The following is a 55,106-nucleotide window of genomic DNA, read 5'->3' as shown; positions in this document are numbered from 1 at the left end:
TGTCGACGGGCCGTCGGCCGCCGTGCGCGCACCCTTGTCCAGGTGTTTACCGGCCAGTAGCGTTCGCGCTGCCGACCGTACTGCCGGTAACAGACGAATCCAGGGGGTGGCCGAGGTGGCCCGCAGACCGATAGCCCTCGTGACGGCCGCGGTGCTCTTCCTCGAAGCGCCCGGCATCGTCGCGATCAACGCCCTCATGGCGGGCTTCCTGGAGGCCCAGTCGATGTCCCTCGCCGGCATGGACCCCGACGCGATGGTCGCCGGCACCTGGGGGCTCGGCATCGGCTCCGGCGTCGCCCTCGTCCTCTGCGCCCTCGTCGCCCTCGTCGCGGGCGTCCGCGACCGCCGCCCCGGCCGCCTCGGCAGGGGCCTCCTCATCGGCTGCGCGATCGTCCACGGCGTCCTCGGCGCGGTCGCCGTCGGCCTCCTCGGCTGGCCCGCCTTCGCCTTCCTGATGACCGTGCTCGGCCTCGTCGTCCTGACCCTGGTGGCGTACGGGAAGGGGTACGAGGCGGGCGCCGGCGCCCCCGAGGAGGCGCCGGCCGCCGGCTGACCTCAGGCCCAGAGGTCGGTGATCTCGACGTCCAGCTTGCGCAGGAGCCGGCGCAGCAGCGGCAGGGACAGGCCGATCACGTTGCCCGGGTCGCCGTCGATGCCGTCGATGAACGGGGCCGAGCGGCCGTCCAGGGTGAACGCGCCCGCCACGTGCAGCGGTTCGCCGCTCGCCACGTACGCGGCGATCTCCTCGTCCGTCGGCTCGCCGAAGCGGACCACGGTGGAGGCCGTCGCCGACTCGTAGCGCTTGGCGGCCGTGTCGTACACGCAGTGGCCGGTCTGGAGGATGCCGACCCTGCCCCGCATCGACTTCCAGCGGGCGACGGCCTCCTCGGCGTCGGCCGGCTTGCCGAGCGCCTGCCTGTCGAGCTCCAGGACCGAGTCGCAGCCGATGACGAGCGCGCCGAACGCCTCGGGCCTGGCGGCCACATGGGCGGCCTTCGCCTCCGCGAGGGCGAGCGCGAGTTCGGCCGGGGTCGGGGCGTGGACCTTGTCCTCGTCGACGCCGCTCACGATCACCTCGGGAGCGAGTCCGGCCTGCCGGAGCAGACCGAGCCGGGCGGGGGAGGCGGAGGCGAGCACGACACGGCGCGGATCAGCAGTCATGAGGGCAGCGTAATGGGGGTCGGTCCTCCGCCGGTGCTTCTCACCGCGTGCCCGTCAGGAGTACGGCCAGGACCACGGCCACGGCGAGCAGCACGCCCGTACGACCGATCAGCGCCTGCATCTCGCGGAGGAACTTCGGCGGCTTGTTCTCCGGGTCCGACCACAGCATGTTCCCGATCCTGCTGGTGGGGCGGCCGCCGCGCCTGAGTACGGATACTCAGGCGCCCCTGCGCGAAAGGACTATTCGCGGACCCCGTCCCGTACGAACACCCCGTCGCGGGCCGCCGCGAGCGCCGCCGTGACCGCCCGCTCCGCGACGGCCCCGTCGAGCTCCTCGTGGGTGACCGCGAAGCGGTAGTAGAGCGGGGCGGAGACGGCGCGGAGGAGTTCGAGGGGGTCGGTCCCCGCCGGGACCTCGCCCCGCGCCGCGCCCCGGGTGACGACCGGGGCCCATGCGTCGAGCCGGGTCCGGTAGAAGCCGGCGAGGGCGCGGGCGCACTCCTCGTCGCAGGCGGCCGCCGCGATGACCGCGCGGAAGACGGCGCCCATCCGGGGGTCCGCGAGGGTGGCCCGGACGAGTTCGGCGTTGGCCCGCAGGTCGCCCGGGAGGCTGCCGGTGTCGGAGGCGGGCAGCGACTGCTCGGCCATGTCGTGCAGGAGGTCGGTGACCAGGCCGACGGGGGAGCCCCAGCGGCGGTACACGGTGGTCTTGCCGACCCCGGCGGCCGCGGCGATCCGGTCCATGTTCAGCGCGTGGAAGCCGGTGTCGGCGAGGGCCTCCAGGGTGGCGTCGAGGACCGCCCGGCGGACCTTCGCGGTGCGGCCGCCGGGGCGCGTGGTGCCGGGCGGGGCCGGCCGGCTCTCAGTCAAACGGGACTCCTGTTCCATTAAAGCCATCGACTCTGCTACGGTACGGGACATCTTAAAGGAACTGGCTTCCCATTAAGGGGTCCTTCGCATGGTCGCCCTCGATCTCCCCACCCCCTCGTCCACCCGCCCCGACCGGATGACCGGCCGGATGCGGCTCGTCCTCGTCGTCCTCCTCCTCGCCCAGTTCATGCTGGCCGTCGACTTCTCGATCCTGAACGTCGCCCTGCCCGTCATCGGCCAGGGACTCGGCTTCACCCTCGGCGGCCTCCAGTGGATCGCCACCGCCTTCGCCCTCGCCGCCGCCGGATTCACCCTCCTCTTCGGGCGCGTCGCCGACCTGATCGGCCGCCGCCGCCTCTTCCTCGGCGGCATGGCCGTCCTCGGGCTCGCCTCCCTCGCCGGCGGACTCGCCACCGGCCCCGGGACGCTCATGGCCGCCCGGGTCGCCCAGGGCCTCGCCACCGCGGCCGTCACCCCCGCCGGGCTCTCCCTGCTCACCTCGTCCTTCCCCGAGGGCCCGCTGCGCGCCAAGGCGCTCGGCCTGAACGGCGCCCTCATGTCCGCGGGCTTCACCACCGGTGCGATCCTCGGCGGCGTCCTCGCCGACCTGCTCTCCTGGCGCTGGGCCTTCCTCGTCAACGTGCCGGTGGCGCTCGCCGTCCTCCTCGTCGCCCCCGCCGTCATCGCCGAGAGCCGCCCCGCCGTCCGCCCCCGCCTCGACGTCCCCGGCGCGATCACCGTCACCGGCGGACTCCTCGCCCTCGTCTACGGCCTCACCGTCACCGGCGAACACGGCCGGCCCGACCCCACCGCGCTCGCCGCCCTCGCCGCCGGCGCGGTGCTCCTCGCCGCCTTCGTCCTCGTCGAACGGCGGGCCGCCTCGCCCCTCGTCCCGATCCACGTCCTGAGGCGCCGCACCGTCGTCCGGGGCAACCTCGCCGGGCTCGTCGCCTTCGTCACCGAGACCTCGCTGGTCTTCCTGATGACCCTGTACCTCCAGGACGTCCTGGGCTTCTCCCCGCTCGCCGCCGGACTCTCCTTCGGCGTCCTCGGCGCCGGCACCGTCCTCGGCGGGCTCGCCGCCTCCCGCTTCATCGGCCGCTTCGGCGCCCGCGCCGCCCTCGTCTCCGGCGGCCTCTTCCAGGCCCTCGCCACCCTCTCCCTGTACGCCCTCGGCGACGACCGCGGCAGCCTCGCCCTCCTCCTCACCGCGACCTTCGCCGGCGGCGTCGGCAACATGCTCGCGATCGTCGGCTTCATGGTCACCGCGACCTCGGGCCTCCCCGACGGCGAGCAGGGCATGGCCACCGGGCTCGCCACCATGACCCAGCAGATCGGCATCACCATGGGCACCCCGGTCATGAGCGCCGTCGTCGTCACCGCGCCCGTGCTCCTCGACGGCATCGGCCGCGCGGTCCTGGTCAACGCCGCGATCGTCGCCGCCGGAGCCGTACTGTCGGGCCTCTTCCTCCGCCGCACCTGAGAAGTGGCCCGGGCACGCGAAAGGCCGGACCCCCCGCACAAGGGGTCCGGCCTCTCGCCATGCGACGACTACGCGGGCCAGTACGACCGCGCCCAGGCCCGCGGGCCCGGCCGGTGCCGCACCGACCGCGCGATGCGGGAGGGGTCCGACCAGCCCTCCGGCACCGCCGGGCCGCCCGCCCCGGCGGACGCCGCCGCCGTGGCCGCGGCCCGGGCTTGAACGACCGCCAGTGCGGCGGCCAGCTCCTCGGGCGTCGGATTGCCTCGTACGACCTTGATCACAACGGCTCCTTCAGCGCTCGTGCGGGGGCCTACAGCGGGATGTTGCCGTGCTTCTTCGGAGGAAGGGATTCCCGCTTCGTCCGCAGCTGACGCAGGCCCTTCACGATCTGCGGGCGCGTGTCCGACGGCAGGATCACCCCGTCGATGTAGCCGCGCTCGGCCGCGGTGTACGGGTTGAGCAGCGCGTCCTCGTACTCCTGCATGAGCCGCGCCCGCTCCGCCTCCTGATCCTCCGCATCGGCGATGGTCCGCCGGTGCAGGATGTTGACGGCGCCCTGCGCGCCCATGACCGCGATCTGCGCCGTCGGCCACGCCAGGTTCAGGTCGGCGCCCAGGTGCTTGGAGCCCATGACGTCGTACGCGCCGCCGAAGGCCTTCCGCGTGATGACCGTGATCAGCGGGACCGTCGCCTCCGCGTACGCGTAGATCAGCTTCGCACCGCGCCGGATGATGCCGCCGTACTCCTGGTCCACGCCCGGCAGGAAGCCCGGCACGTCCACGAAGGTCAGCACGGGGATGTTGAAGGCGTCGCAGGTCCGCACGAACCGCGCGGCCTTCTCGGACGCGTTGATGTCCAGGCAGCCCGCGAACTGCATCGGCTGGTTCGCGACCACGCCCACCGGGAAGCCCTCGACGCGACCGAAGCCGGTCAGGATGTTCGGCGCGAACAGCGCCTGCGTCTCCAGGAACTCCCCGTCGTCCAGGACGTGCTCGATGACCTTGTGCATGTCGTACGGCTGGTTCGCCGAGTCCGGGATCAGCGCGTCGAGCTCGCGGTCCTCGTCCGTCACCTCGGTCTGCGCGACCTCGGGGAAGGCGGGCGCCTCGGAGAGGTTGTTCGAAGGGAGGTACGAGAGCAGCGACTTCACGTACTCGATCGCGTCCTTCTCGTCCCCCGCCATGTGGTGCGCCACGCCCGAGGTCGAGTTGTGCGTCCGGGCGCCGCCCAGCTCCTCGAAGCCCACGTCCTCGCCGGTCACCGTCTTGATGACGTCCGGACCGGTGATGAACATGTGCGAGGTCTGGTCCACCATCACCGTGAAGTCGGTGATCGCGGGCGAGTACACCGCACCGCCCGCGCACGGGCCCACGACCAGCGAGATCTGCGGGATCACACCCGACGCATGCGTGTTCCGCCGGAAGATCTCGCCGTACATCCCGAGCGCGCTCACGCCCTCCTGGATGCGGGCGCCGCCGGAGTCGTTGATGCCGATGACCGGGCAGCCCGTCTTCAGCGCGAAGTCCATCACCTTGATGATCTTCTGGCCGTACGTCTCGCCCAGCGCCCCGCCGAACACCGTGAAGTCCTGCGAGAACACCGCCACCGGACGCCCGTCCACCGTGCCGTAGCCGGTGACGACCCCGTCCCCGTACGGCCGGTTCCTCTCCAGGCCGAAGTTGGTCGAGCGGTGGCGCGCCAGCTCGTCCAGCTCCACGAACGACCCCTCGTCGAGCAGAAGGGCGATCCGCTCACGCGCGGTCAGCTTGCCCTTGGCATGCTGCTTCTCCACCGCCCGCTCCGAGCCGGCATGCGTGGCCTCGTCGATACGGCGCTTGAGGTCCGCGATCTTGCCCGCGGTCGTGTGAATGTCGATCTCGTACTGCTCTGCCGGCTCGGACATCGGGATGCGGCTCCCTGCCTGGTCACGGGGGGTTCGTTGACTACGAATGGGCTACTGCTGGCCTACTGATCCGTAGAGTATCGACGGCGATACGGTTCGGCACTGCGGTCTTTGCCACACCTACTCTGGCTTGCATGACGTCCTCCCAAGGCTCCGGCGGACCCTGGTCCGACCTCGACCGGCCCCCGCTGAACGCCCCCGCGCTGCGCCGCGCGCTCGTGCTTCCCGACGGACTGTGGACCTCGTTCGACGTGGTCACCAGCACCGGCTCCACCAACAGCGACCTCGCCGTCCGGGCCGACGAACTGCCCGAAGGGGCCGTGCTCGTCGCAGAGGAGCAGACCTCGGGCCGGGGCAGGCTCGACCGCAGCTGGACCGCGCCCGCCCGGTCGGGGCTGTTCCTCTCGGTGCTGCTCAAGCCCGATGTGCCGGTCCACCGCTGGGGCTGGCTGCCGCTGCTCACCGGCGTGGCCGCCGCGACGGGCCTCGCGAAGGCCGCCCGCGTCGACACGTCCCTCAAGTGGCCCAACGACCTGCTGGTTTCCGGCGGGGGCGAGGAGCGCAAGACCGGCGGGATCCTCGCCGAGCGGGCCGGGGCGGACGCGATCGTCGTCGGACTCGGCATCAACGTCACCCTCCGCGAGGACGAGCTGCCCGTGCCGACCGCGGGCTCGCTCCTCCTCGCCGGAGCGGCCTCCACCGACCGCGACACCCTCCTGAGGGCCGTCCTGCGCTCCCTGGAGCAGTGGTACGGCGACTGGGTGCGGGCCGACGGCGACCCCGCCGCCTCCGGCCTCCAGGCGGCCTACGCGGCCGGCTGCGCCACCCTCGGCCGCCGCGTCCGCGCCGAACTGCCCGGCGAACGGATGCTGGAGGGCGAGGCCGTCGCCCTGGACGGCGACGGCCGCCTGGTCGTCGAGACGGAGGGCGGCGGCACGGAGGCGGTGGGAGCGGGCGACATCGTCCACCTGCGGACGTGACCCGGTGCGGGCCGCGCCCTCCGGGCCGTTCGCCCGGAAGGCCCGCGCGGCCCGGTCCGGCAGCCGTTCGCGCGTGAGCCAGCACACACCTGCCGTATCGTGGACCGGGATCGAAGGCGACAGATCGGCAGGGCAAGTGGGCAGCGGCAGGGAACGGGCAGGAGGCGGCCGGTGACCGTCGACGACGCGAGCGCGGGCGGCAGGGCCGAACCGGCCGAGCCGGCCGCACCGCCCACGTACCCCACCCCCCACCACGAGGTCGACCACACGGCGGAGCCGAGCCACGACCCCCTCGCCATCCGCCTCGAACAGCTCATCCTGGGCGCCGACCGCCGCTACACCCCGTTCCAGGCGGCCCGCACCGCCGGCGTCTCCATGGAGCTCGCCTCCCGGTTCTGGCGCGCCATGGGCTTCGCCGACATCGGCCAGGCCAAGGCGCTCACCGAGGCCGACGTCCTCGCCCTGCGGCGGCTCGCCGGCCTCGTGGAGGCCGGGCTGCTCAGCGAGCCGATGGCCGTGCAGGTGGCCCGCTCCACGGGACAGACCACCGCGCGCCTCGCCGAGTGGCAGATCGACTCCTTCCTGGAGGGCCTGACCGAGCCGCCCGAGCCCGGCATGACCCGCACGGAGGTCACGTACCCGCTGGTCGAGCTGCTCCTGCCGGAGCTGGAGGAGTTCCTGATCTACGTGTGGCGCCGGCAGCTCGCCGCCGCCACCGGCCGGGTCGTCCAGGCCGCCGACGACGAGGAGATGGTCGACCGTCGGCTCGCCGTCGGCTTCGCGGACCTCGTCGGCTTCACCCGGCTGACCCGCCGCCTGGAGGAGGAGGAGCTCGGCGAGCTCGTCGAGGCCTTCGAGACCACCTGCGCCGACCTCGTCGCCGCGCACGGCGGCCGGCTCATCAAGACCCTCGGCGACGAGGTGCTCTACTGCGCCGACGACCCGGGCACGGCCGCCGAGATCGCGCTCCGGCTCATCGAGACCCTCAGCCACGACGAGACGATGCCCGCGCTGCGCGTCGGCATCGCCTTCGGCGAGGTCACGACCCGGATGGGCGACGTCTTCGGCACCACCGTGAACCTGGCCAGCCGCCTCACCTCGATAGCCCCGAAGGACGCCGTCCTCGTCGACGGCGCCCTCGCCGAGGAGCTGATCCGCACCGGCGAGGCGCCCGCCTCGGAGGCGGAGACGGCCGAGGAGGCGGCCCGTGCCGAGAAGGAGGGTCGCACCCCCGCCGCGTACCGCTTCGCCCTCCAGCCCATGTGGCAGCGCCCGGTCCGCGGCCTCGGCGTCGTCGAACCCTGGCTCCTGAGCCGCCGCCCGACTTAGGATCTCCCGGTGAACGCCTGTTAACAGCCGTTAACAGGCCTGAACCGGGAGGGTGTGCGGTCATGTCCGAGCAGCGCTTTGGTGAGTTCGTGGTGGTCCGGAAGGACGGGCACGTCGCGGAGCTGGTCCTCGACCGGCCCAAGGCCATGAACGCGGTCTCCTCCGAGATGGCCCGCTCCATCGGGGCCGCCTGCGAGGCCCTCGCCGCCGATCCCGAGGTCCGCGTCACCGTCCTGACCTCCTCGAACGACCGCGCCTTCTGTGTCGGTGCCGACCTGAAGGAGCGCAATTCCTTCACCGACGCCGAGCTCGTCCGCCAGCGCCCGACCGCCCGCGCCTGCTACACCGGCGTCCTGGAGCTGCCGATGCCGACCGTCGCCGCCGTGCACGGCTTCGCCCTCGGCGGCGGCTTCGAGCTGGCGCTCGCCTGCGACGTCATCGTGGCCGACGCGACCGCCGTCGTCGGCCTCCCCGAGGTCTCCGTGGGCGTCATCCCCGGCGGCGGCGGTACGCAGCTGCTCCCGCGCCGGGTGGGCGCGGCGCGCGCCGCCGAGCTGGTCTTCACGGCCCGCCGGGTGGAGGCGGTCGAGGCCCGCGAGCTGGGCCTCGTGGACCTCCTGGAGGAGGACGCGCGGACGGCGGCCCTGGAGCTTGCCGGGCGGATCGCGGCGAACTCGCCGGTCGGCCTGCGCGCCGCGAAGAAGGCGATGCGGCTCGGCCAGGGCCTGGACCTGCGGGCGGGCCTGGAGGTCGAGGACGCGGCCTGGCGCTCGGTGGCCTTCTCGGGCGACCGGGCGGAGGGCGTGGCGGCCTTCAACGAGAAGCGGAAGCCGAACTGGCCCGGCGAGTGACCTCTGGTTCCTACCGTTTTGTACCAAATATCACTTAACGTGACGTCTCGGTGGGGAAAACGGATCAAACCTCCCTAAGCTGGAGGAATGGGTGAGGACGTGCGGCTGCGGGCCGTGGTGGCGCTGGCGCAGGGGATCGCGGCGGCGCACACTCCGCGCGAGTTCTGGCGGGCGGCGGCGCTCGGCGCCTGCCAGGGGCTCGACGGGAGCTTCGCCGCGCTGTCCGTCTGGGAGCGGGACCACGGCCGCCTGAAGGTCCTGGTGAACGCCGGGGACCGGGCCGTGGGCGAGGAGGAGTTCCCGGACTCGGAGACGTATCCGGTGCACCAGTTCCCCGAGATCACCGAGTTCCTGCACGAGCAGTGGGCGGGCGGCGGCGAGCCGGACGCCTGGGTGGAGACGGCCGCGGACCCCGTCCCGACGGGCCGGGTGACCGGCCTGCGGCGGCGGGGTCGCGGCTGCTGCGTGGTCGCCCCGATCGTGCTGCACGGGCGCGCGTGGGGCGAGCTGTACGTGGCCAGACCGCAGGGGGAGAAACCTTTCACCCGCGCGGACGCCGATTTCGCGACCGTCCTGGCGGCGGTCGTCGCCGCCGGCATCGCCCAGGCCGAGCGCCTGGAGGAGGTCCGCAAGCTGGCCTTCACCGACCCCCTGACCGGCCTGGCCAACCGGCGGGCCGTCGACACCCGCCTGGACGAGGCCATCGAGCGCTACCGGGTCGACGGCTCCGTGGTGAGCCTGATGGTCTGCGATCTCAACGGCCTCAAGCGCGTCAACGACACCCACGGCCACGCCGTCGGCGACCGCCTCCTCGAACGCTTCGGCTCGGTCCTCTCCCGCTGCGGGGCCATGCTCCCCGGCGCCCTCGCGGCCCGCCTGGGCGGCGACGAGTTCTGCCTGCTCACCGTCGGCCCGACGGCGGACGAGGTCGTCGCGGTCGCCGGGGAGCTGTGCGTACGGGCGGCGGAGCTGGAGCTCGGCGAGGGCGTGGCCTGCGGGGTCGCGTCCACCGGCGACCCCATCGGCCCCCTCAGGTCGGCCCGCCGCCTCTTCCGGCTCGCCGACGCCGCCCAGTACCAGGCCAAGGCCGACCGCTCCGCGAAGCCCGTCGTCGCGGGCCGCGACGGCACGGTCATCCGCCTCGCCGACGCGCCCCCGGGAGCCCGGGACCGCCGCCGCTTCCGCGACGCGCCGCCGACGGGCCCGCTGCCGGCGGAGCCACCGCCGGGGGACCCGCCCCGGGACCGTTGACCGCGAGGCGACTCGGTAAGGGGCCGTCCCGTGTGGGGACGGTGACGAAATCACCTAGTGACATGTCGGTCTTCAATCCGTAGGGTGCTGAATATGGATATGCAGACAGTCGTCCTCGGCACGTCCGGCACGACCCCGCAGGACGTCATCGACGTCGCCCGCCACGGCGCCCGCGTCGAGCTGTCGACCGAGGCCGTGGCCGCCCTGGCCGCCGCCCGTGACATCGTCGACGCGCTCGCCGCCAAGCCCGAGCCCGTCTACGGGGTCTCCACCGGATTCGGCGCGCTCGCCACCCGGCACATCAGCCACGAGCTCCGCGCCCAGCTCCAGCGCAACATCGTCCGCTCGCACGCCGCCGGCATGGGCCCGCGCGTCGAGCGCGAGGTCGTGCGCGCCCTGATGTTCCTCCGCCTGAAGACCGTGGCCTCCGGCTACACCGGCGTCCGCCCCGAGGTCGCCCAGACGATGGCCGACGTCCTCAACGCCGGCATCACCCCCGTCGTCCACGAGTACGGCTCCCTCGGCTGCTCCGGCGACCTCGCCCCGCTCTCCCACTGCGCCCTCGCGCTCATGGGCGAGGGCGACGCCGAGGGCCCCGACGGCGTCGTCAAGCCCGCCGGCGAGCTCCTCGCCGCCGCCGGCATCGCGCCCGTCGAGCTCAAGGAGAAGGAGGGCCTCGCCCTCCTCAACGGCACCGACGGCATGCTCGGCATGCTGATCATGGCCCTCGCCGACCTCGACACCCTCTTCAAGTCGGCCGACATCACCGCCGCGCTCTCCCTCGAAGCCCTCCTCGGCACCGAGAAGGTCCTCGAACCCGAGCTGCACACCGTCCGCCCGCACCCCGGCCAGGCCGCCTCCGCCGCCAACATGCTGGCCGTGCTCAAGGGCTCCGGCCTCACCGGCCACGCCCAGGCGGGCGAGGCCCCCCGCGTCCAGGACGCCTACTCGGTCCGCTGCGCCCCGCAGGTCGCCGGTGCCGGCCGCGACACCATGGCCCACGCCCGGCTCGTCGCCGAGCGCGAGCTCGCCGCCGCCGTCGACAACCCGATCGTGCTGCCCAGCGGCGAGGTCCGCTCCAACGGCAACTTCCACGGCGCCCCCGTCGCGTACGTCCTCGACTTCCTCGCGATCGCCGCCGCCGACCTCGGCTCCATCGCCGAGCGCCGCACCGACCGGCTCCTCGACAGGAACCGCTCGCACGGCCTCCCGCCGTTCCTCGCGGACGACGCCGGGGTCGACTCGGGCCTGATGATCGCCCAGTACACGCAGGCCGCCCTGGTCAGCGAGATGAAGCGGCTCGCCGTCCCGGCCTCCGCCGACTCCATCCCGTCCTCCGCGATGCAGGAGGACCACGTCTCCATGGGCTGGTCCGCCGCCCGCAAGCTGCGCACCGCGATCGGCAACCTCAACCGGGTCCTCGCGGTCGAGCTGTACGCCGCCACCCGGGGCATCGAGCTCCGCGAGGGCCTGACCCCCGCGCCCGCCTCGCGGGCCGCCATCGAGGCCCTGCGCGCGGCCGGCGTCGAGGGCCCCGGCCCGGACCGCTTCCTCGCCCCCGACCTCGCGGCCGCCGACGCCTTCGTCCGCGAAGGGAAGCTGGTCGCCGCCGTGGAGCCGGTCACCGGCCCGCTGGCGTAACGGCGTCAGGACGAGAGGTACGGAAGGGCCGCCCCCGATCCCGGGGGCGGCCCTTCCGCGCGTACGGGGTCAGAAGCGCCGACGCACCGTCAGAAGGCGCGGCCCCGGCGCCGCATCGCGAGCGCCACGAAACCCGCGCCGACCCCCAGGAACCCCGTCCCGCCGAGCAGGTACGGCGTGCTGTCCCGGCTCCCGGTCTCGGCGAGGTCCCCGTCCTCGCCGTCCGTCACGGGGCCGCCCTGGGTCACCCCGATCCGCGCCCCGCCCCGCTCGTCGGTGGCGTTCGCGGACGGCACGAACCACAGGGCGCACAGCAGCGTCCCCGAGGCGATGGCGGTCAGCAGTGGGCGTCGGGCGACGGACACGGAAATTTCGATCCCCCTTGCGGAAACCGCGAATTGGTCGGTGCGCCGATGCTACGGAACACAGCGGGTCGCGGGAAAGCCGAGGCCCCCCGGACCCCTACGCTCCGACCCATGAGTACTTCTGAGACCACGCGCTATGTCCGCCTTCGCGTCGATGTCGTCCTGGAGATCGACGGTCCCACCGAGCTGACCGAGGCCGCCGAGGCCCGGATCGACGGCGACGAGTTCATGCCCGAGGAGGAGCGGGCGCACGCCCGCGAGGCCGCGCGCGAGGACAGCGCCGAGGCGCTCGCCTACCTCGTGGAGCCCTTCGACCTGATCCGCGACGTCCCCGGCATCGAGATGGTCCAGGCGTCCTGGAGCAGCGAGGAGATCGAATACGACCCCGACGCACTGGAGTGGGACCTCGGCGAGGAAGATGGTGCCGAGGAAGACGACGACCGGCCGTAGGGCCGGCACCCACCCCGTCCGCGGGCCCCGGGACTCCCTCCCGGGGCCTTTTCGCGGCACCGGGAACCGGACGGCCCCGCCCGTGCGTGTGGATCAGTGGTGTTCCCCACAAACCCCCCGGTAACGAAACCGGACGGGGTCTCATGGCGTTCATTAGAAGAAGTTGGCAGGGAACCGGCGACGATGGAGAAGCGTGTGATGACGGTCGGCAAGCGCCGCAGGAGCCTGGCGGCGGCAGCCGCGGTGCTGGGTGGCGTACTCGTGCTCTCGGCGTGCAACGACGGGGACAAGGGCGGCAGCGCCTCCGGTTCCGCTTCGCCGCAGTCGCAGGCCCAGGTCGACGAGGCGGCCGCGCAGAAGACCTCCAAGGCGCAGATCACCATCTCGCCGAAGAACGGCGCGCAGAACGCCTCCATCAACAACGACGCCAAGGTCACCGTCGCCGAGGGCAAGCTCACCGAGGTCACCATGACCTCCGCCGAGGGTGTCGCGGTCCAGGGCGAAATAGCGGCCGACGGGCTCAGCTGGAAGCCGAGCGGGCCGCTCAAGCGCGCCACGGTCTACAAGATCGCCGCCACCGCCACGGACGCGGAGGGCCTGGAGGCCCACGAGAACTCCTCGTTCACCACCGTCTCGCAGGCCAACAGCTTCATCGGCAACTTCACGCCCGAGGACGGTTCGACCGTCGGCGTCGGCATGCCGGTCTCGATCAACTTCAACAAGGCGATCAGCAACAAGAAGGCCGTCCAGAGCGGCATCACGGTCACCTCCAGCTCCGGCCAGGAGGTCGTGGGCCACTGGTTCAACTCGACGCGCCTGGACTTCCGCCCCGACGCGTACTGGACCGAGGGCTCGACCGTCACCCTGAAGCTGAACCTCGACGGCGTCGAGGGCGCGGACGGCGTCTTCGGCGTCCAGCAGAAGACCGTCACCTTCAAGATCGGCCGCAACCAGGTCTCCATCGTCGACGTCGCCACCAAGACCATGAAGGTCCAGCAGGACGGCAAGACGATCAAGACCATCCCGGTCTCCGCCGGCTCCCCGGAGAACACCACCTACAACGGTCAGATGGTGATCTCCGAGAAGTTCAAGGAGACCCGGATGAACGGCGCCACCGTCGGCTTCACCGACGACGACGGCAAGGGCGAGTACGACATCAAGGACGTGCCGCACGCCATGCGCCTGTCCACCTCCGGCACCTTCATCCACGGCAACTACTGGGGCGCGCGGTCGATCTTCGGCAGCGTGAACACCAGCCACGGCTGCGTCGGCCTCGCCGACGTCAAGGGCGCCGGCGACCCGAACCAGACGGCCGCCTGGCTCTTCGACCACTCGCTCATCGGCGACGTCGTCATCGTCAAGAACTCCAACGACAAGACGATCAAGCCCGACAACGGCCTCAACGGCTGGAACATGAGCTGGTCGGAGTGGAAGGCCGGCTCGGCGGTCTGACCCGTCCACGAGCGACGAGAAGGCCCCCTCCCGCACCGGGAGGGGGCCTTCTCGTCATGTCACTTCCGTACGTCCACGGGCTCGTCCACACCCCACTGCGCGAGCAGCCGCAGCGCGTCCGCCGAGGCCGACCCCGGCTCCGCCTGGTACGTGACGAGGACCAGGTCCGGATCGTCGCCGGACACCTTCAGGGCCTCGTAGAACAGCGTCATCTCGCCCACCAGCGGATGCCGCACCCGCTTCTGCCCGTGCCCCTTGTCGGTCACCGTGTGCGCCGCCCACAGCGAGCGGAACTCCTCGCTGCGCACGGACAGCTCGCCGACCAGCGCGAGCAGCTCCTTGTCGTCCGGGTAGCACCCCGCGTACAGCCGCAGCGTGCTCACGACCTCGACCGCCTTGCACTCCCAGTCGACGTAGAGGTCGCGCGTGTTCGGATCGAGGAAGATCATCCGGGCCATGTTCCGGTCACCCGGCTCCCAGGCCTCGAAATCGCCCATCAGGGCCCGCGCCATCCGGTTCCAGGCCAGGATGTCGCCCCGGCGGCCCAGGACGAAGGCCGGCAGCCCGTCCATCGCGTCCAGCAGGTGCTGGACGGCGGGGCGCACCCGCTGCGGCCGCGCGATCGCCGCCCGCTGCCGCTTCTTCACCGTCGGCTTCGCCAGATGCGTCAGATGGGCCCGCTCGGTGTCGCTCAGCCGCAGGGCCCGCGCGATGGCGTCGAGGACCTCCATGGACACGTTCCGGCCGTTGCCCTGTTCCAGCCGGGTGTAGTACGCCACGGACACCCCGGCCAGCTGCGCCAGCTCCTCGCGCCGGAGGCCCGGCACCCGCCGGTGCCGCCCGAAGTCGGGCAGGCCCACGTCCTGCGGCTTCAGCCTGGCCCTGCGGGAGCGCAGGAATTCACCGAGTTCGGTACTGAGGTCCATACGGCCCCATTATCGCCGCCGGGCCGCGCGGACGGACGTACGTTCCTGACCCTGCCAGTGGTAGGCACACCGGACGTAGGCAGAGCAGGTGGCTGGATGGGACCCCCGCGTCCCGGCAGCCTTGCAGCATGACCACGAACGCGACCACCGTCCCCGCGTACGCCGCACCCGCCGCCAACGCCCCGCTGGAGCGCACCACCGTGCCGCGCCGGCCCGTCGGCGAACACGACGTCCTCATCGAGATCAAGTACGCCGGAATCTGCCACTCGGACATCCACCAGGTCACCAACGGCTGGGGCGAGGGCATCTTCCCGATGGTCCCCGGCCACGAGATCGCCGGCATCGTCACCGAGGTCGGCCCGGGCGTCACCAGGCACCGGGTCGGCGACCGCGTCGGCGTCGGCTGCTTCGTCGACTCCTGCCGCGAGTGCGAGTACTGCCTGCGCGGCCTGGAGCAGTACTGCACCGGCGGCATGACCGGCACGTACAACGCCCTCGACAAGAACGGCGAGCCGACCTACGGCGGCTACTCCACCCACATCGTCGTCGACGAGAACTACACCCTGCGCATCCCCGAGGGCATCGGCCTCGACGAGGCCGCCCCGCTGCTCTGCGCCGGCATCACCCTCTACTCGCCGCTCGCCCACTGGGGGGCCGGCCCCGGCAAGAAGGTCGCGATCGTCGGCCTCGGCGGCCTCGGCCACATGGGCGTCAAGATCGCCCACGCGCTCGGTGCCGAGGTGACCGTCCTCAGCCAGTCGCTGAAGAAGCGGGAGGACGCCCTCAAGCTGGGCGCCGACCACTACCACGCCACCAACGACCCGGAGACCTTCACCGCCCTCCGCGGCACCTTCGACCTGGTCGTCTCCACCGTCTCCGCGCCCCTCGACTTCGACGCCTACCTGAGCCTGGTCAAGACGGACGGCGCCCTGGTGAACGTCGGCGCCCCCGAGGAGCCCGTCAAGGTCGGCCTCTTCTCCCTCATCGGCGGCCGCAAGACCCTCGCCGGCTCGATGATCGGCGGCATCGCCGAGACCCAGGAGATGCTCGACTTCTGCGCCGAGCACGGCCTCGGCGCCGAGATCGAACTGATCCGCGCCGACCAGATCAACGAGGCGTACGCCCGCGTCGTCGCGAGCGACGTCCGCTACCGCTTCGTCATCGACACGGCCACGATCTGACGCCCTCCCGCGTACACGGCCGGGGCATGACGTCCGGGGTAATCGACCCGGACGCCATGCCCCGGCACGCTTGCCCCATGACCGCATACGCCATCGGAAACCTCCACCCGAAGCCCGTCCTCGACGAGGAGGTCTTCACCTACATGGAGCGCATCCAAGCCACCCTCGACCCCTTCGGCGGCCACTTCCTCGTCCACGGCGCCCCCACCCGCGAAGTCCGCGAGGGCACCTGGCCCGGCGCCCTCGTCATCATCGGCTTCCCGACCTACGAGGACGCCCGCGGCTGGTACGACTCCGAGCCCTACCAGGCCCTGATCCCCCTCCGCACCCGCCACATGGCGGGCGACGTCCTCCTGATCGACGGGGTCCCGGAGGGGTACGAGGCGGCGGCGACGGCGGCCCGGCTGCGTTCGGCCGTCAACTGACCTCGCCGCAGGACCGGACCGGTGGTCCCGCGCCCGGCCGCCGGAGAACTCCGCCCGGGCCGGGGACCGTTGTCCCGGCCCGTGGCCGTGGGCGGCCCCCGCGACGGCCGGCGTCACATGTCGACGGTGGCCGAGAGCCGTCAGCCCTCGGCCTTCGCGACGCCGATCGGGCAGGAGACGCCCGTGCCGCCGATGCCGCAGTAGCCGGCGGGGTTCTTGTCCAGGTACTGCTGGTGGTAGGCCTCGGCCGGGTAGAAGGGGCGGTCGTCGGCGGGGAGGACCGTGGTGGTGATCTCGCCGTAGCCGGAGGTGGTCAGGACCTGCTGGTAGGCCTGGCGGGAGGCTTCGGCCAGGGCCGTGTGGGCGGGGGAGTGGGTGTAGATCGCGGAGCGGTACTGGGTGCCCACGTCGTTGCCCTGGCGGAAGCCCTGGGTGGGGTCGTGGGACTCCCAGAAGAGCTTGAGGAGGGAGTCGTACGAGACCTTCGACGGGTCGAAGACGACGCGGACGACCTCGGTGTGGCCGGTCAGACCGGAGCAGACCTCCTCGTACGCCGGGTTCGGTGTGTAGCCGCCCTGGTAGCCGACGAGGGTCGTCCAGACGCCGTCGGTCTGCCAGAACTTGCGCTCGGCGCCCCAGAAGCAGCCCAGTGCGAAGTCGGCGACCTCCAGGCCCTCCGGGTAGGGGCCGAGGAGCGGGTTGCCGAGGACGGTGTGCCGCTCGGGCACGGAGAACTCCGGCTCGGGGCGGCCGCGCAGGGCCTGCTCGGGGGTGGGGAGGACGGGGGTGCGGGACAGGAACATGCTGCATCTCTCCTCGACGGTCGGCAGGAGTGACAACAGTCCGGGGGCGGGAGCGATTCCCGGCCACCGCCCCCGTACCTCCGGCCGTCGCCGCAGAGCGCGGTGCCGGCCGCGGAGGTCAGAGCGGCAGCGGGGTCAGCAGGGCGCGGAGCGGGGCCGTGTCCGGCAGGTCCGCGGTGGCCGCGTCCAGGGCGGTGCCCAGTCCGTCCGCCGTGCCGTCGGGCAGGTGGAGGGTGGCCGGGCCGGACCAGGACAGCTCCCAGCGGGCGCGGCCCGAGCGCAGGAGTTCGTCCGTGACCAGGGCCGACAGGCCCCGCCGCAGCGCGGGCCGGGCGAACTCGCGGGCCGCGCGGCCGGTCGCCGCCGCGGCCTCCTCGGACCTCGGGAGCCGGGCGGCGATCTCCCAGGCCGAGCCCGCGTCGATCGCGTCGAGCAGCGCGGGCAGCGCCGCAGTCCAGGCGGCTCCGGTGACCTCGTGGGTCGCCGTCCGCAGCTCCTCCGTGCCCTGGGCGACCCGGGCGCTCATCGACTCGTGGACCAGGTCGGGCCAGTCCAGGCGCCGCATCCGCAGGGCCTCGGGGGCGAGCGTCACGTCCTCGATCGCGGCCATCGCCGCGTCGGGCGAGGAGAGCAGGGCGAGCGCGGGGCCGGAGCCCTCCGTCGCGCGGCCGTCGTCGGGGAGCGCCTCGACGCGGGCGACCCGTTCGGCGATCGGCGGGTGCGAGTCGTAGGGGGAGGCGGGCTCCTCCGGGAGCTCCTCGCGGAGCCCGGCGAGCTGCTCCCCGCGGGCGGCGAGCAGGTGCCGTACGCCGCCGAACACCTCGCCGCGCGCGGGGAGCAGCCCGTACTCGGTGCCGAGCGTGGCGTAGGACGAGAGGTAGAAGTCGTTCACCGCGTCGATCGCGGGGATGTCGCTCAGGGCGCGCGCGGTGGCGTCGCGGCCCGCGATCCGGGCCGCGGCGAGGTCGGCGGCGAGCTCCTGGCGGCGGGCGCCGGCCAGGGTGGAGCGCAGGTAGAGCCGGCCGTACGCGGTGTAGATCCTCGCCATCGCGCGGTAGGTGACCCCGGCGCCGGTGGTGTCGATCTCCTTGGCCTTCCGGCCGCGCGCGACCCGCTTCTCGGACCTGCGCTCCTGGCGGGCCCGCTCCTTCTCGACCTTCGCGTCGGCCTTGGCCCGGAACAGCTCGACGATGCGGGTGACCTGCACGCGCCCGCGTGCGCCGATCCCGGCGAGGCGGGTGTCGGAGTTGACGTAGTGACCCAGCTCGTGGGCGAGGACGGCGCGCAGCCCGGCCTCGTCGAGGCCGGCCATGAGGGGCAGGCCCAGGTACATCCTGCGGACGCCGCCGAGGAGGCCGAGGAGGCGGGCGTCCTCGGTGACCGCGGCGTTGACGTCGGCGGTCAGCCGGATCTCGTCCGGGGCGCGGGTGCCGACCTCGCGGGCGAGCGCGCGCACGGTCTCCCAGAGCCGCGGCTCGTCGGCCTCGGTGACGAGGACGCCGCCGGGCTCCTCGTCGCGCGGGGTGCGCAGCATGAGCATGCCCCGGAAGACGGGGACGGCGAGGAGTACGGAGACGACGAGGATCTTGATCCGGGTGGCGGCCGGGGCCCACAGCACGGCGGCCCAGTCGGCGGCGCCGAGCAGGGCGAGCAGGCCGAGGCAGAGCGCGTAGAAACCGGACAGCAGTACGAGCGCGCGCACGGCACGCAGGGTCGCGCCCATCGGGCAGAGTCCCCCCACGGGAATGGTCGGCGGAGTGCCGAAAACAACTGTTCGAAGCGTGGGGGGAGTGCGGAGTATCACCTACGCGCGAGTACGACGTCCACTCAATTCCGTTTGCGGCGCCCTGATCTGTCAGGTCGCCGCACCGGGGAGGGGCCGCCCGCCTCCGACCTCAGCGGGGCAGCGTCGCCGGGCTGCCGCCGTTCGCCTCGTACCCCGCGACCGCCAGGTTCCGGAAGACCGTGTACTCCGCCGCCGGGTCCTCGCTCAGCGTCCACGGGACCGCGCCCACGTGCCCGTCGACCCGTACGAGCTGGTGCATGGCCTCCGCCCAGCGCTGCGAACGCACGAGGAACCAGACCAGCAGATGGCGGACGTGCGCCAGCATCGGGTCGTCGGGGCGGGCCGAATGCACCGCGTACAGCGCGCCGTCCACCGCCTTCGACACCACCGCCGTACGCCAGAAGTCCTGCACGAGCACCACGTCCGGCACGTGCTCGAACACCGCGAACAGCGGCAGCGCGGCCAGCAGCGAACCCCGGGGCGCGCGCGCCGCGGCCGTCGTCGCGAAGTGGTCGGCCTCCTCGCGCGAACCGTGCCACTTCTCGCACCAGTAGTGCAGCGCCGCCAGATGCGCCCCCATGTGCTCCGGCGCGCGGTCGATCACCTGCGCCCACACCTGGTCGAACTGCTCGTGGGAGTAACCGAGTCCACGCGCCACCGCCAGCCGCGTGACGTACGGCACCGGGTCGCCCGGGGCGAGCAGCGCCGCCTCCTCGGTGACCTTCAGCGCCTCCTCCAGGATGATCCGGAAGTCGTCCGTCCCGGCCGCCGAGGACCGCCACGCCTGCTGCACCAGGAACTCGGCGTGCACGGCCGCGCCGCCCGCGTCCTTCGGCGCCTCCGCCCGCCAGGTCCGCAGCCACGCCCCGCCGACGCCCGGCCGCCCCTGGAGCTCCAGGGAGGCCGCGCCCGCGAAGGCCTGGACGCGCTGCCAGCGCACCTCGCCGTCCTTGCCGGTGGCGGCGAGCAGCCGCGCGGCCGGCTTCCAGTCCTGGGTGGCCTGGACGACGTCGAGGACGTGCAGGAGCTCGTCGTCGGCGCCCGGCAGCCGCACGTCCTGGTCCTCCTGCCGCACGAAGCCGTACGCCTCCGGGTCCGCCGCGTCCGGCGCCCCCGGCGCGACCTGCCGGATCCCCGCGCCGCCGCGCCGGCGCAGCACGTAGGGACCGAGGACGCCGAACAGGAGGCCGAGCGCGATCAGGAACCAGAGAATGTCCATGTGTCCATTGTCCAGGACACCCGGTGAGACGAACGAAGCGGCGGGCGCCGCGCGGCATTACGCTCCTGACCCATGAGCGACCAGCACTCCCACCAGAACTTCGAGACCCGCGCGATCCACGCGGGCAACACCGCCGACCCGCTGACCGGCGCGGTCGTCCCGCCCATCTACCAGGTGTCCACCTACAAGCAGGACGGCGTGGGCGGGCTCCGCGGCGGCTACGAGTACAGCCGCAGCGCCAACCCCACCCGTACGGCCCTGGAGGAGAACCTCGCGGCCCTGGAGGGCGGCCGCCGCGGCCTCGCCTTCGCCTCGGGCCTCGCCGCCGAGGACTGCCTGCTGCGCACGCTCCTCGCGCCCGGCGACCACGTGGTCATCCCGAACGACGCCTACGGCGGCACCTTCCGGCTCTTCGCGAAGGTCGTGCAGCGCTGGGGCGTCGACTTCTCCGTCGCGAACACCTCGGACATCGAGTCGGTCCGCGCCGCGGTCAACGACCGTACGAAGCTGATCTGGGTCGAGACCCCCTCGAACCCGCTCCTCGGCATCACCGACATCGAGGCCGTCGCCGGCGTCGCCCGCCAGGCCGGCGTGAAGCTCGTCGTCGACAACACCTTCGCCTCGCCCTACCTCCAGCAGCCGCTGGCGCTCGGCGCGGACGTCGTCGTGCACTCCCTCACCAAGTACATGGGCGGCCACTCCGACGTCGTCGGCGGCGCCCTGGTGACGGCCGACGAGGCGCTCGGCGAGGAACTCGCCTACCACCAGAACGCGATGGGCGCGGTCGCCGGTCCCTTCGACTCGTGGATCGTGCTGCGCGGCATCAAGACCCTCGCCGTCCGCATGGACCGCCACAGCGAGAACGCCGAGAAGATCGCCGAGATGCTCACCCAGCACCCGAAGGTCACCCAGGTCCTCTACCCGGGCCTCCCGGAGCACCCGGGGCACGAGATCGCGGCCAAGCAGATGCGCTCCTTCGGCGGCATGATCTCCTTCCGCGTCCAGGGCGGCGAGGAGGCGGCCGTCGAGGTCTGCAACCGCGCCCGGCTCTTCACCCTCGGCGAGTCCCTCGGCGGCGTCGAGTCCCTCATCGAGCACCCGGGCAGGATGACCCACGCCTCCGTCGCGGGCTCCGCCCTGGAGGTCCCCGCCGACCTCGTCCGCATCTCGGTGGGCATCGAGAACGTCGAGGACCTGCTCGCCGACCTGCGCCAGGCGCTGGGCTAGTCCCACACGCCGTGACGGCCGGGCCTCCCGGCCGTCACAGGCCGTCGAGCGGCGGCGTCGTCGCCGTCGGCGGGACCTCCCACGGGTGCGTCATCGAGGCCCACACCACGAAGGCGAGCACGGCGAGCGCGCCCAGGAACCACAGCACCCGCCGCACCCGCCGGGCGTGGTGGCGCAGCCGGGTCCCGCGCTCGGCGGCCCGCAGCGCCAGGTCGCGCGGGACCGGCGGGTGCGGCGTGTCGAGCAGCCGCCGCACCGCCGCCTCCTTGTCCTCGTACCGGCTCACGCCGCCGCCCCCGCGCCCGGCCGGGAGACGGCCCCCGCGCCGCCCCGGGCCCCCGCCGCGCCCCGCGCCGCCGCCCGCAGCGTCGCGACCGAGCGGGCGCACACCGCGCGGACGCGTGACTCGGACAGGCCGAGGAGGGCCGCGACCTGCTCCTCCGCGACGCCCTCGGAGAGCCGCAGGACGACGACGAGCCGCTCCTGCGGGGAGAGCGCGGCGAGCACCCCTCCGCCCTGGCCCCGGTGGTGGCGCCAGGCGGTGCGGGCGAAGCGGGCGGCGAGCTCCCGGCGCGCGAGGTCGTACGGGTCCTCGTCGCGCAACCGGTCCCACACCGCGTACACATGCGCGAGCGCGGCGGTCAACAGGGCCTGGGCGTACGGGTTGTGGGCGCGGGTCTCGGCGGTCAGCAGCGTCGCGGCATGCAGCAGCCGGCCCGCCGCCCCCGCGACGAACGCCTCGAACTCCCGGTCGCGGAGGGCCTGTTCGGCGCCGCGTCCACTCTGCTGCTCTCGCACCTCCTCATCTGAGGACAGCGCGGGTGCCGGGTCAAGAGGTCTGCGCGGACTTGGTCCCGGTCACGCGGGCGGCATGCCGGCCCGGTCGCGAGGGCGGCACGTCGGCCCGGTCACGCGGGGCGGCGCGTCAGGCGGTGGTCCCGGACTCCGGCCCGGCCGCCGCGTGGCCCGCGTGCGCCGACTGCCGTGCGGACAGGGCGGTGTTGAAGCGGGTGAGCAGGGTGCAGAAGGACTCCCGCTCGTCCGGCGTCCAGCCCTCCGTGACCTCCACCATCAGCTGCCGGCGCGAGGCGCGGACCTCCTCCAGGCGCGCGAGGCCGCGCGGCGAGAGCTGGAGGACCACCGCCCGCCCGTCCTCCGGGTGCGAGGTCCGCTTCACCAGACCGGTGTCGACGAGCGGGGCGACCTGGCGGGTCACGGTGGACGAGTCGATCCCCATGCCCGCCGCGAGCGCCTTCACGCCCATCGGCCCTTCCTGGTCGAGGCGGTTGAGGAGGAGGTAGGCCGCGCGGTCCATGGAGTTGCGGAGCTGGCCGGTCCCGCCGAGACGCGTCTGCTCGGCCCGCCGGGCGAAGACGGCCACCTGGTGCTGGAGGGCATCGAGGAGACCGGGGTCGAGCGCAGTCGTCATGTCCTGAGAATTGGGCATGGCTGTGGGTCTCTCTCGTGCGGGGGTGGTCGGTCGGTGGGGGACAGAGTACGCGGCCCCGCCGGGGTCCGTACCTGCGCTGCGCAAACCCGTCCGAAGACCCGTCCGCCGGGCGGCCACCAGGGCCGTGAGCTGCGAGACTTGCTGTCATGAGCTTCCGTATGCCACACCCCTTGCACCGGCTGATGCTCGACGACGTGCGGGGGGCGCAGAAGATGCTGGCCGGGGTCGCCAGGACGACGGCGATGGAAGGCAGCCGTCATCTGTCCTCGCTGGTGGGAGCCCCGGTCCACCTCAAGTGCGAGAACCTCCAGCGGACCGGCTCCTTCAAACTCCGCGGGGCGTACGTACGGATCGCCGGGCTGCGGCCCGAGGAGCGGGCGGCCGGGGTGGTCGCGGCCTCCGCCGGCAACCACGCGCAGGGCGTCGCGCTCGCCTCGAAACTGCTCGGGGTGCACGCCACCGTCTTCATGCCGCTCGGCGCCCCGCTGCCGAAGGTCGCGGCGACCCGCGACTACGGCGCGGACGTCCGACTGCACGGCCACGTCGTCGACGAGACGCTCGCGGCGGCGGAGGAGTACGCCCACGAGACCGGCGCGGTCTTCATCCACCCCTTCGACCACCCCGACATCATCGCCGGACAGGGCACGGTCGGCCTGGAGATCCTGGAGCAGTGCCCCGAGGTCCGGACGATCGTCGTCGGCATCGGCGGCGGCGGGCTCGCCGCCGGCATCGGGCTCGCCGTGAAGTCGCTGCGCCCGGACGTGAAGGTGATCGGCGTCCAGGCGGAGGGCGCCGCCGCCTACCCGCCCTCGCTGGCCGCCGGGCACCCGGTGGTGATCGAGTCGCCGGTGACGATGGCCGACGGGATCAAGGTCGGGCGCCCGGGCGACGTGCCGTTCGCCCTGATCAGGGAGTACGTCGACGAGGTCCGTACGGTCTCCGAGGACGCCCTCTCCTCCGCGCTGCTGCTCTGCCTGGAGCGGGCGAAGCTGGTGGTCGAACCGGCGGGCGCGAGCCCGGTCGCGGCCCTCCTCACCGACCCCGGATCCTTCCGGGGGCCGGTCGTGGCCGTCCTCTCCGGCGGGAACGTCGACCCGCTGCTGCTCCAGCGGATCCTGCGGCACGGCATGGCCGCCGGGGGCCGCTACCTGAGCCTGCGGCTGCGCGTCACGGACCGGCCGGGGGCGCTCGCGACGCTGCTCGCGGTCCTGACGGTGGTCGACGCGAACGTCCTGGACGTCAGCCACGTACGGACCGATCCGCGCCTCGGCCTGACGGAGGCGGAGGTCGAACTGCACCTGGAGACGAAGGGCCCGGAGCACTGCCGGGAGGTGGAGGAGGCGCTGCGGGACGCCGGGTACACGGTCATCGGCTGACGTCTCCGGGACGGCCGGGACACGGTCGTCGGCTGACGTCCGCGCGTACGCGGGGGACGCGGGACGCGCGTACGCCTCCCCCTCCGTCTCACCTGCCGCTACGGAGCCGGGCCGCCCGGTGGAGGACGGTCACCAGGCCGCCGCCGACCAGGGCACCCGCCGCGAGCAGGCCCAGCGGCCGGCCGAGGCCCGGCAGCCCGGACGCCCGCCGGGCGGCCGGGACCGCGGGGGCGGGCGCCGGCTCCGCGTCCCGGGCGGCGGCCGCGGCGCGGACGGCCGTCTCGTGCGCGAGGGAGCGCTCCAGGCGGAGCAGGAGGGGGCCGGGGTCGGTCCCGGCGGCCGCGGCGAACTCCTCGACGGCGACCCGGGTCGGCAGCTGCTTCTGGTTCAGGAACCGTTCCCACGAGGAGCGGCTGTAGTGGGTGCGCTGCGCGAGCTTGCCGTAGCTCAGCTCGGTGGCGCCCTTGATGCGGCGCATCTCGGCGGCCAGCTCGGCCCAGGGCGTCGCCGTGTCACATCCGGCGCAACCGGAACACCCCTTGCCCCCCGTCCCGCCGACCGCTTCTGCACCACCGGCCGCCCTCACACCGCCGGTCCCGCCCGTCCCGCCCGTCCCGCTGGCCCCGCCCGTCCCGCTGGTCCTGCCCGTGCCGTATGTGCCGACCGCCATCTCGTGCTCCCCGTCGTCGTCGTGCTCCGTGCGAGGGCCCCAGCATCGCCCCCGTGGCCAACGGCCCGCCAACAGCACGCCAACGGGCGTCCCGCACCCCGGCCCGGGACGCCCGGGACAGCCGGGACGGCCGGGGGCGGGCCGCCGGGCTCACCGGGCGCGAGCCGCTCCGCGCTCCTAGGATCGGTAGGAAACGCCCGAATCTCCCGGGAGCGCTCACATGCCAGGCGCGATCTACGCCGAGGGCCTGGTGAAGACCTTCGGCGACGTACGAGCTCTGGACGGGGTCGACCTCGACGTGCCGGAAGGCACCGTCCTGGGGCTGCTCGGCCCGAACGGCGCGGGCAAGACGACCGCCGTGCGGGTCCTGACGACCCTCATCAGACCCGACAGCGGACGGGCCCTCGTCGCCGGGATCGACGTCCTCGGGCGCCCCGACGAGGTCCGCCGCTCGATCGGCCTCTCCGGCCAGTTCGCGGCCGTCGACGAGTACCTCACCGGCCGCGAGAACCTCACGATGGTCGGCCAGCTCTACCAGATGAGGGCGAAGGCGGCGAAGGAGCGGGCCGGTGAGCTGCTCGAACGGTTCCACCTCGCCGACGCCGCCGACCGGCCCGCCAAGACGTACTCCGGCGGCATGCGCCGCCGCCTCGACCTCGCGGCGGCCCTCGTCGTCTCCCCGCCGGTCATGTTCATGGACGAGCCGACCACCGGCCTCGACCCGCGCAACCGGCAGGAGCTCTGGGAGGTCATCAAGGAGCTCGTCGCCAGCGGTACGACCCTGCTCCTCACCACCCAGTACCTGGAGGAGGCCGACCACCTCGCCCACGACATCTGCGTCGTCGACCACGGAAGGGTCATCGCCCGCGGCACCGCCGACCAGCTCAAGGCCCAGACCGGCGGCGAGCGCGTGGAGGTCGTCGTCCACGAGCCGGAGATGATCGCCGACGCCCGGGACGTCCTCGCCCGCTACGGCCTCGCGGGGATCGGCCACGGCGAGGTCTCCGTCGAGGAGCACACCCGCAAGCTCACCGTCCCCGTCACCGGCGGCGCCAAGCTGCTCGCCGAGGTCATCCGCGACCTGGACGCCGTCGGCGCCGAGATCGACGACATCGGCCTGCGCCGCCCGACCCTCGACGACGTCTTCCTCTCCCTCACCGGCCACGTGGCCGACCGGGGCGAGGAGGAGGGCGAGCCGGCGGCCGGGGGCGGGAAGGGCCGGAAGGAGACCGTGAAGTGACCACCGTCCTGGAGAGGCCCGGACGGCCGGCCGACCCGCGCCCGCGCGGGGCCGTCGCCCGGTCGGTCGGCGACTCGCTCGTGATCGCACGCCGCAACCTGATCAAGATGTCCCGGATCCCCGAGGTGATCATCTTCGGGCTCGTCCAGCCGATCATGTTCGTGGTGCTGTTCAGCTACGTCTTCGGCGGCTCGATGCAGATCGGGAACTCCACCTCGCCGGAGGTCTACCGCGAGTTCCTGATGGCCGGCATCTTCGCCCAGACCGTCACCTTCGCCACGGCCGGAGCGGGCGCGGGCATCGCCGACGACATGCACAAGGGCCTGATCGACCGCTTCCGTTCCCTGCCGATGGCCCGCGGCGCGGTCCTCACCGGCCGCACGCTCGCCGACCTGGTCCAGACGACGCTCACCCTGGTCGTCCTCGCGATCGTCGCCCTCCTCGTCGGCTGGCGCATCCACGAGGGCGTCCCCAAGGCGCTCGGCGCCTTCGCCCTCCTGCTCCTCCTCGGCTACGCCTTCTCGTGGATCGGCGCCCTGATCGGCCTCTCGGTCCGCACCCCGGAGGCGGCGACCTCGGGCGGGCTGATCTGGCTCTTCCCGGTGACGTTCATCTCGAACGCGTTCGTGGACTCCAGCAACCTGCCGTCCTGGCTCCAGCCGATCGCCGAGTGGAACCCGTTCAGCGCGACCGTCCAGGCCTGCCGGGTCCTCTTCGGCAACCCCGGCGTCTCCACCTCCGACGCCTGGCCGATGCAGCACCCGGTGTGGGCGTCCCTCCTCTGGTCGGTCCTGATCATCACGGTCTTCCGGACCCTGTCGGTGCGGAAGTACCGCTCGGCGACGGCGTGACGCCCGCTCCGGGGCCTCAGGGCAGGTAGGCGGAGAAGACGAGCCCGTCGGGGAACGAGACGAAGGCCGCCCCTCCGGAGGCCAGCGGCTTCCCGCCGGCCTGCAGCGTGAAGCCGTCGGGGAGCTTCGCCTCGAACCGCTCGTAGTCGCCGTCGGAGGCGGGACCCGCCACCGCGACGGACACCGCCTCGTTCTTGGCGGCGACGAGGACCCGGTTCCCCGCGAAGTACACCTCCTGCGCGACGCCCTCGGTCAGGGTGGCCGGCCAGGACCAGCGCCGCTCGCCGCTCGCCAGGTCGTAGACGCTCAGGAGCGTGCCGTTCGCCACCGCCACCAGGCCGTCCGCGTTCACGGCGGGACCCGCGGTCACCCCGGCCCCGAAGGACCGCTTGCGCTTCAGCGTCGTGCCGTCGAGGACGGTCACGGACCCGGCCGAGGAGCCCGTGCACAGCACGCTGCCGCTCTTCTCGTGCACCACGAACCGCTGGCAGTCCGCCGCCCCGCGCGCCACCTCCTTGCCGGTACGGGCGTCGAGCGCCACCGGTACGACCCCCAGCGGCACCAGGACCCGGCCCGCCGCCGCGACCGGTTCCTCCGGCAGGGCGTCGAGGGGCGTCCGCCACAGCTGCTTGCCGTCGGCGAGGCGCACGGCCGTCGCCAGGCCCGTCCGCTCGTCGCGCACGTTCACGTACGTCGAGTAGAGGACGCCGTCCCGCAGGTCGGTGCCCTTCACGGCCCAGTCGGTCCCGGGCCCCGGGATCCGCCCGCGCTCCTCGCCGTCCGCGACCCCGTACGCGACGACCCCGTCCGGCCCCGTCACGTACGCCGTGTCGCCGACGACCGCCGGGTACTGGGGCCCGCTGCGCAGCCCCTCGCCCCGGCCCGGCACCTTCCACCGCTCCTTGCCGTCCGCCGCGCCAAGCCCGGTGACCGCGCCGCCGGACCCCGGGCAGACCAGCACCTTCGGGGAGAGCGCGCAGCTGCCGGTGCCCTGCTCGACCTCGGCGGTCCAGGGCGCCCAGCCCGCCGGACGGTGGCCGTGGTCCGTGGCGGCCGCGCCGAAGTCGTTGCCGTGGCCCTCGCCGCCGTACGGCAGGACGACCTGGCTCAGCGCGGCGACCGGCGGCGTGGTGGCGGTCGAGGGGCCACTGCTCGGCGGGCCCGCGACCCCGCCCGTGGCCGCACCGCCCTGCCCGCCGCCCCGGTTCAGGAGCACCACGCCGACCGTCGCCACCAGGGCCACCGCCACCGCGCCCGCGACGATCGCGCCCCACGGGCGGCGGCGCCGCTCCACGGGGGCCTCGGGGAGCGCGGGCCGGGCGGTCATCGCGGTGGGGGAGTACGGCACGACCGGGCCGAGCGTCGGCAGGTCGGCCACGCCCGCGCCGGAGGTCGCCGCCTCCCCGGCGCTCCGGGCGGCCTCCCCGTACTCGGCGAGCAGCGAGAGCACCGGGCCGGGCCACGGGAACACCTCGGACGCGAAACCGCCGCCGAGCAGCTCCGCGAGCTCCGCCGCCGACGGCCGCAGGTCCGGGTCGAGCAGCAGACAGCGCTCCACGACCGGCCGCAGCTCCTCCGGGACGCCGTCGAGGTCGGCCTCGGCCCGGCTGATCCGGTAGATCACGGCCGCCATCTCGTCGTCGTGGAACGGCCCCCGGCCGCTCGCCGCGAACGCGAGGACCGCGCCCAGGCAGAACACGTCCGAGGCGGGCACCACCGCCCGGCTGCCCACCAGGTGCTCCGGCGACATGAAGCCGGGGGAGCCCACGACCAGACCGGTCGAGGTCAGCGCGGTCGCCTCGAAGGCCTGCGCGATGCCGAAGTCGATCAGCTTGGGCCCGGCCGCGGCGAGCAGCACGTTCGCCGGCTTGAGGTCCCGGTGCAGCACCTTCACCGCGTGCACGTCCGCGAGGGCCCGCGCGAGGGCGGTCCCGAGGGCCCGGACGGACCCGACGGGCAGCGCCCCGGACCGTACGACGGCCTCCGCGAGCGAGGGCCCCGGCACGTACTCGGTCGCCAGCCACGGCGACGCCGCGTCGGCGTCCGCGTCCACGAGCCGCGCGACGCCCGGCCCGTCCACGGTCCGCGCGGCCGCGATCTCCCGCCGGAAGCGGGTCCGGAAGTCCCCGTCGACCTCCAGGTCCTCCCGCACGGTCTTCACGGCGACCATCCGGTACGGATCGGCCGTCGGCTCGTCCGCCCGGCAGGCGAGGTGCACCTCGCCCATGCCTCCGGCGCCGAGGCGGGCGAGCAGCCGGTAGGGGCCGAGGAGCCGCGGGGGCTGTCCCGGTGGCAGGGCTTCCAGCAAGAGACCTACTCCTTGGGCAGGGCGACGGAGGCGACGACCCCGGTGTCGTACACGACGTGGGCGACACCGCCGAGCGGCAGCACCTCCGGCGGGCGGATCTCCCGGCCGATGGTGGTGCCGTTCCCCCGCATGTACGGGTCCTTGGCGCGCGGCCCGGGGGCGCCGGGCACGGGTACGACGCGCTCCTTGCCGGGCGTGCCGTTCGGGCCGAGCGGCACCAGGTGCAGGGCCGAGAAGTCGGCGTAGAGCAGCGTGTTCCCGGCGATCAGCGGGCTGGAGACGAACTGCTTCTTCCCGTCGGCGCCGGTGAGCGGGGGGACCGGGTAGTGGCCGAGGGTCCTGCCGGTGGCCGGGTCGAGGACGAACACGCCGTCGGGCTTTCCGGTGTTGCCCCAGTCGGCCCAGGGCAGCGGGCCCCGGTCGACGACGACGGCGGTCCGGGCGGACACGGCGGCCGGCAGGGCGCCCGACTTCGCGACGTCGGCGGGCAGCGGGAGCCTGCCGGCGCCCACCGGGGCGAGCGTCGCGGCGTCCAGGCGGTACAGCGCGAGCGGGGCCGCGGCCGTCGCGTCGAGCGGCGCGCAGTAGGCGTACCGGCCCTGGACGCCGAGGCCGTCGCACCCCTTGGCCTCCGACGGCACCTGGCCGCGCTGCTGGCCGGTCTTCGCGTCGAGCGCGACGAAACCGCCGTCGCTCAGCGCGTACACGAGGCCGTTCGCGTAGGCGACGGGCTCGAAGTCGCGGAATTCGCCCCGCGAGGGGTCGTTGTTGGTGAGCGAGGCGGACCACAGCCGGCGGCCGTCCGCGAGGGCGAAGGCCGTCACCTGGTCGCTCTCCTCGCCGGACCGGACGAAGACCGTGCCGTCGCCCACGATCGGCCGGGTGGCCAGCTTGGCCTGCGCGGGGTCCTTCTGCTCCCAGCGCACGGCGCCGCTGCGGGCGTCCCGGACCTGGAGGCGCTTGCCGGAGAGCAGGACGACGGAGTCGCCGTGGACGGCGGGGACGTTCGTGCTGCCCGCGACGAAGATCCCGCCGGTGGGCCCGATGGTGCTGGAGTCGTCCCGGGGGTCCGCCACCAGGTCGGCGCTCCACAGCGGCTTCCCGTCCGCCGGGTCCAGGGCCTCGTACCGCCCGTCCGTCGTCCGGCACACGAGTGCCTTCTCGCCGGCAGAGCAGCCGAAGGCGGGGGCGGTCAGCTTCGCCCGCCAGGGCTTCCAGCCGGCCGGGCGCTGCGCTGCGTTCTGCGCGACGACCCCCGAGGCGTCGACGGGCCCGTGGGCGTCCACGCCGGGGACCCGGGGCCCGGCGGGCGGGGCGGCCTTCGCGGGGTCCCTCGGCGGCGCGGGCTCGGGCCACAGCAGGTAGGTGCCGAGGCCGCCGGCTGCGACCGCGAGCGCGAGGACGGCGGCGAGCAGCCGCCTCCGCCGCTTCCGGGGCTCCCCGGCGGCGGGTCCGGCGGGCACGGTGGGCGCGGACACCGGCGCGAGCGTCGGCACGGAGTGCAGGCCGGGGACGGCGGGGGCGACCACGGGACCGGTGGCCGGCGCGGCCGGGGCCTCCAGGAGCGGCCCGCCCGAGGCGACGAGCTGGGCGAGCTCCCTGCCGTACTCGCCGATGTGCTCCCGTACGCCCTCCGGCCAGGGGAAGACCTTCGGGGCCCCGGTGCCGAGCAGCCCGACGAGGGCCTCCGGCGTGGGCCGGGCGGCCGGGTCCAGGGCCAGGCAGGCGGCGATCGTCCCGCGCAGCTCCTCCGGGACCCGGCTCAGGTCGGCCTCGGCCTGGGAGACGCGATACAGGACGGCCGCGAGCGGCCCGTCACCGAAGGGGTCCTCGCCGGTCGCCGCGTAGCAGAGCAGCGAGCCGAGGCAGAAGACGTCGGAGGCGGCCGTGACCCGGCGGGCACCGGCGACGTGCTCGGGGGACATGAAGGAGGGGGTGCCGACCATCATGCCGGTCGCGGTCATGGTGGTGGCGGTGTTGCTGCGGGCGATGCCGAAGTCGATGAGCCGGGGGCCGTCGACGGCGAGCATGACGTTGCCGGGCTTGAGGTCGCGGTGCAGGACCCCGGCCCGGTGCAGGTCGGCGAGGGCCCGGGCGACGTCCGCGCCCAGCGCCCGGACGGCGGCGACGGGCAGCGGGCCGCCGCGCCGCACGGCCTGCGAGAGGCTGGGCCCGGGGACGTACGCGGTGGCCAGCCAGGGCGTCCCGGCGTCGGCGTCGCCCCCGACGGGCGCGGCCGCGTACGCGCTGTCGACGAGCCCGGCTACCTTGATCTCGCGCCGGAACCGGTCCCGGAAGGCCGGATCGCCCGCGACGTCGCGCCGCACGGTCTTCACGGCGACGAAGGAGTCGCTCACGGTCTCCCCGTCGGCCCGCGCGAGGAACACCTCGCCCATGCCGCCGGCCCCGAGCCGGGCGAGCACCTCGTACGGTCCGATCCGGCGCGGCGCGTCCACGCGCAGCGGTCCCAGCACCTCGTCCTCCCCCTGATGACGCGACGTCAGGCCGCATCATTGCATGTGCACGAAGGACGGAGGGCCGGCCCCCACGGGGACCGGCCCTTCGATCGAGGAGTGCGGCTCAGCCGGTGTACGGCTTCGCGCTGAGGATCTTCACCGTGGCCTTCTTGCCGTTCGGCAGCTCGTACTGGGCGTCCTCGCCGACCTTCTTGCCGTTGACGCCGACGCCGAGCGGCGACTGCGGCGAGTAGGTGTCGATGTCCTCGCTCGCGTACTCGCGGGAGGCGAGCAGGAAGGTCATCGTGTCGTCCTCGTCGCCGTCGAAGGCGATCGTGACGACCATGCCGGGCGCGACGACGCCCTCCTCGGCCGGGGCCTCGCCGACCTTGGCGTGCTCCAGGAGCTGGGTGAGCTGGCGGACCCGGAGCTCCTGCTTGCCCTGCTCCTCCTTGGCCGCGTGGTACCCGCCGTTCTCGCGCAGGTCGCCCTCTTCGCGCGCCGCCGCGATCTTGGCGGCGATCTCGGTACGCGCGGGACCAGTCAGGTACTCAAGCTCGTCCTTGAGCTTGGTGTACGCCTCCTGGGTGAGCCAGGTGACGTTGTCGCTGGTCTGGGTCACGGGTGCTCCTCGTAGGTACTGGGAATACAAAGCATCGCCCTACGCGGAAAAGCGGCGCTGTCCCGGGCGGGCGAAACCACGAGCCTAACAATGAGTGGCGAAAAGCGGGAGGACATAAACCATCAAGATGGCGTCTCCCCAGGTCACCGAAGTGACTCGCCGGGACTCGTCATCCCGTCCCTACCCACCGCTACCGGGCCGTACACCCGATGAGCTCGGCGCTCGTCGCGCGGGCGGTCGTACGGAGCGAGAAGACGCGGTCGACGCGGCCGGCGGCGTCGTCGATCCGGACGTCCTTGCGGGCCACCTCGGCCCCGTCCTCGGAGCGCGAGCGCAGCGTGCAGACGCCCTTGACGCCCTCGTCCTTGCGGATCTCCAGGTGCACCTGCACCTCTTCGGCACTCACCACGTCGAACTTGATCAATTCGGCGCTGATCTTGCTGTCGACGACGTAGTGCCAGCCGAACCAGCCCATCACGCCGAGGAAGAGGACGCCGAGCACCGCTCCGGTGATCCTGAGCTTGCGGTCCGCCCGCTCGTCCGCGGTGCGCCCGTAGCGCCCCTCGGGCAGCTGCTCTCGCGCCGCGCTCATGGAACATCCTCTCGAATCCGGGGTGGCGGAATTTTCACTCCCCCGATTCCGTCACTATAGAGACCACCCTCCGCGTCGAATCACTGAGGATCGAGTCTTGACTGAGCAGCTGCGACTGATGGCCGTTCACGCCCACCCCGACGACGAGTCGAGCAAGGGTGCGGCCACGATGGCCAAGTACGTGTCCGAGGGGGTGGACGTCATGGTGGTGACGTGCACGGGCGGCGAGCGCGGCTCGGTCCTGAACCCCAAGCTTCAGGGCGACCCCTACATCGAGGCGAACATCCACGAGGTGCGCCGCAAGGAGATGGACGAGGCCCGCGAGATCCTCGGCGTCTCCCAGCACTGGCTCGGCTTCGTCGACTCGGGCCTGCCCGAGGGCGACCCGCTGCCCCCGCTCCCCGAGGGCTGCTTCGCCCTGGAGGACGTCGACGTCGCGGCCGGGGCCCTGGTCCGCGAGATCCGCTCCTTCCGTCCGCAGGTCATCACGACCTACGACGAGAACGGCGGGTACCCGCACCCCGACCACATCATGACCCACAAGATCACGATGGTGGCCTTCGACGGCGCGACCGACACCGAGAAGTACCCGGAGGCCGAGTTCGGCCCGGCCTGGAAGCCCCTGAAGCTCTACTACAACCAGGGCTTCAACCGCCCCCGCACCGAGGCCCTGCACGAGGCCCTCCTGGCGCGCGGCCTGGAGTCGCCGTACGGGGACTGGCTCAAGCGCTGGGACGAGTTCGGCGGCAAGCCCCGCAACCTCACCACCCACGTGCCCTGCGCGGACTTCTTCGAGATCCGCGACAAGGCGCTGATCGCGCACGCCACGCAGATCGACCCCGACGGCGGCTGGTTCCGGGTCCCCATGGAGATCCAGAAGGAGGTCTGGCCGACGGAGGAGTACGAGCTCAGCAAGGCGCTGGTCCCGACCTCCCTCCCCGAGGAAGATCTCTTCGCGGGCATCCGCGACAATGCCTGACATGAGCGCACACCTGGCACTGACCCAGCTTGTCCCCTTCGCCGCCGAAGAGCTGGACAAGAACAAGGTGACCCCCGGCGTCCTCGGCTTCGTCGTCTTCGCGGCCCTGGCCCTCGCGGTCTGGATGCTGATGAAGTCCATGAACCGCCACATGGGCAAGATCACCTTCGAGGAGACCCCTGACCCGGCCACCGCCCCGGACACCCCGAAGGCCACCCCGGCCAAGTAGCCACCGGACGGCCCGGACCCCCCTGGGGCCCGGGCCGTCCCGGCGCTCGGCCGGAGTGGAGCACCGCCCCTGTGGCGCATGGTCGGGGCGGGGAGGGTGCGCAAGGATGGGGCCATGCCGAACCGACTGGCCCATGAGACCTCCCCGTACCTCCTCCAGCACGCCGACAACCCGGTCGACTGGTGGCCCTGGTCCCCCGAGGCCTTCGAGGAGGCCCGCCGCCGCGACGTCCCCGTACTGCTGAGCGTCGGATACAGCTCCTGCCACTGGTGCCACGTCATGGCGCACGAGTCCTTCGAGGACGACGCCATCGCGGCCCTGGTCAACGACAACTTCGTGGCCGTGAAGGTCGACCGGGAGGAGCGCCCCGACGTCGACGCGGTCTACATGGAGGCGGTCCAGGCGGCGACCGGTCAGGGTGGCTGGCCGATGACGGTCTTCCTCACGCCGGACGCGGCCCCCTTCTACTTCGGTACGTACTTCCCGCCCGAGCCCCGGCACGGGATGCCCTCCTTCCCGGAGGTGCTCACCGGGGTGAAGGAGGCGTGGGAGGGGCGCCGCGAGGAGGTCGCGGAGGTCGCGGACCGGATCGTGAAGGACCTCGCGGGGCGCTCGCTGGCGTACGGCGGTGCCGGTGTGCCCGGTGAGGAGGAGCTGGCGGGGGCGCTGCTCGCGCTGACCCGGGAGTACGACGCGACCCGTGGGGGCTTCGGGGGTGCGCCCAAGTTCCCGCCGTCGATGGCGTTGGAGTTCCTGCTCCGCCACCATGCCCGTACGGGCTCCGAGGGAGCTCTCCAGATGGCTGTCGACACCTGCGAGGCGATGGCCCGCGGCGGCATCTACGACCAGCTGGGCGGCGGCTTCGCGCGGTACGCGGTCGACCGGGCGTGGGTCGTGCCGCACTTCGAGAAGATGCTGTACGACAACGCACTGCTCTGCCGGGTGTACGCGCACCTGTGGAAGGCCACCGGCAGCGACCTGGCCCGCCGGGTCGCCCTGGAGACGGCCGACTTCCTGGTGCGTGAGCTCCGGACGCCCGAGGGCGGTTTCGCCTCGGCGCTGGACGCGGACTCCGACGACGGCACGGGCAAGCACGTCGAGGGCGCCTTCTACGTGTGGACCCCCGACCAGCTGGCCGAGGTCCTCGGCGCGGAGGACGCCGCCCTCGCCGCAGCCCACTACGGCGTCACCGAGGACGGCACCTTCGAGCACGGCAGCTCCGTCCTCCAGCTGTCGCAGGAGGCGGGCCCGGCGGACGCCGGCCGGATCGGCTCGATCGCGGCCCGGCTCCTCGCCGCCCGCGAGGAGCGCGAGCGCCCCGGCCGTGACGACAAGGTCGTCGCCGCCTGGAACGGCCTCGCGATCGCCGCCCTCGCCGAGACCGGCGCCCTCTTCGACCGCCCCGACCTGATCGACCGCGCCACCGAGGCCGCCGACCTCCTCGTCCGGGTCCACATGGACGAGTCGGCCAGGCTGACCCGTACCTCCAAGGACGGCCGGGCCGGGACGAACGCGGGGGTCCTGGAGGACTACGCCGACGTCGCCGAGGGGTTCCTCGCCCTCGCCGCCGTCACCGGCGAGGGCGCCTGGCTGGAGTTCGCCGGCTTCCTCCTGGACATCGTCCTCGACCGCTTCACCGCCGAGGGCGGGGCCCTGTACGACACGGCCCACGACGCCGAGACCCTCATCCGGCGCCCCCAGGACCCCACCGACAACGCCACCCCGTCGGGCTGGACCGCCGCCGCCGGAGCGCTCCTGTCGTACGCGGCGCACACCGGCTCGGAGGCCCACCGCGCCGCCGCCGAAGCGGCCCTCGGCGTGGTCAAGGCCCTCGGCCCGCGCGCGCCCCGCTTCATCGGCTGGGGCCTGGCCGTCGCGGAGGCCCTCCTCGACGGGCCCCGCGAGATCGCCGTCGTCGGCGACCCCGCCGACCCGGCCTTCCGGGAGCTGCGCCGTACGGCCCTGGCGGCGACCACGCCCGGAGCGGTCCTCGCCACCGGAGCCCCCGGCGGAGAGGAGTTCCCGCTCCTGAGGGACCGGCCGCTCGTGGCCGGGGCGCCCGCCGCGTACGTGTGCCGTCACTTCACCTGCGACGCCCCGGTCACCGACCCGGCCGAGCTGCGCCAGAGGCTCTGAGCCCCCGGCCCCCGGGAAAGGACACGGCCCCGCCGCCCCTCCGGAGAGGGGCGGCGGGGCCGCACCCGGCTGAGCGTCGTCGATCAGCTGTTGCCGGCGCCGTTGCCCGAGAGGATCGGGATGTCGTCCAGGATGTGCGACAGGGCCTCGTCGCCCTTGGCCTGGGTGGAGTTCTCGGTGCACTGCTGGTTCTGCGGGGAGGACAGGACGTTGACGTCCTGGACGGTGATCGGGATGAGGCCGATCAGCGAACCGGCGTTGACCTTGGCCGGGAGGCCGACGCACGGCTTGTTCAGGGAGCCCTGCACGAGCGCGAGCTGCGGGCTCATGTTGCCGTACGTGGCGGAGTTGCCGTACTCCTGGTGGGCGCCGTTGCCGGACAGCGACGTGGTGCCACCGTCGTCGGCGATCGCGAGCGCCTGACCGGCACCCGCCGCCGTCGTGCCGAGCACGGACGCGGCCACAGCGGCCGTCGCCAAGAGCTTCTTCATTGTGGAGGCCTTTCGGATACTGGCCCGCTGAGTGCCGAGCCGCACTGATCAACTGGTCGGGGAGCCGGAGGTTCCGGGAAGTCCACCGGACGGACTACGGGCAGATGAGCGAAGACCCCCGGGCGGGCCGGTACGTGCCCACCGGGATCTCGCTCGGCGCGACCGCTCCGGCGGCCGGCAGCGGCCGGTCCTCGGCGAGCCGCCTGAAGACCGCGGCGGCGCCCTTCTCGTCCCAGGCGAGCGTGGACCCGACGCCCTCGATGTCCGGGTTGAAGCCCCGTACGGGTACGGTCGCGAACTCCATGTGCTCCGGGGGCAGGTTCCGCAGGCGGGCGGCGAGCGTCAGCAGCTCCGCCGTCGAGATGCCCCGCTCGGCCGCGGCCGTCCCGCGCAGGGTCGCCGCGAAGGCCTTGAGCCGCTCCGGGTCGTCCAGGACGCCGTCGTGGAGCCGGCGCAGGGTGTTCACCACGAACCCCTGCTGCTTCTGGATGCGGCCGAAGTCCATCTGCCCGTCGGCCTTCCGCGACCGCACGTACTGGAGCGCCTCACCGCCCGCGACCCGCTTGGTCCCGGGCCGGAGGTCGAGGCCGGTGGACGGGTCCTTGAGCGGCCGCGCCGTACAGACCGGGACGCCGCCGTCGACCCGGTCCACGGTGTCCATGAACCGCCGGAAGTCGATCTCCAGGTAGCGGTGGACGGGCAGCCCCGTCATCGCCTCGACGGTCCGCACCGTGAAGGCGGAACCGCCCTCCGCCCAGGCGTTGTTGATCTTCTCGGGGTGGGCGGGGTGCACCTCTCCGGTGCGCCGGTCGCGGTGTCCCGCCGGGAAGGAGGCGAGGGAGTCCCGCGGCAGGCTCACGACCTCGACGCGGTCGTTCGCCGCCGAGACGTGCACGAGCATCATCGCGTCCGTGCAGTCGCAGGCCCGGCCGCCGAGGTGGAAACGTTCCTTCTCCTCCGGGGTGACCCCCTTGCGGGTGTCGAGGCCGACGACCAGCAGGTTCAGCCCCTTCTCCGGGGCGGGGAGGCCGGTGGGGGCGACGGCGAGGGCGCCGGGCGCGAGGGAGGCGAGAGCGGAGAGGGCCGCCGCGGCGAGCAGCGGACGCCGGGCCGGCCGAAGACGCGGGAATTTCATCTTCGCACCGTATTTCGAGCCGCTCGCACACAGGTACGCGACGCGACATGATCAGGGTGAATCACTCTTCTGCGACGCCTGTGTAATGATGCGGGAATCGCAGCGGAAGGAGCGAAAATGGCGCCGGATCCCGGAAAATGGGAACGGATGGCCTTCATTCCGAAGAGCCGATATGTGAGTGACCAGCCCCCCGCAGACCGCACTCCGTTCCCCGTCTATTCCGCCCTGGTCGCCCAGTGGGTGCAGGCGGGTCGGGCGGTGCCGGGGATGCCCGACCGGGAGTGGGAGCGCCTGATGGCGACACCGGTCTGGCCGACCTGGTAGCGACGGGCGTACGGAGACGGGCGTACGGAGACGAAAGGGGCCGCCCCGGAGGGCGGCCCCTGACGTGTGAACGTCGTCGCGCTCAGGCGGAACGTCAGTGGTTGCCGACGCCGTTGCCCGACAGGACCGGGATGTCGTCCAGGATGTGCGACAGCGGCTCGTCGCCCTTGGCCTGGGTGGAGTTCTCGGTGCACTGCTGGTTCTGCGGGGAGGACAGGACGTTGATGTCCTGAACGGTGATCGGGATGGCGCCGATGAGCGAACCGGCGTTGACCTTGGCCGGGAGGCCGATGCAGGGCTTGTTCAGGGAGCCCTGGATGAGCGCCATCTGCGGGCTCATGTTGCCGTACGTGGCGGAGTTGCCGTACTCCTGGTGGGCGCCGTTGCCGGAGAGCGACGTGGTGCCGCCGTCGTTGGCGATGGCGAGGGCGGGGGAGGCCACGGCGGCGGTGGCGCCGACGATGGAGACGGCTGCGGCCGCAGTGGCCATAACCTTCTTGATCACGGTAGTTCCCTTCTAGAACCGGCTCCGTGCAGGGAGCGACCTGATCAACAGGCCCTCGGATGCCGGGGTTCCGCTGTGTCACCCCCTTGGCGGAGCGCGCGCGGCAGCGCGAAACGCGGACCCAGTCGAACGAGTGAAGCGCCGGAACCAAAGCCCGCGACCGCAGTTGATCCCGTCGCATCAATCAGGTCGATTGGTGGGAACAGGAACGGAATCACCGTGATCAAGAAGATTATGGCGGCCGCCGCTGTGACGGCCTCTGTTGTCGGCGCTTCCGCTGCGGCGGCCTCCCCGGCCCTCGCCATCGCCGACGACGGCGGCACGACCTCGCTGAGCGGGAACCACTCGCACCAGGAGTACGGCAACTCGAAGACGCACGGCGACATGAGCCCCCAGGTCACGGCTGTCCAGGGCTCGCTGAACAAGCTCTGCCTCGGTGTCCCGGTCAAGGCCAACGCCGGTTCGCTCATCGGTGTCCTCGTCCCGATCACCGCCCAGGACATCAACGTCCTGTCCTCCCCGCAGAACCAGCAGTGCGCCGACAACTCCACCCAGGCCAAGGGCGACGAGCCGCTGTCGCACCTCGTCGAGGACATCCCCGTCCTCTCCGGGAACGGCATCGGCAACGGCTGATCCGCCCCGCGCGCGACAGGGCCGGAGGGAACGTCCACGTTCCCTCCGGCCCTGTCGCGTTGCGGGCAATGGAGTGAAAGAGAAGGTGTCGCTGTTATTTCGGTTTCCTTTGTGCGGGATGTTCGTTGTGAGGTGTGCAGCGGAAATTCATTCCGCCGAGGAAAGGATCCAGTCGAAATGAACTGCAAGAAGGCCGCGGCCGTCGTCGCCGGTATCGTCCTGGCCATGGGTGTGGCGTCGCCCGCCTTCGCGGACGCGGACGCGACCGGTGCGGCCATCGGTTCGCCCGGCGTCCTCTCCGGGAACGTCGTGCAGGTCCCGATCCACATCCCGATCAACGTCTGCGGCAACAGCGTGAACGTCATCGGCCTGCTGAACCCGGCCGTCGGCAACACCTGCATCAACGCCTGATTCCCGGCGCCCGCGGACGCGGAGGGCCGCCCCCGGAGAGCATCCGCTCCCCGGGGGCGGCCCTCTGTCACGCCGGGACCGGCGCCTTCCCTCCCGTACGCGGCCGGCCCGCCGCCCCGCCCCCGGCACCCGACCGCAGTCGCTGCCGGACCCCCTTCAGCAGCCGCCCCGCCGTGTACTCGGCGCCGAGGACGAACCGCATCGACGGCCCGTACGAGGGGGCCGTGAGCAGTCCCGCGAGGAACAGGCCCGGCCAGGAGGACTCGAAGAGGGGCCCGACCTCGGGGGCGCCGCCGGGGCCGACCCGGCGGAGCGCCCCGCGCAGCGCGGGGGGAGAGGACCCCGGCCCGGTCCAGGCTCGGGACGAAGCCGGTGGCCGCGATCACGTGGTCGGTCTCCAGGACCGTCGTCCCCTCCGGCCCCGTCACGTCGAGCCGGAGCCGCCCGTCCCCGGCCACCTCCGCCGAGGCGATCCGCTGCCGCAGGCGGACGTCGCCGACCGCGGCGAACCGCTCGCGGAGCCACCAGGCGCCCGCCGGGCCGAGCGCCGAGCCGAAGATCCGCTGCCGGGTGCCGGCCGGGAGGTGCCGGAAGATCCCGGGGGCGTCCGCGTACAGCTTGTTCCGCCAGCCGCGGCCGAGGCCCGTGTGCGGGGCGCGCAGCGAGGACAGGCGGCCGCGGTCGAGGGGCGCGGGGAGGGCGTTCCAGCGCAGCCGGTCGGCGCGGGCCACGATCCGTACGGCGGCGGCGCCCCGCTCGACGAGGAGCGCGGCGGTCTCCAGGGCCGCCTGGCCGGCCCCGACGACGGTCACGTCCCGGCCGGCGAAGCCGTCGAGCCCGCCGTGGTGGCTGGAGTGGGTGACGTACCGCCGGGGCAGTCCCCGCAGGGGGCCGGGGATCTCCAGGAAGGGCAGGACGCCGACGGCGAGGGCCACCGTCCGGGCGCGCAGCTTCTCGCCGTCCTCGGTGCGCAGCTCGAAGCCCCCGGCGGCCGGCGCGACCGAGGAGATGAGCCGCTCGTCGAGTGCGGGCACGGCCTGCCGGGCGAACCAGTCGCCGTACGCGGCGAAGAGGTCCGCCGGGAGCGGCACGCCGTGCTCCGCGCGGACGCCCCTGCTCGCCGCGTAGGCGTCGAGGCCGTACGCCCCCGCCGGGTCGGAGAGGTGGGAGGCCCAGGGTTCCGACTTGAGGAACATGCCGGAGGGCATGGCATGCCAGGACTCCATCGAGCGGCCGAAGGTCCGCGGGCGCAGTCCGTGGGCCGCGGCGTGGGCTGCCACGGACAGCCCGTAGGGCCCGGCCCCGACGACCACCAGGTCCTCCATCGGCTTCGACATCGTGCCTTCCGTGTTCATCGGGGGGTGAGCCGGTCGGGTGCGGTGCGGGGCGGGGGCGCGACCGGGGTGACGGCCGGGTCCGGGCGACGGGGCCGCGGCGGGCGGCGCAGCGCGGCCGGCGCCTTGCGCAGCTGGTGCGCGAGCCAGGCGCTGCCCATGGCGAGCGCGGGCAGCGGATCGTCGGCGGCGAACCAGGCGCACTCGGTCCGCCCCCGCGCGTCTCCGGGCCCGGGCGCGTACCGGCGGCGCGGAGAGGCGAGCAGCGAGAGCACCGCGTAGTTCTCGACCAGGAACCGGCGGCCGTACGCGGGGGAGTGCGGCGGCACGGGGCGGCCGGTGAGGTCCAGGTGGAGCGCCCGGACCACGTCCAGGCCGTCCGGGTCGGTGAAGAGCCGGAACTGCGCGCCGGGCCGGGGGTTGAAGTCCAGCAGGTGGTACGCGCCGGTCGCCCTGTTCAGCCGGAAGTCCAGGTCGCACACGCCCCGGTAGTCCAGCGCGGCGAGGAGCTCGCGGGCGGTCCGGTCGACGGTCGGGTTCGCCGTCCAGCGGCCGGAGGCGGTGAGCCCGGCCCCGTCCGGCCAGGAGCGCTCCTTGCGGCCGGTCGCCCCGGTCGAGCAGCGGCCCGCGGAGTCCACGTACCCGTGGAAGAACCAGTCGAGGTCGCGGCCCGCCGGCAGCAGTTCCTGGAGCAGCAGCCGGCTGCCGGCCTCCGGGGTGCGGGCGTACAGCTCCCGGACCTCGGCCAGGGACCGCACGATCGTGGTGCTCCGCAGCCCGCCGCCGGCCGGGAGCAGCCAGGGCCGGCTCCACTTGGCGACCACCGGGAGGCCGAGCGACCACGCCATGGCGGCGGCCTCGTCGGCGCCCTCGGGGAGTTCGGTACGGGGATGGGGCAGGCCCAGCCCCGCGCAGGTCTCGGCGAGTTCCGCCTTGTCCGCGACCCGGAGCAGCTGCTCCTCGGTCTGCTCGGGCAGCAGGAAGCGCGGGGCGAGTTCGGTGCGGCGGCGGGCCAGGGCGAGGGCACTGACGTCGTCCAGCGGCACGGCGAGTACGGGATGTGACGGGTCGTCGGTGATCTCGTCGGCGATGCGGGCCAGGAGGGCGGAGAGCTCGGTGGAGGAGTCCGTCCCGGGGCGCTCCCGGGCCGAGCGGAGATAGCGCGAACGTGCGACGGGACTGGTGCTCGATTCGATGACGGCGTGGACCGGAATTCCGGCCCGCCCCAGCGAACGCGTGGCGCCGAGCGTGCCGTGATGGAAGGGATTCCGGTCCAGCCGCACGAGGACGGTGGGGACGCTGGTGTCGAAACACTGACGGCGCGGCACGGTATGCCCTTCATCTCGGGTGCCCCAACTGGGCGATGAAATCCTCTAATGGACTACGAGCGGAGGGAAGCCGAGTTCACGATCGGCTCATTAGGAATACTTTCGGAGCATCTGATTGACGGATCGTCAATGGGAGTCCGGCGCGAAGGAGCGGCCATGGAACCTGCACATAGAAGAGCCCCGAGAAGATGGCTGGGGGTGTTCACCGCAGGTCTCCTCGTCACGGGTTCAGCCGTGCTCTCGTCCCCCGCCCACGCCGCAGGACCCGCGCCGGGGAAAGACCCGGGACCGAGCCTCGCCACCGCCATGGGAGCCTTCCTCGACTCGGGCGACCGGGGGGTCGCCCGCATCGGGCAGCTCGAACGGTGGCTCGGCGGCCACGAGCTGCGCGTCGGCCACACCTACCTGCCCGGCGACCTCTGGAAGAACATCGAGGGACCCCCCGGCTTCCTCGACGCCTGGGCCGACTGGCGCAACGAACGCGTCAACCGCTTGCTCGTCCTCAACGTCCCCATGCTGGAGCGCAACGAGGCCCACCTCCCCGACCACGAGGTCCGCCGCCAGCTCCAGCTCGGCGCCGCCGGCTACTTCGACCACCACTTCACGACCCTCGCCGAACGGCTCGTCGAGACGGGTGCCAGGGACACCGTCATCGTCCTCGGCTGGGAGATGAACGGCACCACCTACACCCACCGGTGCGCCCCCGATCCCGCCGCGTGGAAGAGGTACTTCGGCCGGATCGTCAGCGCGATGCGTTCCGTGCCGGGCCAGAAGTTCCGTTTCGACTTCAACCCGAGCCGCGGCCTCGACGCGATTCCGTGGACCGAGTGCTACCCGGGCGACGACGTCGTCGACATCATCGGCATGGATTCGTACGACCAGCCGCGCGGGGTCGGTTTCGACCAGCACGTCAGCGAGCCGTACGGGCTCCAGAAGCAGGTCGATTTCGCCGCCGAGCACGGAAAGCAGATCTCCTATCCCGAATGGGGGCTCTTCCGGAACGGCGACAACCCGGAATACATGCGGCGCATGCTGGACTGGATGAAGCAGCACCAGCCGCTGTACCACACGATCACCGACTACTGCCCGCACGGCGTCTGGCAGTGCGACGACAACCCGCGGTCGTCGCTGGTCTTCCGACAGATGCTCTACGGCGCGCAGCAACCGGACCTGCCGACGGACCCGGTTGACCCGACGATCCCCACGGACCCGACGGTTCCTGTGCCGAAGCCGGAACCGAAGCCTGAGCCCAAGCCGGAACCGAAGCCGGAACCGAAGCCTGAGCCGAAGCCTGAGCCGAAGCCTGAGCCCAAGCCTGAGCCCAAGCCGGAACCGAAGCCCGAGCCGAAGCCTGAGCCCAAGCCGGAGCCGAAGCCTGAGCCCAAGCCGGAACCGAAGCCCGAGCCCAAGCCGGAACCGAAGCCCGAGCCCAAGCCGGAACCGAAGCCCGAGCCCAAGCCGGAACCGAAGCCCGAGCCGAAGCCCGAGCCGAAGCCCGAGCCCAAGCCGGAACCGAAGCCCGAGCCGAAGCCTGAGCCCAAGCCCGAGCCGAAGCCCGAGCCCAAGCCGGAACCGAAGCCCGACTGCTGGACCGTGGACCTCGGTTCGTGGGTGGACAGTTGGATCGGTGGGAGCGTCTGTGTCCCGAAGGGCAACTGGAAGGACGAGGTCGACCTGGACTGGAAGGACGCGCTGAAGGAGGTCTGGCCCTTCTGACGGGAGGGGCGGCGGCGGTGGCGGAGGTCATCCGCCGCCGCGGCCGAGCGCCCGCGCCACCCAGGGGCGTTCCCGCGCCTGCCGGGCCGCCCAGCGGCGGGCGTCGGCCGCGCCCGCGCGCAGCCAGAGGAGGGGGGCCGTACCGCGCCCGGTGAGGAGGAGGCGGCGGTTGCGGACGGGTTCGGGCCGCCAGTGCTGCTTGTACGGCTCGCTGCCCCGCAACATGCTCAGGGTGGCCCGCCCGCCCGCGCTGGTCTCGCGCGCCCCGTGGCGGAGCAGCATCGCCGCCACGTCGACCTTGCGGGCGCGCAGCTCCGGGTCGGCGCCGTACAGATAGCCGCCCGCGAGCCGGGGGGACATCAGGGTCAGGTCGGCGGCGACGACGTCCCCGGCGAGCCGGAACTCGGTGACCATCGCGTCGCCGCGCTCGACCATCGGGCGGACGGCCCGGGTGAGGTGCTGGGCGAAGCGTTCGCTGGTGTGCTCGGCGGTCACGCCCCGGCCCTGCCACTGGAGCCGGTGGAGCTCCAGGAGGCGGCCGAGGGCGGCGGGGACCTCCTCGCCGGACACCACGTGCGCGTCGATGCCGAGCGCGTCCAGCTTCCGCAGCTTGGCGCGGACCCGCTGGGCCTTCCCGGACGGGATCCGTTCGAGGAGCCCCTCCATGGGGACGGCGGGCAGCTCCAGGCAGAGCGAGTCGGGCAGCCGGCGGCGCGGGCCGCGCCAGTGGGCGAAGACGCGCTCGACGGCCGCCCCGGGCCGGACCTCCCGCAGGTCGAGGACCGTGCCGCGGGCGGCCCGCGCGAGGGCGCCGGCCAGGGCGGGCACCGCCTCGGGGCAGTCGTCGTCGAGGAGGACGTCCGTGAAGTCGGTGATGGCACCGCCGAGTTGGGTGAGGACGGGCAGCGGGCCCCGGGCCCGCATCAGGGGCGCGGCGGCGACGAGCCCGCCGTCCTCCCGCCGTACGAGCACCACCCGCAGCGCACCGGGACGGCCGTACGAGAGCCACCAGGAGTGCAGCCAGGAGTGGGACTGGAAGGGGGTGGCGGAGGAGCAACGCCCGTACAGCGCCGTCCACTCGGCCGAAAGCCGCCCGAACTCCTCCTCGTCACGGCAGACCTCGGTCCGCAGGGCTCTCGGGCTCACACCGCCTCCGGCTGGTGCGCGGCGACCGCCGGGGCGGGCACCGAGGCGGTCGCGGCCGGGGCGGTCGCCTGCCGGGAGTGCCGGGCCCCGTCGCGCGCGGCGGCCCGCTTCGGGCGGACGAGGAGGACCAGGCCGCCGAGGAGGCCGCCCGCGCAGCCGCCGACGAGCGCGGAGAGCGGCGCCGAGGGGGAGACGGGGGTGAGGGGCTTGGTGGCGCGGGAGAACTGGACGACCTTCACCCCGGTGTTCCCGGCGACGTGCGAGCTGTCGAGGACGAGCGCGCGGGCCACCCCGTCGGCCATCGAGACCGCCTGGGAGGGCTTCGCCGACCGCGCGGTGATCGAGATCATCGGCGCGTCCGGGGAGGTCGCGGCCTGCACGTTCTTCCGCAGGGTGTCGGCGGTGACCCCCGCCCACACCTGGGCGTCGCCGGTCACCGCGATGTCGGTGGCGACCCGCCCGTACGCCTGGGCGAAGCCGACCACCGACGCGGGGTCGGACTTCTCGGCCGGTACGACGATGACGTAACTGGTCGCCGCGTACTCCGGGGCCTTCAGGGCCCCGTAGCCGCCGCCGAGTACCGCGCCGGCGAGGACGGCCGCCGGGAGGACCGCCCAGCGGCCCGGGGAACGCAGACCTGCGGGGAGGAGGGCACGGGGTGGGGTGCTGTTCATGGGACGGGTTCACTCACTTCGCGGGAGAGGGGGTGCCGTGGACGGCCTGGTCGTAGAGGGACATCAACTGCCGTGCGCTGTGCGCGATGTCGTAGCGGCGGGCGGCCTCCGGGACCGGGAGCCGGGCGAGCCGGGCGCCCTGGATGCCGCGCAGCGCGGAGATCAGCTCGGGCACGGACCCGCCGATCCGGCGCGCGCCCGGCGCCGCGTCCGGGGTCAGGTCGTCGACCGCCGGGCAGGCCACGTACAGCGCGGGGAGGCCCGCGGCGAGCGCCTCGACGACCGCGAGCCCGAAGGCCTCGTCGGGGGAGGTGGACACGAACACGTCCATCGCGGAGAGGAGTTCGGGCAGCGAGGGCCCGAGCTGCCCGCCGGCCGGCGGGTCCGCGCAGGCCCCGAAGAGCAGGATCCGGCCGGCCGCCCCGCACTCCCGGGCGATCCGCAGCAGCTCCTCGCGGTGCTCGCCCTCGCCGACGAGCAGCAGCCGGGCCTCCGGCACCGAGGCCACCGCCCGGACGAGCCGGTCGAACCGCTTCCCGGGCACGAGCCGCCCGACCCCGCCGACGACGTACGCGTCCTCGGGGATGCCGAGCACGCCCCGGGCCAGGCGCCGGGCGCGCGCGTCGAAGGCGAACCGGCCGGTCTCGATGCCGTTCGGCACCACCCGGACGCGCTCCGGGGGCACGCCCCACTCCGCGAGCCGGCGGGCGACGCTGGGCGAGACGGCGACCGTGGACGTGCCGAGCCGCTCGGACGCCAGATAGAGGGCGCGGGTGCCCGCCGAGAGCGGCCGGCCCTCGATCTGCGTCTCGCCGAGGGAGTGCTCGGTGGCGATGACCCGGCGCACCCCGGCGAGCCGGGCCGCCGTCCTGCCGTACACGCACGCCCGGTAGAGGTGCGTGTGCACGAGGTCGTAGCGGCCCTGCCGGACGATCCGGGCCAGCCGGGGCAGCGCCCCCAGGTCGCGGTTCCCGGTCATGCCGAGGTGGGTGACGGGCGTGCCGTCGGCCTCGATGCCCAGGGCGACCGCGCCCGGGTTGGTGAGCGTGACCACCTCGCTGCGCGTCGGCAGGTGGCGGAGCAGGAGCCGCAGCTGCTGCTCGGCGCCGCCGATGCCGAGGCCGGTGATGACGTGCAGGACCTTCACGGCGCACCGACCGCGGCCGGGCCGTACGGGGCGGGGGACAGGTCGCCGGGGTGGCGGCGGCGCAGCGGGTGCAGGACGCGCTTGGCGGTGAGCCGCCACGGGGTGTCGTTCTCGCCGATGTGGACGCGGGGCAGGGCGTACGTGCCGGTGTGCTCGCCCGGGTCGATCGCGCAGGCGTAGCGGTAGCCGGCCTTGCGGACGGCGCGGATCGCGCGCGGGTCGACCCGCCCGTACGGGTAGCAGAAGCCCTCCACCGGCCGGCCCGTCATCTCCTCCAGGAGCTCGCGGCTGTGCCGGGTCTCGGCGGCCAGCGCCGCGTCGTCGGCCTCGGTGAGCGGGACGTGCCGCAGGCCGTGCGAGCCGATCTCCATGCCGGCCTCGGCGATCCGCCGGATGCCGTGCTCGTCGAGGAGCTGCTTGCGCGGCCCGTCCGCGTCCCAGCCGTTCTCGCCGCCGAGGCGGCCCGGCAGGACGTACACCGTCGCCGTGAAGCCGTGCCGGCGCAGCAGCGGCAGCGCCGAGTCGAGGAAGTCCGCGTACCCGTCGTCGAAGGTCAGGCCCACGAGCCCCTTGGCACGGCCCTCGGCGGTGGCGGCGAGCAGTTCCCGCACCGAGACCCCGCGCAGCCCCCGGTCGCCGAGCCAGTGCAGCTGCCGGGCGAAGCGCACGGGGGAGACGGTCACCCGGTACGGATCGTCAGCGGTGTCCGTGATCGAGTGGTACATCGCCACCCACAGGGGCGGCTTCGGCAGCAGGCGGCGCAGCGCGGTGGCGGCGGGCATGGGGGGTCCTCCGGAAGGCGGAGCCGGACAGGGGCGGGATCTCGGGCGCCTTGGCGGCGCAGGCGATGAAGAGCAGGAAGACGCCGACGACGACCAGGCCGGTGACGGCGACGGCGAGGACGGCGGAGCCGATCGCCAGCTGGCAGAGCCAGCCGGTGCCGGTGGCCCAGGCGCCCGCGGTGGCGAGCCGGAGCAGTCCCTCGCCGAGCCGGCCGGCATGGAGGGGGACGGCCTGGCGGTGCGCGCCCCGCAGCAGCAGGACGGCGGTGAGGGTGATGCCGAGGGCGTTGGCGGCGGCGATGCCGACGGCGCCCCAGTAGTGGGCGCCGGGGATTCCGGCGGCGGCGGTCGTGGCGAGTCCGGCGGCCATGGCGGCGGCCGGGTACCAGAGGGGGCGGGCGGCGGAGAAGTAGCAGCGGACGAGGGCGCCGACCATCGTCTGGCCGAGCAGACCGAGCGCGTACACCCGCATGACGGCGGCGGTGGCGGTGGTGTCCTCGCCGGTGAACTCGCCGCGCTCGAAGAGCAGTTCGACGATCCGGGGGGCGGCGGCGATCACCGTCGAGGAGCCGACGAGCACGACGACGGCGGCGAGCAGCAGGTCCCGCTCGACCCGGCGCCGGGCCGCCTCGGGATCGCCCGCCGCGAGCGCGCGGGCGACCACCGGGAAGCTGACCGTGCACAGCATCAGGGAGAGGATCATCGGCATCTGCGCGACCTTCTGCGCGTAGTTCAGATGCGAGATCGCGCCGGCGGGCAGCGGCGAGGCGAGGAACCGCTCGATCAGGGTCTGCGACTGGCGGCACAGCGAGAACACGACGACGGGCGCGACGAGCCCGAGGGCCAGGATGCGGCCCTCGCCCGTGGAGGCGGGCGCGACCTGCCCCTGCCGTCGGGGTGTCCGCAGTTCGCGCAGGAGCGCGGGCGCCTGCACGAGGACCATCAGGACCCCGCCGACGGCCACCCCGGCGGCGGCGGACCGCACCCCCCACGGCTCGCGGAGCACCAGGATCGTGCCGATGATCCCCACGTTGTACGCGACGTAGATCGCCGCCGGCGGCAGGAACCGGCCGTGCGCGCGCAGCGCCGCCGAGCAGTACCCGACCAGGGCGAAGGACAGCACGCAGGTCCCGGTGAGCCGCGTGCAGTCGACGGCGAGCGCCGGATCGGGAAGCCCCGGCGCGAGCGCGGCCACGAGCAGCGGCGCGGCGACGATCAGGACGACGGCGGCGATCCCGAGGGCGAGGACGATACGGGGGAGGGTGCCGCGCACCAGGGCGTGCACCGGGTCCTCCCCGGACAGGGCGCCCGAACGGCGGGCCAGGGCGCGGGAGAAGGCGGGCACCATGATCAGCGCCATCGCGTCCTCGATGAGCAGCGTCGAGGCGAACTCGGGCACCGTCCACGCGACCAGGAACGCGTCGGTCCCGGCCCCGGCCCCGAAGTACCCGGCCATGATCTGGTCCCGCACGAGCCCCAGCACCGCCCCGGCCGCCGTCAGCCCGGCGGTCACGGCCGCCGCCTTCGCGAGGAACCCGCCGCCCCCGGGCGCCCCGGCGCGGGGTGCCCTCGTGCGGGCGTGCGCCCTGCGCCCGGGGGGCGGCTCCGTGACAGCCGTCGCCGTCGCCGGCCGACCGGCGGGGTGACGCGCCACCCGCCGGGCCCTGGTGATCAGCCCGGAGCCCATGGCGCCCCGACCGGCCGCCGCCTCGGGCTCCGCACCGGTCCGGGAGGCCCCGGCGCCCGTACCGGTGGCCCCGGGGGCTTCGTCGGCCCCCGCCCCGTATGCCCTGTGGCCCCCGGAGGGTCCCGTCCCCGGCAGCGCGACGGCCCCCGGGGCCCACGGGGAGTCCGTGGGGCTCGGAGGCGAGGCGGGCCAGGGGTCGGTCAGGGGGGTGCCGCAGGGAGGCCGGGGCGAGGGGGGTGAACCGTCGGCCCACGGCGCGTCCGTGGGCTCCGGTTCCCCGGCCCACGGGTCACGCACGCCTCACCTCCGCCAGCGACCACCAGGCCGCCAGACCGAGGACGACCGACATCAGGACCGTCGAGGGGCCGCCGATGTCCGCGTAGAAGAAGTCGACGAGCTGCCAGACGAGCAGCCCCGTCGCGACGAGCGCGCAGTCCGCGCCGAGCCGCCGGCGCCGCAGCGCGCCGACGAGCAGCGCCACCCAGCCGCCCGCCAGGGCGAGGAGCCCGAGGAGGCCCTGCTCGCTCAGCACGAGCAGGTACATGTTGTGCGGGGAGAGCAGCGGCTGGCGTGCGAAGGCGGCGCCCGCGCCGGCCGTGTCGCTGCCGGAGGAGAGCGCGAGCGAGGCGTTCGAGTCGCGGTACTGGGGGAAGCCCTTGAGACCGACGCCCGTGACGGGCTCCGTCCGCCACATCCGCCCGGCCGCCGCCCACAGCGTGTACCGGTCCGTCACCGACTGGTCCGGCGCGGCCGCCACCTGCGTGATGCTGGCGGCCCGCTCCTTCACCATCTCCGAACCGATCCCGAGGCCGCCGACGAGGACCACCCCGAGCGCGGCCGCCACGAGCGCCACCCGCGCCGCCCGCCGGACCCCGGCCAGCAGCAGCTGGACCGCGCAGGTGAGCACGGTCGCGATCCACGCGCCCCGGCTGAACGACAGCACCAGCGGGACGAAGAGCAGCCCCGCGCAGACCACGGCGGCCGTGCGGACCCGGCCCGGACCGCTGCCGAGCGCGATCCCGACGGCGACGACGAGGCCGTACGCCACGACCGTCGCCATCCCCATCACGTCCGTGGCGCCGAAGGTGCCGACGGCCCGGACGTCCTCGCCCTGGTACGAGGCGCCCGTGCCCGTCAGGTACTGGGCGACGCCGACCGCGCCCTGGAGCAGCGCGAAGGCGACCAGGCCCCAGGCGACCACGGCGAAGTCCCGCCGGTCGCGGATCGTCAGGAGCACGGCCGCCGGGACGAGGACGAAGATCTGCACGTAACGGGCGACGCCCGGCAGGCTCGCCGCCGGGTCGTGCGAGGTGATCGCGGACAGGCAGATCCCGAGGACCGGCAGACCGAGGACGAAGGCCGCCGCGCGGGTCAGCGGCCGGGCCCCGTCGCGCACCACCCGCACCAGGCAGACCAGGACCAGGAGCCCGGAGGCCGCGTCGGCGACCGTCCCCGTGCCGCCGGTGCCGCCCTGCGCGCCGCCGCCGCCCGGGACGAGCAGCAGCGCGATCACGGCGAGGACCGGGGACAGCGCCCCGGCCCGGCGGGCCCAGTCCCGTACGTCCGGCGCCGCCGGCACCGTCACGGCCGTGGCCATCCTCAGCTCCCCGTGGGTCGGACGAGCCCGGCCGCCGTGCGCAGCAGGATGCAGACGTCCTGCCAGAGCGACCAGTGGTCGATGTAGTGGTTGTCGAAGCGGCAGCGGTCCTCGATCGAGGTGTCGCCGCGCAGCCCGTGCACCTGCGCCAGACCCGTCAGCCCCACCGGCATCCGGTGCCGGGCCGCGTACCCCGCGTGGATCTTGCTGAACTGGGCGACGAAGTACGGGCGTTCGGGCCGGGGCCCGACCAGGCTCATGTCGCCGCGCAGCACGTTCCACAGCTGCGGCAGCTCGTCCAGCGAGGACTTCCGCAGGAAGCTCCCGGCCGCGCTCATCCGCCGGTCGCCCGCCACGTTCCACCGGGTCGCCGACTCGGTGTCGTCGGAGGGGCGCAGCGTACGGAACTTCAGCAGCGTGAAGTGGCGCCCGTGCTGGCCCACCCGCTCCTGCCGGAAGAGCACCCCGGGACCGTCCGAGAGCCGCACCGCCAGCGCGCACAGCAGCAGCACCGGCAGCGCCAGCGCGAGCGCGGGCGCGGCGAGCGCGATGTCGAGGGCCCGCTTGGCCCCCTGCCCGGGCCGCTCGCGCAGCGGGACGACGCGCTGCAAGGCGTACCCCCACATGTGCGCGCCCATCGGCCCGTCCTGCTGCCGGCCGCCGGCCCGCCAGGTGGCGCAGCCGTACTGCTGGAAGAGCGACACGAGGCCCGGCTCGTCGTCGAGGAACACCGCGTCGCGCACGGCGTTCTGGATGACCGCGCGGTGGATCTCCTCGGTCGTGGTGAGCACCGGAAGCCCGGCCTCCCCGGCCGCCCGGGGGATCCCGCCCTGCTCGGGGACGCCCACGATCCCGACCGGCCGCATCCCGTACTCGGGGTGCTGGGCGGCCGCCGCGGCGAACCGGCGCGCGGCCCCCGTCCCGCCGATGACGAGCGCCGACCGGGGCCGCTCGCGGGCGATCCGGCGCCGCCGCCCGAGCAGCGCGGCGCGGACCAGGCACACCAGGGCGAGATGCGTGAGGTAGGCGGCGCAGAGCCGCAGCGGCCCGATCGCCAGGGCGGGGGAGTACGCGGCGACCGAGGCCGCCGCCAGGCACCAGGCGAACCCGGCGCGGGAGCCGAGCGCGGGCAGTTCGTCGAGGGCCCGGACGTGCGGGGCAGGCCGGTAGAGCCCCGCCTGCCCGTCGAGGACGAGGACGAGCGCCACGACCGGCAGGACGAGCCGGAGGTCGTGGTGCGCCGTGCTCAGCACCGAAGCGGCGGCGAGGACGGCCACGGCGTCGACCGCCACGAGCGCCGCCACGCCGGACCGCTGCCGCACCCGGCGGTGGCGGGGCAGCGCGAGCCGGCCCGGCGCCCCGCGGCGCGGCGCGAGGGAGGCGAGGCCGAGGGCCTGGCCGGCCGTGGGCCAGGGGCCCGGAGAGGGAGGAACGCTGGTACTTTCCGTGGTCACTGCGCAATCGGCTCTCTGTGCTCGGCCCCCCGCACTCCGGCCAGCTCGCGGTAGACGTCCGCGACGGCCGCGCCCGTGCGCCGGACATCGAATCTGCTGAGGACGTGCTCGTGGGCCTCGCGGCCCAGACGGTGCCGGAGCTCCGGCCTGCCGAGGAGGCGGACCAGGGCGGCGGCGAGCGCTGCCGGGTCCTCGGGCGGGACCAGGCACAGGGGTTCATGGGCGGGCGGCAGGCTCTCGCGGGCCCCGTCCACGTCGCTGACGACGACCGGCCGCCCGGCGGCCATGGCCTCCAGGGGCGCGAGGGCCATCCCCTCCCAGCGGGACGGCAGGACGACCACGTCGGCGGCCCGGTACCAGGGAACGGTGTCCCCGACGGCCCCGGTGAACCGCACCGAAGGACCGGCGCCGGACCGCAGCGCCTCCTCGTCGGGGCCGTCGCCGACCAGCACGAGCCGCGCCGCGGGCACCTCCGCTAGGACGGCCGGCCAGGCGTCGAGCAGGACGTCCTGCCCCTTCTGGCGGCAGAGCCGGCCCACGCAGACGACGGTGGGGGCGGGGTTCCCGGGCGGCCCGTCGGTCGCGAACCGGGCCGTGTCCACACCGTTGTGGACGACGGACCAGTCCGCCGCGACCCCGGCCTCCTCGCCGGTACGCCGCTCGGCCTCGCTCACGCAGAGGATCCGGTCCGCCCACCGGGCGCCGAACCGCTCCCAGACCCGGGCGACCGCTGCCGTCGTCCCCCCGACCGCCTCGAAGGACCAGGCGTGCGGCTGATACACCGTCGGAATTCGTCCCCGCACGGCGAGTCGGGCGCACAGGCCGGCCTTGGCGCTGTGCGCGTGGACGAGCCCGGGCCGGACCGTACGGATCACCCGGGCCAGCTCCCGCGTCTCGCGCAGCACGGCGGGACCGGGGTCGCGGCCGGCCCGCCAGTCATGGGTCTCGGCGCCCTCGGCGCGGACGGCGGCGGAGAGCCCGGTGCCGGGCGGGCAGGCGACCACGACGCGCAGACCGGCTGCGCGCTGGGCGCGGACCAGGTCGACGACGACACGGGCGACCCCGCCGTCGCCGGGCTGGACCGCATGCAGGACGGTGACGGACGCGAGGTCCGTATCGAGTGGTGACCGCACGTCAGCGCCGGACGGAGTCGTATCCGAGGCTGGTCGTACGATCGGCCCGGCCGGCCCCGAATTCGGTGATGACGGAAAGAGCCGCTGAATTCCGCATACAGGATCTCCGCTTTGATGAGAGAAGGGAGGGAAGACCCGAGAAGGCCGGGGGAGAGGAAGGTGTCGTCCGCACGAAATGGGTGAACGCGCGGCGGGCCCGGAAGCAACGTTCGGGAACGTTATAACCCCGATGCGGAGCGATAGTACGCATTAGATGCCCGGAAACGCTAACTCCCGTATCTGTGCGCCCGGTTCCTCGTTGAGCGTGTTGCGCCATTCCACGCCCAGTCGCTCGAATGGCCCTCCTATGGCCCAAAGATCGGTTGAACGTCACCCGTTCGGGAGAGCAACCGATGAAAACCAGGGGCGTTGTTGAGGGAGCCGGGCCGAACAGTCCGCGCAGTCCGAGTTGGATGAATTCGATCGAGGAGCGCCTCCCCATGTCCCGTATCGCCAAGGCCGTTGTCCTGACCGTGGGTGCCGCCGCCGCCGTCGCCGGTGCCACCGGTGTCGCCGCCGCCGACGCCGGCGCCGAGGCCGCGGCCGTGAAGTCCCCCGGTGTCCTCTCCGGCAACGTCGTCCAGGCCCCGATCCACATCCCGGTCAACGTCTGCGGCAACACCGTCAACGTCATCGGTCTGCTGAACCCCGCCTTCGGCAACACCTGCGTCAACGCCTGATCTGGCACGCCTGATCGGTCCTTCCGGAGCCGGTGCGCCCACCCCGCCGGGGCGGGCGCACCGGCTTTCCCCTTGTCCGCACTGGTCCGGTACTCGTTCGGACGCACCCTCGTGCGCCGTTCGGTGCAACGGCGTACGCCCCTTCGAGGGCAGGCTGCGGGGCAGGATTCACTCGAACGGGGACGTGGCGCTCCGTGACGCAGCGGTTGCGGAGGGCTATAACCGCAGGCACCGTGAGAGGGCAGTTGTCCGACGCATAAGGAAAAGGAACACATATGCGTCTCCTGGCCACACGCCGTCTCAGCGCCCTGGCGATATCCGCCGCCCTCACCCTCGGCACGGCGGGACCCGCCTTCGCCGGCGAACACCACCCCGCCACCGCGGCCGACCGGACCGCCCACGCGCCCCTCCCGGACGCCACCGCCCTCGATGCCGACTCCGGGCAGCTGTCCGCGGCCGACGTCGAGGCCCTCAAGGCACAGATCGCCGCGGCGGTCGAGGAGGCGAAGTCCACCGCCACGGCGACCCCGCCGGTCGCGGGCCTCCCGGTGGCCCCGCCGGCCGCCGCCCCCGCGGACGTCGCGTCCGACACCCTCGCGAGCGTCCAGAAGGCGGTCGCCGACCTGCTCGCCGCCGTCACCTCCGGCGACGCCGGCGGAGTCGTACCCACGGTCACCT

The 55,106-nt window shown here is 73.6% G+C and carries 54 protein-coding genes and 1 pseudogene (1 of these 55 cut by a window edge); 24 read left to right on the top strand and 31 right to left on the bottom strand.

Features of this window, described 5'->3' with window-relative positions; translation table 11 throughout:
* The first annotated feature begins 115 nt into the window (after positions 1-115).
* Positions 116-553 (top strand): hypothetical protein, encoded by a 438-nt coding sequence (locus tag ACH4TP_RS02950; protein ID WP_398186987.1) that lies wholly within the window; start codon positions 116-118, stop codon positions 551-553.
* Between the two features lie 2 nt (positions 554-555).
* Here the strand turns inward: ACH4TP_RS02950 and ACH4TP_RS02945 are convergent, their stop codons facing one another.
* The 3 genes from ACH4TP_RS02945 to ACH4TP_RS02935 all read right to left on the bottom strand — a co-directional run bounded on the left by ACH4TP_RS02945 (position 556) and on the right by ACH4TP_RS02935 (position 2,049).
* A complete protein-coding gene (locus ACH4TP_RS02945; protein WP_389220386.1) occupies positions 556-1,161 on the bottom strand; it encodes a nucleoside triphosphate pyrophosphatase in 606 nt (201 codons plus the stop codon).
* Between the two features lie 40 nt (positions 1,162-1,201).
* The gene (gene mmpB / locus ACH4TP_RS02940) at positions 1,202-1,330 is read right to left on the bottom strand and encodes a morphogenic membrane protein MmpB (RefSeq protein ID WP_389220382.1); all 129 of its coding nucleotides are present in this window, start codon (positions 1,328-1,330) and stop codon (positions 1,202-1,204) included.
* 71 nt (positions 1,331-1,401) lie between these two features.
* Positions 1,402-2,049: a TetR/AcrR family transcriptional regulator gene (locus ACH4TP_RS02935; RefSeq protein WP_398435770.1), complete on the bottom strand. Its 648-nt coding sequence runs from the start codon at positions 2,047-2,049 to the stop codon at positions 1,402-1,404.
* Positions 2,050-2,119: 70 nt separating this feature from the next.
* Here ACH4TP_RS02935 and ACH4TP_RS02930 point away from each other — a divergent pair, with 70 nt between their 5' ends.
* Entirely contained in the window at positions 2,120-3,514 is a 1,395-nt protein-coding gene (locus tag ACH4TP_RS02930) for an MFS transporter (protein ID WP_398435398.1), read from the top strand.
* Between the two features lie 68 nt (positions 3,515-3,582).
* Here the strand turns inward: ACH4TP_RS02930 and ACH4TP_RS02925 are convergent, their stop codons facing one another.
* Positions 3,583-3,795, bottom strand: coding sequence for an acyl-CoA carboxylase epsilon subunit (locus ACH4TP_RS02925; RefSeq protein ID WP_398186980.1), 213 nt, complete (start codon positions 3,793-3,795; stop codon positions 3,583-3,585).
* A 29-nt stretch (positions 3,796-3,824) separates the two neighbouring features.
* On the bottom strand, positions 3,825-5,417 hold the full coding sequence (locus tag ACH4TP_RS02920) for an acyl-CoA carboxylase subunit beta (protein WP_389220370.1): 1,593 nt from the start codon (positions 5,415-5,417) through the stop codon (positions 3,825-3,827).
* Positions 5,418-5,551: 134 nt separating this feature from the next.
* Here ACH4TP_RS02920 and ACH4TP_RS02915 point away from each other — a divergent pair, with 134 nt between their 5' ends.
* From ACH4TP_RS02915 to hutH, 5 genes are all read left to right on the top strand, one after another.
* Positions 5,552-6,397, top strand: coding sequence for a biotin--[acetyl-CoA-carboxylase] ligase (locus ACH4TP_RS02915; protein ID WP_398435396.1), 846 nt, complete (start codon positions 5,552-5,554; stop codon positions 6,395-6,397).
* A gap of 171 nt (positions 6,398-6,568) precedes the next feature.
* Positions 6,569-7,726 (top strand): adenylate/guanylate cyclase domain-containing protein, encoded by a 1,158-nt coding sequence (locus ACH4TP_RS02910; RefSeq protein WP_389220366.1) that lies wholly within the window; start codon positions 6,569-6,571, stop codon positions 7,724-7,726.
* 62 nt (positions 7,727-7,788) lie between these two features.
* Positions 7,789-8,577 (top strand): enoyl-CoA hydratase/isomerase family protein, encoded by a 789-nt coding sequence (locus ACH4TP_RS02905; protein ID WP_398186975.1) that lies wholly within the window; start codon positions 7,789-7,791, stop codon positions 8,575-8,577.
* 87 nt (positions 8,578-8,664) lie between these two features.
* On the top strand, positions 8,665-9,828 hold the full coding sequence (locus ACH4TP_RS02900) for a diguanylate cyclase domain-containing protein (protein WP_398186973.1): 1,164 nt from the start codon (positions 8,665-8,667) through the stop codon (positions 9,826-9,828).
* 99 nt (positions 9,829-9,927) lie between these two features.
* Positions 9,928-11,469, top strand: coding sequence for a histidine ammonia-lyase (gene hutH, locus ACH4TP_RS02895; RefSeq protein ID WP_389221556.1), 1,542 nt, complete (start codon positions 9,928-9,930; stop codon positions 11,467-11,469).
* Positions 11,470-11,558: 89 nt separating this feature from the next.
* On the opposite strand, the gene ACH4TP_RS02890 is transcribed toward hutH, so the two are convergent.
* Positions 11,559-11,834, bottom strand: coding sequence for an LAETG motif-containing sortase-dependent surface protein (locus ACH4TP_RS02890; RefSeq protein ID WP_389220356.1), 276 nt, complete (start codon positions 11,832-11,834; stop codon positions 11,559-11,561).
* Positions 11,835-11,945: 111 nt separating this feature from the next.
* Here ACH4TP_RS02890 and ACH4TP_RS02885 point away from each other — a divergent pair, with 111 nt between their 5' ends.
* Positions 11,946-12,284 (top strand): hypothetical protein, encoded by a 339-nt coding sequence (locus ACH4TP_RS02885; RefSeq protein ID WP_389220353.1) that lies wholly within the window; start codon positions 11,946-11,948, stop codon positions 12,282-12,284.
* Between the two features lie 183 nt (positions 12,285-12,467).
* Positions 12,468-13,736 carry an Ig-like domain-containing protein gene (locus ACH4TP_RS02880; RefSeq protein WP_398186968.1) on the top strand — a complete coding sequence of 423 codons (1,269 nt, stop codon included), beginning with the start codon at positions 12,468-12,470 and terminating at the stop codon, positions 13,734-13,736.
* A 59-nt stretch (positions 13,737-13,795) separates the two neighbouring features.
* Here ACH4TP_RS02880 and ACH4TP_RS02875 read toward each other — a convergent pair whose 3' ends face one another.
* The gene (locus ACH4TP_RS02875; protein WP_389220347.1) at positions 13,796-14,662 is read right to left on the bottom strand and encodes a helix-turn-helix transcriptional regulator; all 867 of its coding nucleotides are present in this window, start codon (positions 14,660-14,662) and stop codon (positions 13,796-13,798) included.
* Between the two features lie 128 nt (positions 14,663-14,790).
* Between ACH4TP_RS02875 and ACH4TP_RS02870 the strand changes: the two genes are divergently transcribed.
* Together ACH4TP_RS02870 and ACH4TP_RS02865 are read left to right on the top strand one after the other, a co-directional pair.
* Positions 14,791-15,843 (top strand): NAD(P)-dependent alcohol dehydrogenase, encoded by a 1,053-nt coding sequence (locus ACH4TP_RS02870; RefSeq protein WP_398435392.1) that lies wholly within the window; start codon positions 14,791-14,793, stop codon positions 15,841-15,843.
* 77 nt (positions 15,844-15,920) lie between these two features.
* The gene (locus tag ACH4TP_RS02865; RefSeq protein ID WP_398435390.1) at positions 15,921-16,268 is read left to right on the top strand and encodes a DUF1330 domain-containing protein; all 348 of its coding nucleotides are present in this window, start codon (positions 15,921-15,923) and stop codon (positions 16,266-16,268) included.
* Between the two features lie 140 nt (positions 16,269-16,408).
* Here the strand turns inward: ACH4TP_RS02865 and msrA are convergent, their stop codons facing one another.
* The 3 genes from msrA to ACH4TP_RS02850 all read right to left on the bottom strand — a co-directional run bounded on the left by msrA (position 16,409) and on the right by ACH4TP_RS02850 (position 20,076).
* Positions 16,409-17,071, bottom strand: coding sequence for a peptide-methionine (S)-S-oxide reductase MsrA (gene msrA, locus ACH4TP_RS02860; protein ID WP_398186960.1), 663 nt, complete (start codon positions 17,069-17,071; stop codon positions 16,409-16,411).
* 118 nt (positions 17,072-17,189) lie between these two features.
* A complete protein-coding gene (locus tag ACH4TP_RS02855) occupies positions 17,190-18,794 on the bottom strand; it encodes a M48 family metallopeptidase (RefSeq protein WP_398435388.1) in 1,605 nt (534 codons plus the stop codon).
* Between the two features lie 172 nt (positions 18,795-18,966).
* Complete coding sequence (locus tag ACH4TP_RS02850) at positions 18,967-20,076, bottom strand: hypothetical protein (protein ID WP_398435386.1); 1,110 nt, start codon at positions 20,074-20,076, stop codon at positions 18,967-18,969.
* Positions 20,077-20,148: 72 nt separating this feature from the next.
* On the opposite strand from ACH4TP_RS02850, the gene ACH4TP_RS02845 reads away from it, so the two are divergent.
* On the top strand, positions 20,149-21,303 hold the full coding sequence (locus ACH4TP_RS02845) for a cystathionine gamma-synthase (protein WP_398435385.1): 1,155 nt from the start codon (positions 20,149-20,151) through the stop codon (positions 21,301-21,303).
* Positions 21,304-21,337: 34 nt separating this feature from the next.
* Here the strand turns inward: ACH4TP_RS02845 and ACH4TP_RS02840 are convergent, their stop codons facing one another.
* The 3 genes from ACH4TP_RS02840 to ACH4TP_RS02830 all read right to left on the bottom strand — a co-directional run bounded on the left by ACH4TP_RS02840 (position 21,338) and on the right by ACH4TP_RS02830 (position 22,750).
* Complete coding sequence (locus ACH4TP_RS02840; RefSeq protein ID WP_398435383.1) at positions 21,338-21,589, bottom strand: hypothetical protein; 252 nt, start codon at positions 21,587-21,589, stop codon at positions 21,338-21,340.
* On the bottom strand, positions 21,586-22,101 hold the full coding sequence (locus ACH4TP_RS02835) for a sigma factor-like helix-turn-helix DNA-binding protein (RefSeq protein WP_398435381.1): 516 nt from the start codon (positions 22,099-22,101) through the stop codon (positions 21,586-21,588). The genes ACH4TP_RS02840 and ACH4TP_RS02835 overlap by 4 nt, the downstream gene beginning before the upstream one ends.
* A 127-nt stretch (positions 22,102-22,228) precedes the next feature.
* On the bottom strand, positions 22,229-22,750 hold the full coding sequence (locus ACH4TP_RS02830; RefSeq protein ID WP_389220311.1) for a MarR family winged helix-turn-helix transcriptional regulator: 522 nt from the start codon (positions 22,748-22,750) through the stop codon (positions 22,229-22,231).
* 149 nt (positions 22,751-22,899) lie between these two features.
* Here ACH4TP_RS02830 and ilvA point away from each other — a divergent pair, with 149 nt between their 5' ends.
* On the top strand, positions 22,900-24,129 hold the full coding sequence (gene ilvA / locus ACH4TP_RS02825; RefSeq protein ID WP_389220308.1) for a threonine ammonia-lyase: 1,230 nt from the start codon (positions 22,900-22,902) through the stop codon (positions 24,127-24,129).
* 88 nt (positions 24,130-24,217) lie between these two features.
* On the opposite strand, the gene ACH4TP_RS02820 is transcribed toward ilvA, so the two are convergent.
* Entirely contained in the window at positions 24,218-24,799 is a 582-nt protein-coding gene (locus ACH4TP_RS02820; RefSeq protein ID WP_398435380.1) for a helix-turn-helix domain-containing protein, read from the bottom strand.
* A gap of 220 nt (positions 24,800-25,019) precedes the next feature.
* On the opposite strand from ACH4TP_RS02820, the gene ACH4TP_RS02815 reads away from it, so the two are divergent.
* Together ACH4TP_RS02815 and ACH4TP_RS02810 are read left to right on the top strand one after the other, a co-directional pair.
* Complete coding sequence (locus tag ACH4TP_RS02815) at positions 25,020-26,039, top strand: ATP-binding cassette domain-containing protein (protein WP_398435378.1); 1,020 nt, start codon at positions 25,020-25,022, stop codon at positions 26,037-26,039.
* A complete protein-coding gene (locus tag ACH4TP_RS02810) occupies positions 26,036-26,890 on the top strand; it encodes an ABC transporter permease (RefSeq protein ID WP_389220299.1) in 855 nt (284 codons plus the stop codon). Before ACH4TP_RS02815 ends, ACH4TP_RS02810 begins: the two co-directional genes overlap by 4 nt.
* A 16-nt stretch (positions 26,891-26,906) precedes the next feature.
* Here the strand turns inward: ACH4TP_RS02810 and ACH4TP_RS02805 are convergent, their stop codons facing one another.
* The 4 genes from ACH4TP_RS02805 to ACH4TP_RS02790 all read right to left on the bottom strand — a co-directional run bounded on the left by ACH4TP_RS02805 (position 26,907) and on the right by ACH4TP_RS02790 (position 32,868).
* Entirely contained in the window at positions 26,907-29,198 is a 2,292-nt protein-coding gene (locus ACH4TP_RS02805; RefSeq protein ID WP_398435376.1) for a protein kinase, read from the bottom strand.
* Between the two features lie 5 nt (positions 29,199-29,203).
* Positions 29,204-31,672 carry a PQQ-binding-like beta-propeller repeat protein gene (locus tag ACH4TP_RS02800; RefSeq protein ID WP_398435374.1) on the bottom strand — a complete coding sequence of 823 codons (2,469 nt, stop codon included), beginning with the start codon at positions 31,670-31,672 and terminating at the stop codon, positions 29,204-29,206.
* A 106-nt stretch (positions 31,673-31,778) separates the two neighbouring features.
* Positions 31,779-32,276 (bottom strand): transcription elongation factor GreA, encoded by a 498-nt coding sequence (gene greA, locus ACH4TP_RS02795; protein ID WP_389220290.1) that lies wholly within the window; start codon positions 32,274-32,276, stop codon positions 31,779-31,781.
* A 190-nt stretch (positions 32,277-32,466) separates the two neighbouring features.
* Positions 32,467-32,868 carry a DUF4307 domain-containing protein gene (locus tag ACH4TP_RS02790; protein ID WP_389220287.1) on the bottom strand — a complete coding sequence of 134 codons (402 nt, stop codon included), beginning with the start codon at positions 32,866-32,868 and terminating at the stop codon, positions 32,467-32,469.
* A 97-nt stretch (positions 32,869-32,965) separates the two neighbouring features.
* On the opposite strand from ACH4TP_RS02790, the gene mca reads away from it, so the two are divergent.
* The 3 genes from mca (at position 32,966) to ACH4TP_RS02775 (ending at position 36,212) form a co-directional block, all read left to right on the top strand.
* The gene (gene mca / locus ACH4TP_RS02785; RefSeq protein ID WP_389220284.1) at positions 32,966-33,847 is read left to right on the top strand and encodes a mycothiol conjugate amidase Mca; all 882 of its coding nucleotides are present in this window, start codon (positions 32,966-32,968) and stop codon (positions 33,845-33,847) included.
* Positions 33,840-34,076: a hypothetical protein gene (locus ACH4TP_RS02780; protein WP_389220280.1), complete on the top strand. Its 237-nt coding sequence runs from the start codon at positions 33,840-33,842 to the stop codon at positions 34,074-34,076. Before mca ends, ACH4TP_RS02780 begins: the two co-directional genes overlap by 8 nt.
* Positions 34,077-34,190: 114 nt before the next feature.
* Positions 34,191-36,212, top strand: a complete 2,022-nt coding sequence (locus ACH4TP_RS02775; protein WP_398435372.1) for a thioredoxin domain-containing protein — start codon at positions 34,191-34,193, stop codon at positions 36,210-36,212.
* Positions 36,213-36,295: 83 nt separating this feature from the next.
* On the opposite strand, the gene ACH4TP_RS02770 is transcribed toward ACH4TP_RS02775, so the two are convergent.
* Complete coding sequence (locus ACH4TP_RS02770) at positions 36,296-36,703, bottom strand: rodlin (RefSeq protein ID WP_398186927.1); 408 nt, start codon at positions 36,701-36,703, stop codon at positions 36,296-36,298.
* A 94-nt stretch (positions 36,704-36,797) separates the two neighbouring features.
* Positions 36,798-37,838 (bottom strand): LCP family protein, encoded by a 1,041-nt coding sequence (locus ACH4TP_RS02765; protein WP_398435370.1) that lies wholly within the window; start codon positions 37,836-37,838, stop codon positions 36,798-36,800.
* Positions 37,839-38,012: 174 nt separating this feature from the next.
* On the opposite strand from ACH4TP_RS02765, the gene ACH4TP_RS02760 reads away from it, so the two are divergent.
* Positions 38,013-38,162: a hypothetical protein gene (locus ACH4TP_RS02760; protein WP_389220268.1), complete on the top strand. Its 150-nt coding sequence runs from the start codon at positions 38,013-38,015 to the stop codon at positions 38,160-38,162.
* 94 nt (positions 38,163-38,256) lie between these two features.
* Here ACH4TP_RS02760 and ACH4TP_RS02755 read toward each other — a convergent pair whose 3' ends face one another.
* Positions 38,257-38,667: a rodlin gene (locus tag ACH4TP_RS02755; protein ID WP_389220265.1), complete on the bottom strand. Its 411-nt coding sequence runs from the start codon at positions 38,665-38,667 to the stop codon at positions 38,257-38,259.
* Positions 38,668-38,886: 219 nt separating this feature from the next.
* On the opposite strand from ACH4TP_RS02755, the gene ACH4TP_RS02750 reads away from it, so the two are divergent.
* Positions 38,887-39,300, top strand: coding sequence for a rodlin (locus ACH4TP_RS02750; protein ID WP_389220262.1), 414 nt, complete (start codon positions 38,887-38,889; stop codon positions 39,298-39,300).
* 177 nt (positions 39,301-39,477) lie between these two features.
* Positions 39,478-39,711, top strand: a complete 234-nt coding sequence (locus ACH4TP_RS02745; RefSeq protein ID WP_389220259.1) for a chaplin — start codon at positions 39,478-39,480, stop codon at positions 39,709-39,711.
* A 67-nt stretch (positions 39,712-39,778) separates the two neighbouring features.
* Here ACH4TP_RS02745 and ACH4TP_RS02740 read toward each other — a convergent pair.
* Positions 39,779-41,036, bottom strand: a pseudogene (locus ACH4TP_RS02740) (FAD-dependent oxidoreductase).
* A 26-nt stretch (positions 41,037-41,062) separates the two neighbouring features.
* On the bottom strand, positions 41,063-42,373 hold the full coding sequence (locus tag ACH4TP_RS02735; RefSeq protein ID WP_398435369.1) for an ATP-grasp domain-containing protein: 1,311 nt from the start codon (positions 42,371-42,373) through the stop codon (positions 41,063-41,065).
* Between the two features lie 156 nt (positions 42,374-42,529).
* Here ACH4TP_RS02735 and ACH4TP_RS02730 point away from each other — a divergent pair, with 156 nt between their 5' ends.
* A complete protein-coding gene (locus ACH4TP_RS02730) occupies positions 42,530-44,089 on the top strand; it encodes a glycoside hydrolase family 26 protein (protein ID WP_398435367.1) in 1,560 nt (519 codons plus the stop codon).
* A gap of 27 nt (positions 44,090-44,116) precedes the next feature.
* On the opposite strand, the gene ACH4TP_RS02725 is transcribed toward ACH4TP_RS02730, so the two are convergent.
* The 8 genes from ACH4TP_RS02725 to ACH4TP_RS02690 form a co-directional block, all read right to left on the bottom strand.
* Positions 44,117-45,235 (bottom strand): GNAT family N-acetyltransferase, encoded by a 1,119-nt coding sequence (locus tag ACH4TP_RS02725; protein ID WP_389220250.1) that lies wholly within the window; start codon positions 45,233-45,235, stop codon positions 44,117-44,119.
* Positions 45,232-45,909 (bottom strand): lipopolysaccharide biosynthesis protein, encoded by a 678-nt coding sequence (locus tag ACH4TP_RS02720; protein WP_398186913.1) that lies wholly within the window; start codon positions 45,907-45,909, stop codon positions 45,232-45,234. Before ACH4TP_RS02720 ends, ACH4TP_RS02725 begins: the two co-directional genes overlap by 4 nt.
* A gap of 13 nt (positions 45,910-45,922) precedes the next feature.
* Positions 45,923-47,056, bottom strand: a complete 1,134-nt coding sequence (locus tag ACH4TP_RS02715) for a glycosyltransferase (protein ID WP_398186910.1) — start codon at positions 47,054-47,056, stop codon at positions 45,923-45,925.
* The gene (locus ACH4TP_RS02710; protein WP_398186907.1) at positions 47,053-47,838 is read right to left on the bottom strand and encodes a polysaccharide deacetylase family protein; all 786 of its coding nucleotides are present in this window, start codon (positions 47,836-47,838) and stop codon (positions 47,053-47,055) included. Before ACH4TP_RS02710 ends, ACH4TP_RS02715 begins: the two co-directional genes overlap by 4 nt.
* On the bottom strand, positions 47,753-49,351 hold the full coding sequence (gene murJ / locus ACH4TP_RS02705) for a murein biosynthesis integral membrane protein MurJ (RefSeq protein WP_398435365.1): 1,599 nt from the start codon (positions 49,349-49,351) through the stop codon (positions 47,753-47,755). Before murJ ends, ACH4TP_RS02710 begins: the two co-directional genes overlap by 86 nt.
* Positions 49,352-49,814: 463 nt before the next feature.
* On the bottom strand, positions 49,815-51,122 hold the full coding sequence (locus ACH4TP_RS02700; RefSeq protein ID WP_398435364.1) for an O-antigen ligase family protein: 1,308 nt from the start codon (positions 51,120-51,122) through the stop codon (positions 49,815-49,817).
* A 2-nt stretch (positions 51,123-51,124) separates the two neighbouring features.
* Complete coding sequence (locus ACH4TP_RS02695; protein WP_398435362.1) at positions 51,125-52,576, bottom strand: exopolysaccharide biosynthesis polyprenyl glycosylphosphotransferase; 1,452 nt, start codon at positions 52,574-52,576, stop codon at positions 51,125-51,127.
* On the bottom strand, positions 52,573-53,709 hold the full coding sequence (locus ACH4TP_RS02690) for a glycosyltransferase (protein WP_398186895.1): 1,137 nt from the start codon (positions 53,707-53,709) through the stop codon (positions 52,573-52,575). The genes ACH4TP_RS02695 and ACH4TP_RS02690 overlap by 4 nt, the downstream gene beginning before the upstream one ends.
* Positions 53,710-54,188: 479 nt before the next feature.
* Between ACH4TP_RS02690 and ACH4TP_RS02685 the strand changes: the two genes are divergently transcribed.
* The gene (locus tag ACH4TP_RS02685; RefSeq protein WP_389220226.1) at positions 54,189-54,428 is read left to right on the top strand and encodes a chaplin; all 240 of its coding nucleotides are present in this window, start codon (positions 54,189-54,191) and stop codon (positions 54,426-54,428) included.
* 275 nt (positions 54,429-54,703) lie between these two features.
* Positions 54,704-55,106, top strand: partial view of a hypothetical protein gene (locus ACH4TP_RS02680; protein WP_398435360.1) — the 5' portion only. 206 nt of this gene lie beyond the right edge of the window; only the first 403 of its 609 coding nucleotides appear in the window; it begins with the start codon at positions 54,704-54,706; its stop codon lies off the right edge, out of view.

The sequence above is a fragment of the Streptomyces sp. NPDC021012 genome (assembly GCF_044333355.1).
Taxonomy (GTDB): domain Bacteria; phylum Actinomycetota; class Actinomycetes; order Streptomycetales; family Streptomycetaceae; genus Streptomyces.
The sequence above is the reverse complement of the archived record's forward strand: the minus strand, read 5'-3'. Positions and strand labels throughout refer to the sequence as shown.

Coding starts and splice junctions, on each gene's coding strand:
- ACH4TP_RS02855 (WP_398435388.1), bottom strand. CDS start 18,794: ATGGGCGCGACCCTGCGTGCCGTGCGCGCGCTCGTACTGCTGTCCGGT.
- ACH4TP_RS02765 (WP_398435370.1), bottom strand. CDS start 37,838: ATGAAATTCCCGCGTCTTCGGCCGGCCCGGCGTCCGCTGCTCGCCGCG.
- ACH4TP_RS02875 (WP_389220347.1), bottom strand. CDS start 14,662: ATGGACCTCAGTACCGAACTCGGTGAATTCCTGCGCTCCCGCAGGGCC.
- ACH4TP_RS02870 (WP_398435392.1), top strand. CDS start 14,791: ATGACCACGAACGCGACCACCGTCCCCGCGTACGCCGCACCCGCCGCC.
- ACH4TP_RS02700 (WP_398435364.1), bottom strand. CDS start 51,122: ATGGCCACGGCCGTGACGGTGCCGGCGGCGCCGGACGTACGGGACTGG.
- ACH4TP_RS02730 (WP_398435367.1), top strand. CDS start 42,530: ATGGAACCTGCACATAGAAGAGCCCCGAGAAGATGGCTGGGGGTGTTC.
- ACH4TP_RS02885 (WP_389220353.1), top strand. CDS start 11,946: ATGAGTACTTCTGAGACCACGCGCTATGTCCGCCTTCGCGTCGATGTC.
- ACH4TP_RS02880 (WP_398186968.1), top strand. CDS start 12,468: ATGGAGAAGCGTGTGATGACGGTCGGCAAGCGCCGCAGGAGCCTGGCG.
- ACH4TP_RS02930 (WP_398435398.1), top strand. CDS start 2,120: ATGGTCGCCCTCGATCTCCCCACCCCCTCGTCCACCCGCCCCGACCGG.
- ACH4TP_RS02745 (WP_389220259.1), top strand. CDS start 39,478: ATGAACTGCAAGAAGGCCGCGGCCGTCGTCGCCGGTATCGTCCTGGCC.
- ACH4TP_RS02775 (WP_398435372.1), top strand. CDS start 34,191: ATGCCGAACCGACTGGCCCATGAGACCTCCCCGTACCTCCTCCAGCAC.
- mmpB (WP_389220382.1), bottom strand. CDS start 1,330: ATGCTGTGGTCGGACCCGGAGAACAAGCCGCCGAAGTTCCTCCGCGAG.
- ACH4TP_RS02945 (WP_389220386.1), bottom strand. CDS start 1,161: ATGACTGCTGATCCGCGCCGTGTCGTGCTCGCCTCCGCCTCCCCCGCC.
- ACH4TP_RS02845 (WP_398435385.1), top strand. CDS start 20,149: ATGAGCGACCAGCACTCCCACCAGAACTTCGAGACCCGCGCGATCCAC.
- ACH4TP_RS02920 (WP_389220370.1), bottom strand. CDS start 5,417: ATGTCCGAGCCGGCAGAGCAGTACGAGATCGACATTCACACGACCGCG.
- ACH4TP_RS02830 (WP_389220311.1), bottom strand. CDS start 22,750: ATGCCCAATTCTCAGGACATGACGACTGCGCTCGACCCCGGTCTCCTC.
- ACH4TP_RS02790 (WP_389220287.1), bottom strand. CDS start 32,868: ATGAGCGCGGCGCGAGAGCAGCTGCCCGAGGGGCGCTACGGGCGCACC.
- ACH4TP_RS02770 (WP_398186927.1), bottom strand. CDS start 36,703: ATGAAGAAGCTCTTGGCGACGGCCGCTGTGGCCGCGTCCGTGCTCGGC.
- ACH4TP_RS02685 (WP_389220226.1), top strand. CDS start 54,189: ATGTCCCGTATCGCCAAGGCCGTTGTCCTGACCGTGGGTGCCGCCGCC.
- ACH4TP_RS02915 (WP_398435396.1), top strand. CDS start 5,552: ATGACGTCCTCCCAAGGCTCCGGCGGACCCTGGTCCGACCTCGACCGG.
- ACH4TP_RS02935 (WP_398435770.1), bottom strand. CDS start 2,049: ATGGAACAGGAGTCCCGTTTGACTGAGAGCCGGCCGGCCCCGCCCGGC.
- ACH4TP_RS02815 (WP_398435378.1), top strand. CDS start 25,020: ATGCCAGGCGCGATCTACGCCGAGGGCCTGGTGAAGACCTTCGGCGAC.
- ACH4TP_RS02850 (WP_398435386.1), bottom strand. CDS start 20,076: ATGGACATTCTCTGGTTCCTGATCGCGCTCGGCCTCCTGTTCGGCGTC.
- ACH4TP_RS02865 (WP_398435390.1), top strand. CDS start 15,921: ATGACCGCATACGCCATCGGAAACCTCCACCCGAAGCCCGTCCTCGAC.
- ilvA (WP_389220308.1), top strand. CDS start 22,900: ATGAGCTTCCGTATGCCACACCCCTTGCACCGGCTGATGCTCGACGAC.
- msrA (WP_398186960.1), bottom strand. CDS start 17,071: ATGTTCCTGTCCCGCACCCCCGTCCTCCCCACCCCCGAGCAGGCCCTG.
- ACH4TP_RS02780 (WP_389220280.1), top strand. CDS start 33,840: ATGCCTGACATGAGCGCACACCTGGCACTGACCCAGCTTGTCCCCTTC.
- ACH4TP_RS02720 (WP_398186913.1), bottom strand. CDS start 45,909: ATGAACAGCACCCCACCCCGTGCCCTCCTCCCCGCAGGTCTGCGTTCC.
- hutH (WP_389221556.1), top strand. CDS start 9,928: ATGCAGACAGTCGTCCTCGGCACGTCCGGCACGACCCCGCAGGACGTC.
- ACH4TP_RS02905 (WP_398186975.1), top strand. CDS start 7,789: ATGTCCGAGCAGCGCTTTGGTGAGTTCGTGGTGGTCCGGAAGGACGGG.
- ACH4TP_RS02900 (WP_398186973.1), top strand. CDS start 8,665: ATGGGTGAGGACGTGCGGCTGCGGGCCGTGGTGGCGCTGGCGCAGGGG.
- ACH4TP_RS02710 (WP_398186907.1), bottom strand. CDS start 47,838: ATGCCCGCCGCCACCGCGCTGCGCCGCCTGCTGCCGAAGCCGCCCCTG.
- ACH4TP_RS02820 (WP_398435380.1), bottom strand. CDS start 24,799: ATGGCGGTCGGCACATACGGCACGGGCAGGACCAGCGGGACGGGCGGG.